Annotated in this window: 32 protein-coding genes, 6 tRNA genes and 1 riboswitch; of the genes, 17 read left to right on the forward strand and 21 right to left on the reverse strand. The window is 72.3% G+C overall.

Annotated elements, in window-relative coordinates; genetic code table 11:
- Positions 1–364 precede the first annotated feature (364 nt).
- On the reverse strand, positions 365–919 hold the full coding sequence (locus AC069T_RS34530) for a MarR family winged helix-turn-helix transcriptional regulator (RefSeq protein ID WP_478786501.1): 555 nt from the start codon (positions 917–919) through the stop codon (positions 365–367).
- Positions 920–1,093: 174 nt separating this feature from the next.
- On the opposite strand from AC069T_RS34530, the gene AC069T_RS34535 reads away from it, so the two are divergent.
- Positions 1,094–2,365: an MFS transporter gene (locus AC069T_RS34535; RefSeq protein WP_478786502.1), complete on the forward strand. Its 1,272-nt coding sequence runs from the start codon at positions 1,094–1,096 to the stop codon at positions 2,363–2,365.
- Positions 2,366–2,390: 25 nt separating this feature from the next.
- Here AC069T_RS34535 and AC069T_RS34540 read toward each other — a convergent pair whose 3' ends face one another.
- Positions 2,391–4,061, reverse strand: a complete 1,671-nt coding sequence (locus AC069T_RS34540) for an ATP-binding SpoIIE family protein phosphatase (protein ID WP_478786503.1) — start codon at positions 4,059–4,061, stop codon at positions 2,391–2,393.
- Positions 4,062–4,276: 215 nt separating this feature from the next.
- Positions 4,277–5,677, reverse strand: a complete 1,401-nt coding sequence (locus AC069T_RS34545; protein WP_478786527.1) for an NAD(P)/FAD-dependent oxidoreductase — start codon at positions 5,675–5,677, stop codon at positions 4,277–4,279.
- 378 nt (positions 5,678–6,055) lie between these two features.
- Between AC069T_RS34545 and AC069T_RS34550 the strand changes: the two genes are divergently transcribed.
- Positions 6,056–6,820, forward strand: coding sequence for a TetR/AcrR family transcriptional regulator (locus AC069T_RS34550; RefSeq protein WP_478786504.1), 765 nt, complete (start codon positions 6,056–6,058; stop codon positions 6,818–6,820).
- A gap of 308 nt (positions 6,821–7,128) precedes the next feature.
- A complete protein-coding gene (locus tag AC069T_RS34555) occupies positions 7,129–9,105 on the forward strand; it encodes a sigma-70 family RNA polymerase sigma factor (protein WP_478786505.1) in 1,977 nt (658 codons plus the stop codon).
- A 36-nt stretch (positions 9,106–9,141) separates the two neighbouring features.
- Here AC069T_RS34555 and AC069T_RS34560 read toward each other — a convergent pair whose 3' ends face one another.
- Both AC069T_RS34560 and AC069T_RS34565 read right to left on the reverse strand, forming a co-directional pair.
- Positions 9,142–12,417, reverse strand: a complete 3,276-nt coding sequence (locus AC069T_RS34560) for an AfsR/SARP family transcriptional regulator (RefSeq protein ID WP_478786506.1) — start codon at positions 12,415–12,417, stop codon at positions 9,142–9,144.
- Between the two features lie 471 nt (positions 12,418–12,888).
- A complete protein-coding gene (locus AC069T_RS34565; RefSeq protein ID WP_478786507.1) occupies positions 12,889–14,997 on the reverse strand; it encodes an asparagine synthase-related protein in 2,109 nt (702 codons plus the stop codon).
- A gap of 866 nt (positions 14,998–15,863) precedes the next feature.
- Between AC069T_RS34565 and AC069T_RS34570 the strand changes: the two genes are divergently transcribed.
- The 4 genes from AC069T_RS34570 (at position 15,864) to AC069T_RS34585 (ending at position 21,129) form a co-directional block, all read left to right on the forward strand.
- A complete protein-coding gene (locus tag AC069T_RS34570; RefSeq protein ID WP_478786508.1) occupies positions 15,864–17,285 on the forward strand; it encodes an MFS transporter in 1,422 nt (473 codons plus the stop codon).
- Between the two features lie 106 nt (positions 17,286–17,391).
- Positions 17,392–18,603 (forward strand): L-2-hydroxyglutarate oxidase, encoded by a 1,212-nt coding sequence (gene lhgO, locus AC069T_RS34575; protein ID WP_478786509.1) that lies wholly within the window; start codon positions 17,392–17,394, stop codon positions 18,601–18,603.
- Between the two features lie 163 nt (positions 18,604–18,766).
- Entirely contained in the window at positions 18,767–19,720 is a 954-nt protein-coding gene (gene trmB, locus AC069T_RS34580; RefSeq protein ID WP_478786510.1) for a tRNA (guanosine(46)-N7)-methyltransferase TrmB, read from the forward strand.
- Between the two features lie 65 nt (positions 19,721–19,785).
- Complete coding sequence (locus AC069T_RS34585; RefSeq protein WP_478786511.1) at positions 19,786–21,129, forward strand: PrsW family intramembrane metalloprotease; 1,344 nt, start codon at positions 19,786–19,788, stop codon at positions 21,127–21,129.
- A gap of 13 nt (positions 21,130–21,142) precedes the next feature.
- Here AC069T_RS34585 and AC069T_RS34590 read toward each other — a convergent pair whose 3' ends face one another.
- The 9 genes from AC069T_RS34590 to AC069T_RS34630 form a co-directional block, all read right to left on the reverse strand.
- Positions 21,143–22,087: an aldo/keto reductase gene (locus AC069T_RS34590; RefSeq protein WP_478786512.1), complete on the reverse strand. Its 945-nt coding sequence runs from the start codon at positions 22,085–22,087 to the stop codon at positions 21,143–21,145.
- 65 nt (positions 22,088–22,152) lie between these two features.
- Positions 22,153–23,202 carry a M23 family metallopeptidase gene (locus tag AC069T_RS34595; protein WP_478786513.1) on the reverse strand — a complete coding sequence of 350 codons (1,050 nt, stop codon included), beginning with the start codon at positions 23,200–23,202 and terminating at the stop codon, positions 22,153–22,155.
- A gap of 11 nt (positions 23,203–23,213) precedes the next feature.
- Positions 23,214–23,371, reverse strand: a riboswitch (cyclic di-AMP (ydaO/yuaA leader).
- A gap of 254 nt (positions 23,372–23,625) precedes the next feature.
- Positions 23,626–24,753, reverse strand: a complete 1,128-nt coding sequence (locus AC069T_RS34600) for a PP2C family protein-serine/threonine phosphatase (RefSeq protein ID WP_478786514.1) — start codon at positions 24,751–24,753, stop codon at positions 23,626–23,628.
- A gap of 282 nt (positions 24,754–25,035) precedes the next feature.
- A tRNA-Met gene (locus AC069T_RS34605) sits at positions 25,036–25,109 on the reverse strand.
- A gap of 167 nt (positions 25,110–25,276) precedes the next feature.
- On the reverse strand, positions 25,277–26,431 hold the full coding sequence (locus AC069T_RS34610) for a dihydrofolate reductase family protein (protein ID WP_478786515.1): 1,155 nt from the start codon (positions 26,429–26,431) through the stop codon (positions 25,277–25,279).
- 99 nt (positions 26,432–26,530) lie between these two features.
- Positions 26,531–26,603 (reverse strand) — tRNA-Lys (locus tag AC069T_RS34615).
- 109 nt (positions 26,604–26,712) lie between these two features.
- Positions 26,713–28,272 carry an amino acid permease gene (locus AC069T_RS34620; RefSeq protein ID WP_478786516.1) on the reverse strand — a complete coding sequence of 520 codons (1,560 nt, stop codon included), beginning with the start codon at positions 28,270–28,272 and terminating at the stop codon, positions 26,713–26,715.
- Between the two features lie 167 nt (positions 28,273–28,439).
- Positions 28,440–30,509: a DEAD/DEAH box helicase gene (locus AC069T_RS34625; RefSeq protein ID WP_478786517.1), complete on the reverse strand. Its 2,070-nt coding sequence runs from the start codon at positions 30,507–30,509 to the stop codon at positions 28,440–28,442.
- Positions 30,510–31,801: 1,292 nt separating this feature from the next.
- Positions 31,802–32,152, reverse strand: coding sequence for a metallopeptidase family protein (locus AC069T_RS34630; RefSeq protein ID WP_358852618.1), 351 nt, complete (start codon positions 32,150–32,152; stop codon positions 31,802–31,804).
- A 171-nt stretch (positions 32,153–32,323) separates the two neighbouring features.
- Between AC069T_RS34630 and AC069T_RS34635 the strand changes: the two genes are divergently transcribed.
- The 4 genes from AC069T_RS34635 to AC069T_RS34650 all read left to right on the forward strand — a co-directional run bounded on the left by AC069T_RS34635 (position 32,324) and on the right by AC069T_RS34650 (position 34,279).
- The gene (locus AC069T_RS34635) at positions 32,324–33,895 is read left to right on the forward strand and encodes a metallophosphoesterase family protein (RefSeq protein WP_478786518.1); all 1,572 of its coding nucleotides are present in this window, start codon (positions 32,324–32,326) and stop codon (positions 33,893–33,895) included.
- Positions 33,896–33,986: 91 nt separating this feature from the next.
- Positions 33,987–34,059, forward strand: a tRNA-Glu gene (locus tag AC069T_RS34640).
- Between the two features lie 47 nt (positions 34,060–34,106).
- Positions 34,107–34,181 (forward strand) — tRNA-Asp (locus AC069T_RS34645).
- A gap of 24 nt (positions 34,182–34,205) precedes the next feature.
- Positions 34,206–34,279 (forward strand) — tRNA-Phe (locus AC069T_RS34650).
- Between the two features lie 392 nt (positions 34,280–34,671).
- Here the strand turns inward: AC069T_RS34650 and AC069T_RS34655 are convergent.
- Positions 34,672–34,929, reverse strand: a complete 258-nt coding sequence (locus AC069T_RS34655) for a hypothetical protein (protein ID WP_478786519.1) — start codon at positions 34,927–34,929, stop codon at positions 34,672–34,674.
- Positions 34,930–35,075: 146 nt separating this feature from the next.
- Here AC069T_RS34655 and AC069T_RS34660 point away from each other — a divergent pair, with 146 nt between their 5' ends.
- A complete protein-coding gene (locus AC069T_RS34660; RefSeq protein ID WP_478786520.1) occupies positions 35,076–35,774 on the forward strand; it encodes a hypothetical protein in 699 nt (232 codons plus the stop codon).
- A gap of 96 nt (positions 35,775–35,870) precedes the next feature.
- Here AC069T_RS34660 and AC069T_RS34665 read toward each other — a convergent pair whose 3' ends face one another.
- Positions 35,871–36,923 (reverse strand): ABC-2 transporter permease, encoded by a 1,053-nt coding sequence (locus AC069T_RS34665; protein WP_478786528.1) that lies wholly within the window; start codon positions 36,921–36,923, stop codon positions 35,871–35,873.
- A gap of 142 nt (positions 36,924–37,065) precedes the next feature.
- Here AC069T_RS34665 and hrpA point away from each other — a divergent pair, with 142 nt between their 5' ends.
- The 3 genes from hrpA (at position 37,066) to AC069T_RS34680 (ending at position 41,556) form a co-directional block, all read left to right on the forward strand.
- Complete coding sequence (hrpA, locus tag AC069T_RS34670; protein WP_478786521.1) at positions 37,066–41,034, forward strand: ATP-dependent RNA helicase HrpA; 3,969 nt, start codon at positions 37,066–37,068, stop codon at positions 41,032–41,034.
- 93 nt (positions 41,035–41,127) lie between these two features.
- Positions 41,128–41,202 (forward strand) — tRNA-Asp (locus AC069T_RS34675).
- Positions 41,203–41,364: 162 nt separating this feature from the next.
- The gene (locus AC069T_RS34680; protein WP_478786522.1) at positions 41,365–41,556 is read left to right on the forward strand and encodes a DUF6274 family protein; all 192 of its coding nucleotides are present in this window, start codon (positions 41,365–41,367) and stop codon (positions 41,554–41,556) included.
- Between the two features lie 472 nt (positions 41,557–42,028).
- Here the strand turns inward: AC069T_RS34680 and bldC are convergent, their stop codons facing one another.
- Together bldC and AC069T_RS34690 are read right to left on the reverse strand one after the other, a co-directional pair.
- Entirely contained in the window at positions 42,029–42,235 is a 207-nt protein-coding gene (gene bldC / locus AC069T_RS34685; RefSeq protein WP_003949541.1) for a developmental transcriptional regulator BldC, read from the reverse strand.
- Positions 42,236–42,783: 548 nt separating this feature from the next.
- Entirely contained in the window at positions 42,784–43,635 is an 852-nt protein-coding gene (locus tag AC069T_RS34690) for a DUF8083 family protein (protein WP_478786523.1), read from the reverse strand.
- 245 nt (positions 43,636–43,880) lie between these two features.
- Between AC069T_RS34690 and AC069T_RS34695 the strand changes: the two genes are divergently transcribed.
- Both AC069T_RS34695 and AC069T_RS34700 read left to right on the forward strand, forming a co-directional pair.
- The gene (locus AC069T_RS34695; RefSeq protein ID WP_478786524.1) at positions 43,881–44,963 is read left to right on the forward strand and encodes a Leu/Phe/Val dehydrogenase; all 1,083 of its coding nucleotides are present in this window, start codon (positions 43,881–43,883) and stop codon (positions 44,961–44,963) included.
- A gap of 290 nt (positions 44,964–45,253) precedes the next feature.
- The gene (locus tag AC069T_RS34700; protein WP_358852611.1) at positions 45,254–45,508 is read left to right on the forward strand and encodes a DUF3073 domain-containing protein; all 255 of its coding nucleotides are present in this window, start codon (positions 45,254–45,256) and stop codon (positions 45,506–45,508) included.
- 114 nt (positions 45,509–45,622) lie between these two features.
- On the opposite strand, the gene purM is transcribed toward AC069T_RS34700, so the two are convergent.
- From purM to AC069T_RS34715, 3 genes are all read right to left on the reverse strand, one after another.
- A complete protein-coding gene (gene purM / locus AC069T_RS34705) occupies positions 45,623–46,690 on the reverse strand; it encodes a phosphoribosylformylglycinamidine cyclo-ligase (protein WP_478786525.1) in 1,068 nt (355 codons plus the stop codon).
- Positions 46,691–46,735: 45 nt separating this feature from the next.
- Complete coding sequence (gene purF / locus AC069T_RS34710; protein WP_476755516.1) at positions 46,736–48,262, reverse strand: amidophosphoribosyltransferase; 1,527 nt, start codon at positions 48,260–48,262, stop codon at positions 46,736–46,738.
- A gap of 270 nt (positions 48,263–48,532) precedes the next feature.
- Positions 48,533–49,330: a maleylpyruvate isomerase family mycothiol-dependent enzyme gene (locus tag AC069T_RS34715; protein WP_478786526.1), complete on the reverse strand. Its 798-nt coding sequence runs from the start codon at positions 49,328–49,330 to the stop codon at positions 48,533–48,535.
- Between the last annotated feature and the right edge of the window lie 219 nt (positions 49,331–49,549).

The following is a 49,549-nucleotide window of genomic DNA, read 5'->3' on the forward strand; positions in this document are numbered from 1 at the left end:
TTTCCCTTTCCGGCGGTTCCGACTCTACCAGATCCTTTCGGGCCTGATTCCCAGTCAGCGGGGCTTGCCTTCCCGGCTTTTGGGCCGTTCCGACGTCCCAAACTTTAGCGGATCCTCCCGGCGGTTCCTAATCGGAGCTGCCGGAGCCAAATCGAATTGAATTCGGGCACGCCGAAATTCAACCCGGTTGGGAGATCCTGCTGGTGGTTTGGGTGCCGCTTCAGCGGCGGAGGCGCTGTCGCAGAACCGTGACGGCTCCGCGGCAACTCGAAGAACCTTACGGATCCAGGAGGGGGCTGTCAACCACCTCTGTCAAGAACTTTTGGGACCGGCTCGCGCCCGTCGCCGGCCGGGGTCCGTGGTCTCAGTCGAGGTCGGTGAGACGGCCGCTCGCGTCCGGCTGGGCGTCCTCCACCCTGCGCAGCAGCCGGGTCAGCACCTCGCCGAGGACACCGCGCTCGTCAGCGGACAGGTCCTGGAGCAGGTCCTCCTCGAAGACCGTGGCGAGGCGCATCGCCTCCAGCCACTTCTCGCGGCCCTCCCCGGTCAGCTCGACGATGACCCGCACCCGGTTCGACTCGTCCCGCTCCCTGGTGACCAGGCCCTCCGTGACCATGCGGTCGATCCGGTGGGTCATCGCCGCCGGGGTGAGTCCCAGCCGCTTTGCGAGGTCGCTCGGGCCCAGCCGGTACGGGGCGCCCGAGAGGACGAGCGCCTTGAGGACCTCCCAGTCGGCGTTGCTGATGCCGAGGGTGGCGGTCTGCCGGCCGTAGGCGACGTTCATCCGGCGGTTCAGCCGGCCGAGCGCCGAGACGATCTTCTCGACCTGCGGATCGAGGTCACGGAACTCGCGCTGGTAGGCCGCGATCTGCTCTTCGAGGGTCGGCTCGCTGGCGCCGACGCCGGGGATGTCACCCATGGGCGGAGTATGGCACGCCCCCGCTTGGCCTTAAAGTCCTTCGAGGTGTACAGTTTAGCTTCGAACTTTAGCTCTGAAGTCTTCAGGGTTGACTTCTCGTACGTCTTCTCTCGGACCGGCTCCCCGTGTGGGGAGCCGGTCCCCGTTCAAAGGCAGGTGAAAGTGACCAGGGCGATGGGCGCAGCGATGCGCCGGATCCATGCGGGCAACGCACTCAGCGCGTTCGGGCTCGGCTTCACGGTTCCGTATCTGTACGTCTATGTGGCGCAGGTGCGGGAGCTGGGGGCCATGACGGCGGGTCTCGTGCTCGCCGTCTTCGCCGTGGCCGCGCTCGTGGTGCTTCCGTTCGCCGGGCGGGCCATCGTCCGGCGAGGCCCGCGGCCGGTCCTCGTCGCCGCCCTGGTCACGGCCGCCGTCGGGGCGCTGAGCCTCGGGCTCGCGGGCAGTGCGACGACCGTCCTGCTGTCGGCGGCGGCGCTGGGTGCCGGACAGGCGGTCATGCAGCCGGCCCTGGCCACGATGATCGTGGACTGCTCGACGGCGGACACCCGGTCGCGCGCCTTCGCGACGCAGTTCTTCCTGCAGAACCTCGGGCTCGGTGTCGGTGGTCTGATCGGCGGCCATCTCGTCGATACCACGCGCGTGGACTCGTTCACCCTGCTGTTCTCGATCGAGGCGGCGATGTTCCTGCTGCTCGCCTTGATCATGACGACGGTGCGGATGCCGCACGCGCCGACGGTGGGGGACGCGCCGCATGGCGGGGGCGGCAGCTGGAAGCAGCTGCTCGGCAACCGGGCCATGGTGCAGCTGTGCGTCCTCGGTTTCGTGCTCTTCTTCGCCTGCTACGGGCAGTTCGAGTCGGGGCTGAGCGCCTACGGCGTCGAGGCGGCCGGCATCTCGACGTCCGCGCTCGGTACGGCGCTCGCGGCGAACACGGCGATGATCGTCGTCGCGCAGTTCGCGGTGCTGCGGTTCGTGGAACGCCGGAAGCGGTCCCGGGTGATCGCCGCGGTCGGGCTGATCTGGGCCCTGGCGTGGGTCGTCGCCGGGTACGCGGGACTCGGGCACGGCAGCGGGACCATGGCGACCGCCGCGTTCGTCTCGACGTACGCGCTGTTCGGGCTCGGTGAGGCGATGCTGTCGCCGACGGTCGCGCCGCTGGTCGCCGATCTGGCACCGACGGGCATGGCGGGCCAGTACAACTCCGCGTTCGCCCTGGTGAAGCAGCTCGCGCTGGCCGTCGGACCGGCGGTGGGCGGCCCGATGGGCGCGTCGCTGCACGCGCCGTACATCGTGACGTTCCTGCTGTTCTCGCTCGGCATCACCTACCTGGCGATCCGGCTCGGACGGCAGCTCACCCCCCTGCAGAACCAGCCGTCGCTCGCCCGGAGCCGGGTGGTGGCGCAGAGCGGCGCTCCCGCGGAGCCCGCGCGCGCCGACGCCTGACGGCGCGGTCTGTCAGACACCCCCGTCAGACACTCCCGCCGGGCAGGGCGAACTCGCACCACACCGCCTTGCCGCCGCCCGGTGTGCGCCGGGACCCCCAGCCGGAGGCGATCGTGGCGACGATGGCGATGCCCCGTCCCGCCTCGTCGCCGGGCTCGGCACGGCGGCGGCGCGGCAGGTGGTCGTCGCCGTCGGTGACCTCGATGATCAGCCGGCGGTCGGTGCGGCGCAGCCGCAGCCGCATCGGCGGGGTGCCGTGCTGGAGCGAGTTGGCGACGAGTTCGCTGGCCGCAAGCACGCCGAGGTCGTGCAGCTCGCGCGGGAAGCGCCAGCTGGTCAGCACGCCGGAGGCGAAGGCACGCGCGCGTGGGGTGGCCTCCACCCCGCCGAGCAGTTCCAGTGCCGCGTTGCGGAACAGTTCGCTGTCGGGGCCGGTGCGGGCGGGGTGCTGGAGGACGAGGACGGCGACGTCGTCGTCGTGGTCGGCGGTCACCCCCGCCGAGCGCACCAGCCGGTCGCAGACGACCTGGGGGGTGCCGGTGGCGCCGGCCAGGGCGCGCTCCAGGGCGGCGATCCCCTCGTCGAGGTCCTCGTTGCGCCGCTCCACCAGACCGTCCGTGTAGAGGACGGCCGTGGAGCCGGGGCCGAGGGGGACCGAACCCGAGGCGTGCATCCAGCCGCCCGTGCCGAGCGGGGGCCCGGTGGGCTCGTCCGCGCGCAGCACGGTGCCGCTCTCGTCCCGGACGAGGATCGGCAGGTGGCCCGCGGACGCGTACACCAGCCGGCCCTCGTTGGGGTCGTGGATGGCGTACACGCAGGTGGCGATCTGGTTGGCGTCGATCTCCATGGCGAGGCCGTCGAGGAGCTGGAGCACCTCATGCGGGGGCAGGTCGAGCCGGGCGTACGCGCGGACCGCCGTACGGAGCTGGCCCATGACGGCGGCGGCGCGCACCCCGCGGCCCATGACGTCTCCGATGACCAGGGCGGTGCGGCCGCCGCCGAGGGTGATCACGTCGTACCAGTCGCCGCCGACCGCGGCCTCCGTGCCACCGGGGTGGTAGGTGGCCGCGACGCGCAGGTCGTCCGGTTCCTCCAGCTCCTGCGGGAGCAGGGAGCGCTGGAGGGTGACCGCGGTCTCGCGCTGGCGGCGCTCGCTGGCGCGCAGCCGCTCGGCGGCCTCGGCGTGGTCGGTGACGTCCGTGGCGAAGATCAGGACCCCGCCGCCCCGGCCGTCGGGCGCGCCTTCGCCGTCGGGCGTGTCGACGGGCGTGCAGGTGAAGGTGTACGAACGGCCGTCGGGCGTCCTGCGGGACTTGACGGTGCGGGACTTGGAGCTGCGCAGCACCTGGTCGAGGAGCGGCAGCAGGCCGAGCCCTTCCAGCTCCGGCAGGGCGGCGCGCGCGGGCTCGCCGAGGGGGCGTACGCCGAAGGCCGACACGTACGCGTCGTTCACGTACGCGATGCGGTGGTCGGGGCCGTGCAGCAGGGCGACGAGGGCCGGGACGCGGTCGAGGACCTCGCGGACCGGCAGCGCGTCGACGGCGGGCACGGCCTGCGCGTCGTCGGTCAGCTGTTCGGCGCGGGCCGCGGGCACGGAGCCGTCCCCCCGCCGGTCCTGGGTGACCGGATGGTCGCTGCGCGCGGCGGCGCGGCGCTGCGTTCCGGGGAGTCGGGCGCTCCAGCGCGTGAAGTTCACGAGTCCTTGCCTCGGGTTCATGACCCCCGGACGGCACGGTCGCCGGGGGTCCGGGGGTCTCCCCCGAAGGAATACAGCACGTGGGAAAAGCATCGTGGGAAAACATCGTGGGTCCGAAGAGCGGGCGGTGGGGACCGTCCGGCCGTGGACCAGTCTGGCCGACCGGACCGACATCCGTCAGACGCGGGTCCCTCCGGCGGAGTTCCTGGCTCCGGTCAGGACGACCCCTTCGGGTCCTGGGCGGGTTTCCCCCCGGCCGCCAGTTCGAACTCGGCACGGGGGTGTTCGAGCGAGCCCAGCGAGACGATCTCCCGCTTGAACAGCCCGGACAGGGTCCATTCGGCCAGGACACGGGCCTTGCGGTTGAAGGTCGGGACCCGGCTCAGGTGGTAGGCGCGGTGCATGAACCAGGCAGGGTAGCCCTTCAGCCTGCGCCCGTAGACGTGGGCCACGCCCTTGTGCAGCCCGAGCGAGGCGACCGAGCCGACGTACTTGTGGGAGTACGTCTCCAGCTCCTCACCGCGCAGGGAGTGGGCGATGTTGTCGCCGAGGAGTTTGGCCTGGCGCACCGCGTGCTGGGCGTTGGGCGCGGTCTGCGCGCCGGGCTCCGCGGCGGTGACGTCGGGGACGGCGGCGGCGTCTCCCGCGGCCCACGCGTGCGTGACGCCGTCCACGGTGAGGCGGGGTGTGCACTTCAGGCGCCCGCGCTCGTCGCGCGGCAGGTCGGTGGCGGCGAGCAGCGGGTGCGGCTTCACCCCGGCGGTCCACACGACCGTACGGGTCGGGAAGCGTGCCCCGTCGCTCAGGACGGCGACCCGGTCGGCGCACGTCTCCAGCCGCGTCTCCAGGCGCACGTCGATGTTGCGCCGGCGCAGCTGGGTGACCGTGTACCTGCCCAGCTCCTCGCCGACCTCGGGCAGGATGCGCGGCGAGGCCTCCACGAGGATCCACTTCAGGTCCTCGGGCTTGATGTTGTGGTAGTACCGCGTGGCGTAGCGGGCCATGTCCTCGAGCTCGGCGAGTGCCTCCACGCCCGCGTAGCCGCCGCCCACGAAGACGAAGGTCAGGGCCGCGTCGCGGATCGCGGGGTCGCGGGTGGAGGAGGCGATGTCCATCTGCTCGATGACGTGGTTGCGCAGTCCGATGGCCTCCTCGACGGTCTTGAAGCCGATGCCGTGCTCGGCGAGGCCGGGGACCGGGAGGGTGCGTGAGACGGAGCCGGGCGCGAGGACCAGCTCGTCGTACGCCAGCTCCTCCGCGCTCGCGCCCCGTTCCTCGGTGGCGGGCGTGGTGAGGACCGCGGTGCGCCCGGCGTGGTCGATCGACCGGACCTCGCCGACGACGATCCTGCACTCGCGGAGGACCCGCCGCAGGGGTACGACGACGTGCCGCGGCGAGAGGGAGCCGGCCGCCGCCTCCGGCAGGAACGGCTGGTACGTCATGTACGGGTCGGGGGAGACCACGACGATCTCCGCCTCGCCCCGTCGGAGCTCCGGTTTCAGCCTTCGCTGCAGGCGCAGCGCGGTGTACAGCCCCACATAGCCGCCACCGACGATGAGGATGCGTGCACTCTTCCGGGGTTCGGGGGTCGTCCCCTGATTGATCTCAGCCGTCACCACCCCATGACGCACCCGGCGCTCGCGTTTGTCCACAGGCTCGACAATTTGTGTGACCGGCCGCCGCCGTCGCGCGCGCTTGGCCGATTTGCCGGAGTACGCGGAAAACGCCCAGCTCAACGGGTGTGCAAGGAGAGAGACCAAGGGGCGTATTCGGGAGGTAACCGACCCGTGGTCCGATCGGGGGGCGCTCCGTGCGGAACCTGCCCCTTCTGAATTGACCCCCTCTCAACTATGTTCGTGTGTCGACGGGGTGTAGGGGGATGTGCGCGACGAGTCCGCAGGGGCGGCCTCGTGCAACACGCTCGTTCCGCACGCTCCGCCTTCCAATGGCGGGGAGAGTCTCCGGGGGGAGACGTCATTACCGGGGGAACGCTTATGCACATTCAGGATTCTCATTGGTCTACCGCGTCGGCCGTCGCACCAGGCGGTGCGCTCGGCGCGGCGGGCGGCAACGGACGTGGGCCGGGCGACGGTTCCCGCACCACCCCGCTCCGCGTGGACGCACAGCGCAATCTGGAACACGTACTGCGCGCGGCGCGCGAGGTGTTCGGCGAGCTGGGGTACGGCGCGCCGATGGAGGACGTGGCGCGGCGCGCCCGGGTCGGTGTCGGCACGGTGTACCGGCGCTTCCCGAGCAAGGACGTCCTGGTGCGCCGGATCGCCGAGGAGGAGACCGCCCGGCTGACCGACCAGGCCCGCTCCGCGCTCGGCCAGGAGGACGAGCCGTGGTCGGCGCTGTCGCGCTTCCTGCGGACGTCGGTCGCCTCGGGCGCGGGGCGGCTGCTGCCGCCCCAGGTGCTGCGGGTGGGCGTCGCCGACGAGGAGCCCGACGGCGTCCTCGTGGACGAGGTCCGGGTACCGCAGCAGCGGTCCCAGCCGGCCGCCGAACTGCGGCTGGTCGCGGACGCCACGGCCGAACTCGCCGACGACACCGGCGTGGCAGCGCTGCTCGAGGTCGTCGGCCGGCTGGTGGACCGGGCCCGGGCGGCGGGCGAGCTGCGGGCGGACGTGACGGTCGCGGACGTCCTGCTTGTCATCGCCACGGCGGCGCCCTCGCTGCCGGACGCCGCCCAGCAGGCCGCGGCCTCGGCCCGGCTGCTGGACATCCTGCTGGAGGGACTGCGGTCCCGCCCGCTGTAGGACGACGGTCGCGGTGAGGGGCCACCGGTGACAGCCGGCGGTCCCTCACCGCTGCCGTGTACGGCGGCCCTGTACGCGGCCGTCGCCGCGCGGGGCGTTGCGACCGGGCCACCAACTCACCTACGTACAGGACGGGTTGCGGCTGAGGAAGCCGTGGATCTTTCCCCGGACGGGTGACGGTTAGTACCGCCGTACGGGAAATCCCCACGGACGAGTGATCGTTCGCTGCTGCCGGGCTCGCCGGGGCCCCCGTATGACACGCTTCCCGGAATTTCAGGGACCGAGTGGGCAGGCGGGGGCAGTCCGCGATGAGCGTTGACGGGCGGGGCGAGTCACCCGGCGACGGGGGCACGGACCCCGGGGCGCCGGCTGCACGGCGGGTCCCCGGCCAGGGCCGCCCTCCCCGCGGCGACGACCGCGGCGCGAGCGCCGACCCGGGTGAGGGCGGGGGCCCGCACCCCGGCGTGCCGTCACAACGCGAGCGGCACGAGAACAGCGTGCTCCCACCACCGTCCGACGCGCCGCCCCTCAACCCGCCGCCGTCCGGCCCGGCGACGTCCGCCCCGCCGCCGTCCGACGCCGACCTGATCGCGCGCATGCGCGCCGGCGACGACACGGCGTACGAGCTGCTGTTCCGCCGTCACGCCGACGCCGTACGCCGCTACGCGCGCACCTGCTGCCGGGACGGGCACACCGCGGACGACCTCACCGCCGAGGTGTTCGCCCGCGTGCTCCAGGCGGTGCGCGGCGGCAGCGGCCCGGAGCACGCCGTACGCGCGTATCTGCTCACCACCGTCCGCCGCGTCGCCGCGCACTGGACGAAGACCGCGAAGCGGGAGCAACTGGTCGACGACTTCGCGGTGTTCGCCGCGCAGGCCGAGCGCAATCCCGAGGTCTCGGGCGACGACACACTCGACTTCGGCGCGGACGTGCTGGCGATGCGCGAGGCCGAGCAGTCCATGGCCATGCGGGCCTTCCGGTCCCTGCCGGAGCGGTGGCAGGCGGTGCTCTGGCACACCGAGGTCGAGGACGAGTCGCCGAGCGAGGTCGCCACGCTCTTCGGGCTCGACGCGAACGGCACCCGCGTCCTCGCCAGTCGTGCCCGGGAGGGCCTCAGGCAGGCCTATCTCCAGGCGCATGTCAGCACCGCGCTCATCGCCGACGAGGAGTGCGCGCGCTACGCCGACCGGCTCGGCGCCCATGCCCGCGGCGGCCTGCGTACGCGCGCCGAGCGCGGGCTGCGCAAGCACCTGGAGGAGTGCGCCAAGTGCCGCCTCGCGGCGGGCCAGATCAAGGAGGTCGCCGGCGGCATCCCGGCGGTCGTACCGGTCGCGGTCATCGGCTGGTTCGGCGCCGCCGGGTACGCGAAGGCGGTCGCGCTCGTCGCCGGCGGCACGGGAGCCGGGGCCGCGGGAGCCGCCGGTGCGGCCGTCGCCGCGGGCGGCGGGTCCGGCGGGGCCGCGGCCTCCGAGGGGCTCGGCGCACCGGCGAAGGCGGCCGTCGCGGCGGGAGTCGTGGCGGTGGCCGCGGCGGCGGTGGCACTCGCGCTGGTGGGCGACGACGGCCCCGTCGGGAAGCCCCAGGCGAGGCCGGCCGCGTCGCACGCCGTCGAGTCGCCGGCACCGGTGCCGGCGCCGGCGCCGAAGCTGCCGAAGCGGGCGTCGGCCCGGCCGCCCGTGGCCGCGGCCGCCGCCCCTGCGCCGACGCCCGCCCCGGCCCCGCCTCAGTCGTCCGCCCCGCCGAAGGCCGGGCCGTCCCCGGAGCCCAGCGGTCCACAGCGGGAGCCGAGGCCCACGCCACCGCCCCGGCCCGACCCGGAACCCACGCCCCCGCGTCCGCCGGCACCCGTCCCGGCCGTCTACCCGTGGAACGAGCTGCGGTACGGCCTCACCGGCGACGGCACCGAGCCCGAGATGCGGCTCGGCGAGAGCAGCTGGGTGTGGCAGCGGTGGGGCGTCTCGGCCGGCGGCCGGGAGTACGCGCGCGGCGTGACCGTGCACGGCCGGTCCTCGGTGACCATCGACCTCAACCGCGACTGCTCGGCGTACGACGCGGTGGTCGGCGTCGACGACATGACGAGAGGGCTCGGGAAGGTGCGGTTCTCCGTGTACGCCGACGGGGTTCGTCTCTGGCGGTCCCCGCTGCTCGCGGGCGGCGACCGCGCGGTTCCCGTCCACGTGGACCTCACCGGCCGCCGCACGATCCGCCTCGCCGTCGACCCCGACACCCCCTTCGACGCGGTGGCGCCGGCGGACTGGGCCGATGCCGGCTTCAGCTGCCGGTGAGGCCCGGAACCCGCCCCCTACCCGACCGGGCGGTGCCTAGGGGGTCTTGTCCAGGGCTTCCTTCAGGTCCCGCAGGACGTCGTCCGGGGTGAAGTCCGCGCCCCCGCCCCGTTCGGACTCGCAGCGGCGGGGGCCCAGCGACGCGAGGGCGTCGGCCTCGATGCGCTCGGCGTGGCAGCGCTCCGGCATCGGACGCGGATGGACGCCCCGCCAGTGTCCGGCGGCGGCGAGCAGGCGGACCGCTCGCGGAAGGTCGTCCATGTCCGCGAACAGCCGGGCCGCGCTCTCCACGAGGGAGGCCGTCACCCACTCCGCGCAGCGCGTGTCCACGGCCTGCCGCAAGGTCTCGGCCAGCTTCGCCAGCCCCCGCTCGGGGCCCGCCTCGGTCGCCGTGACCAGGGCGTCGATCTGGCTGAGTACGGCGAGGAACTGCGGGGGCGGAGTCCCCCGGCCGCTCTCCGCCCGCGCCGCCTCGTACAGTTCACGGGCCCGGCCCGGCTCCCCGTCCTCCAGCGCCATGTGGGCGCGCAGCACCAGGATGAAGGCCCGGGAGTCGGTCACCCCGTGCCGGTCGGCCGCCGCACTCGCCTCGTCGAGGGCGGCCAGCGCCCCGGTACGGTCGCCCGAGCGGAACGCGATCTCGGCGAGCCTGGCCATGAGGAACGGCGTCTCCACGTGCGCGCTCACCTCGCGGGCGAGCCGCAGCGCCTCCGCGTACTCACTCCTCGCCTCCTCGAACCGGCCGCGGGCCGTCGCCGCCTCACCGGCCGCGCTGCACACCTGGGCGCGCATCCAGCGGTCGCCGACGCGGCGGCTGAGCGTGCGGAGCTCGGCGAGGTCGCCGTCGATGCCGTGCAGACCGCCGGGCGAGTCGACGATCATGTGCGTACGGAACATCAGCGTCACGCCCCTCTCCCAGTCGCCGCCGTATTTGCGGCAGTTGGCGACCGAGGCGTCCAGGGCGAGCCGCAGGTCCTCCGAGAGGCCCAGGAAGTGGACGGCAAGCGGCCAGACGAGGCCCGGCATGACCGCCGCGTCCGGGCCGCCCTTCTCGAAGACACCGATCACCCGCCGGATGTACTCGGGGGAGAGCCGGTCCCGCAGTACCTCCAGCGGCTGCGCCTCCGCGAGCAGGAACAGCTCCTGCATCCGCAGCTTCATCCGCATCCGGTGCAGAGGATGGCTCTCCTCGGAGTCGGCGCCGGCGAGATACGCCCGGACGGGATCGGCGGCGTCCGACGCGGACAGGTCGCCGCCGGCGTCCAGGGCGACGCCCAGCCGCAGGACGCGGCCGGTCCACTCCGCGCCCTCCTGGCGGTAGTTGCGCAGCCACCAGAACCAGCACATGGCGAGGGCGAGGGAGCCCGCCTCTTCCTCGGCACCGGCGAGGACCGCCCGCCGCAGGGCGGCCCTGATGTTGTCGAGCTCGGTCTCCAGGCGCCGGATCCAGGGCAATTGCCCGGCGGACCGCAGCTGGGGCTCGGCCTCCTCCACGAGGGCGCGCGCCCACGCACGGTGGCGGCGCTCGGCCGCGGCGCGCAGCCCGGGCACCTCGTCGGCGCGTTCGGCGGCGTACTCGTGGATCGTCTCCAGCATCCGGTACCGCATGCCGACGCCGGCGCCGTCCTCGTACGGCGTGGCGACGATCAGGGACTTGTCGACGAGCGCCCCGACCAGGTCGGCCGCGGGACCGGTGCACACCGCCTCGGCGGCGACGAGGTCCCAGCCGCCCGCGAACACGGACGCCTCGCACAGCACGGTGCGCTCCCGCTCGTCGAGCAGGTCCCAGGACCAGTCGACGACGGCACGCAGGGTCTGCTGGCGGGGCAGCACCGTACGGCTGCCGGAGGTGAGCAGCCGGAACCGGTCGTCGAGGCGGTCGGCGATCTGCCGGGGCGTGAGCAGGCGCAGCCGGGCGGCGGCCAGTTCGATGGCAAGGGGCAGTCCGTCGAGCCGGCGGCAGATCTCGTCCACCGCGCGGGGATCGTGCACGGCGTCGTCGTCGGGGCGGGCCGCGGCGGCGCGCTCCATGAACAGGCGGTGTGCGGGGTCGAGCGGCAGCGGCTCCACCGGGCGCACCGACTCGCCGGGTACGCCGAGGGGTTCGCGGCTGGTGGCCAGGATCGTGAGGTCCGGGCAGTGCGTGAGCAGGGTCTCCGCGAGGCCGGCGGCGGCGTCGATGACGTGCTCGCAGTTGTCGAGGATCAGCAGCAGGCCGCGCGGGGCGCAGTACTCGACGAGCAGGGCGACCGGGTCGGCCTGTGCCGTCGCGGCGGACAGTTCGTTCGTGATCAGGACGGTCTCGCGCAGCCCGAGGGCACTGACCACCGCGCTGGGCACGGCCTCCGGACGCTCCAGCGGGGCCAGCTCGGCCAGCCACGCCTGCGGCAGCCCGGCGGCGGCCTCCTCGGCGAGGCGGGTCTTCCCCGAGCCGCCGGGTCCGGTCAGGGTGAGCAGGCGTGCCCGGCGCAAATCGGCGCGGATGGCCGCCAGTTCGGGTTCCCGCCCGACGAAGGAGTTCAGCCGCCGCCGGATGTTCCCGCTCGACGGAGCCGGCCGGCCGGGTTCCGGCACGGCTACGGAGTCCGCGTCGAAGGCACCCGCGAGCAGTTCCCGGTGCAGGGCCCGCAGCTCGGGCCCCGGGTCGGTTCCCAGCCCCGCCAGCAGGGCCTGGCGCACGCCCTCGTACGCGGCGAGGGCGTCCGCGTGACGTCCCGAGTCGCGCAGGGCGCGCAGGAGGAGGGCGTGCAGGGGTTCGTCGTAGGGGTGGGCGGCGGTCAGTTCCCGCAGCTCCGGTACGGCGTCGGGGGCGCGGCCGAGGCGCAGGTCGGCGGCGATGCGGGTGCGCGTCGCCTCCAGGCGCAGGGCCTCGGGCCGGGTCGCCGCGGCGCGGTCCGGGAGGTCCGCGAGGGCTGGGCCGCGCCACAGCACGAGGGCCTCGCGCAGCTCTCGGGCGGCGGTCGCCGCGTCGCCCCGGTCGAGGGCGGCCTTGCCGGTCCGTACGAGACGCTCGAAGACGTACAGGTCGACGTCGTCCTGCGCCGCGGCGAGCCGGTAGCCGCCGGGCTCGGAGGTGACCGTGTGCCTGCCGGCGGTACGGCGGAGGCGGGCGACGAGGGCCTGGAGGGCGGCCGGGGCGTCCTGCGGCGGGTCGTCCGCCCACACCTCGTCGATCAGGGTCTCGGGACTGGCCGTGCGGCCGGGGTGCAGGGCAAGGGCGGTGAGGAGTGCGCGTATGCGGGGGCCGCCCAGGGGTATGGGGGTTCCCTGGTCGTCCTCCGCCTGGGTGACGCCCAGGATTCTGTACCGCACCCGCCCATTGTCTCCGGGGCCCCACACCCCGCCACCAGCTTTTCCCCGGCGAGCCGGAACGGGACGTGGGGGCGATCCCTTGTCCCGGGGGTCCGGGGAGCCGCCCAGGGCCCCATCCACTTCCGGCACCCGACGCCGCAGCCGGGGTGGGGTGGGACCCCGAACCCGGCGCCAAGACACCGCAGCTGGAGCAACTCGAGCCCGCCCGTACCGCAACAGGCACGGCCTGCACCCGCCCTCCCACGGAAGGGGCCGTGCCGGTACATCAAATGCCCGTTGCAGGTCGGGCAGACAACCCCGGTGTCCACGCAACGCGGCCGGGCGCCCGACATGCAACGGGCGGATGTACCGGCACGGCCCCGACCCACCCACCGGGCCAAGGGCACCCCGCGCCCACACCAAGGGATGCACCGGCACGACCCCGACCACCCACCGGGGCCAAGGCGCCCGGCGCCCACCTCGAGCCACCCGTCAGGGCGCCCCCGCCAGCCCCCGACGCCCCGCCGACCCCAGCGCCCGCCCCTGCGGAGCGATCCCCGCCGGTACCGCCCGCTGCCGCGCAGGCGTCCCCGTCCAGCACGTCCCCCGGCGCCCCAGCAGCCGGCGCAGCCACAGCTCCAGCGAGACCAGGTCGGCGAGCCCGTCCAGCGGCAGCGGCTCACCGTCCGCCGCCGCGCGCAGCGCCTTGCGGACCACCCGCGCCTCCACCAGCCCCGCCTCCGCCAGGAACGGCGTGTCGAACAACGCGATCAGCGAGTCGACGGACACCCGCAGCCCCGTACGCGTGGCCGCCGCGGCCGAGGCGTGGGACGGCGCACCCCAGCCCGGGGGAAGGTCCCCGACGCCGGCCCCCTCCAGCACCGTACGGAGGATCGCGGCCCGCGCCCCGGGCTGCACCCGCAGCGCCTCGGGCAGCGCCCGGCACGCCCGTACCACCTGGTTGTCGAGGAACGGCGCGTGCAGCCGCTGGAAGCGGATCTCGGCGGCCTGCTCCAGGATGCGCAGATCCGCCGCGTGCCGCGCCAGCGCGGCGCGCGCCCGGAAGTCGCCGGGCCGCTGCCCCGGACTCACCCCCGGCCGCCCGGACGCCCCTTGCAGGCGAACCGATACTTCAGCCAGTGCCTCCCCGGTCAGCCACCGCGCGGCCGGCCCGGGCCTGGCCCAGGTGAGCGCGGCGAGGGAGGCGCCCACGGCCCCGCCGGGTTCCTCGAACCGCCGGTGCAGCAGCCGGTCGGCGAGGACGTCGACCCCGGCCCGGTAGGGCGTACGGGCGAGCCTGCGCGCCGCGCCGTACACGCGCGCGGGGACCATGACGGAACCGTCGGCCCGGGCGAGCGCCGCGACGGGGCGCACCAGATGGCGCCGCTTGCGGTCCATCAGGAGGTCGGCGAGGCGGGCGGGATGCGCGTCGAGTACCTGCCGCGCCCCGTACCCGGTGAAGTGGTCCGCACTGCCCGCGGCGAGCCGCGCCCGGTGCCGGGCGGCGGTGACCAGCGAGGGCCCCGGCTCGTCGGTGAGGGGCCCGTCCAGGTCGGCGTAGGGCAGGACCTCCTCGCCGCCGGTGACGACCACGTGGTGCAGCCGGGGGTTGGCGGCCAGCGTCCCGGCCCGCTCGAGCTCGGCCTCGCGCCCGCTGACGGCGAGGTCGTTGAAGGTGACGGCGAGGAGCCGCTCCCCGGCGCCGGTGCCGTGCCCCAGCACGGTTCCCGGCCTCCCGGGGAGGCCGGCCGCGAGGAGTGCCAGGGTGCCCGAGGCGGGCCCGCCGGAGAGGTCGGCGCCGATGCCGGGCACCGGCATGCCGCGCGCGGCGCGCCGCTCGGCGGGCCCCATGCCGGGCACGGGCCCGGGGTCCACGTCGGCGCCGGGCACGTGCCGGGGCGCGGCGAGCCGGGCGCGGACGGCGTCGACGAGGGCGTCGCGGACGGCGTCCACGGAGGCGGTCGGATCGGCCGTGGGCGCGGCGACGGCGAGGGAGGCGACCGCCTCGTACCCGGCGATCTCCCGGGCGCCCGCGCGCAGGATGAGCGCGTGTCCGGGCGGGATGCGGCGCACCCCGTCGTACGGCGTCGAGTCGTGCACGGCGGCGGGCACGTCGGGGGCGGCGAGGAGCGCGGCGAGGTGCCCGAAGTCGAGGTTGGCCTCGATGAGGTCGGCGAGGGGCAGGGCGGCGGTCGCGTAGGCCGTGCCGCCCGCCCAGGGGGTGTGGAACACCGGCCGGGCGCCCGCGAGATCGCCGCAGACGGTGACCCGCCGCCCGGCCTGGACGATGACGGTGTAGCTGCCCGGCCAGGCGGTGAGATGCCGAAGCGCCCCGCCGCGGGCGGCGAAGAGCCCGACGCGCAGTTCCTCGTCGGAGGCGCCGCAGGTGCCGAGCACGGCGATGCGGTTCTGCGCGTCGGCGTTCACGACGCGCACCTCGTCGGGGCGCCAGTCGCCGACCGCCCAGAGCGGATCGGGGTCGCCCCACAGGAGTTGGGAGCCCACCGGGTGCACGGTCTCGCCGTCGCCTCCGGTGGATCCTGCCGAGCCGATCTCAGAGGCTCTGGCGGCGGTACTGCTCCACCCCACCAACCACCGCATCGCCGCCTCCACAGGGTGTGGACAACCAGTGCACCGCACGAACTGGGCACCATGCTGCCACGAAGCGGGCATGCGGGAAGGCCTGTGCGACTGCTTGCGCCCCCCGGAATGCGCCCCCGTGGGCCCCGGCGACCTCCCGACGAGGCACGGGACGAGGCACCGGACGAGGCGCCGAGGACGTCGAGGAACACATGACGGATCGTCAGGGCTACTGTGGACACGGCACGTTGACGGCCGGCCGGCGGACGACCCGGACCACCGCGGCGGGCCGCGCCCGCGCCCCGCACCCGGGGCGGCCGCGAAGGATTCCCCACGGCTGTCGCGGAGGGCTCCACGACCGCCGCCGAGGACTCCGCACCAACGGCGACGTGAATGCGCCCCCGATACGCTCCCCAAAGGCACCCCGCGCGCCCTCAAGTGACGTGGTGAGAGCGCGAATCCACCTCCAGAGGCACCGTCGAAAATAAGCCAAATCGACGTGGGATGGCCAGGCGTGCACACGCTCCGTACAGGCCCTGCGCAGGGACCGCCGGCCCGCAGTCCGGGAGGCGAGGCTCGCCTCCCGGACCGGTCCGCCGCCCGCGGGGATGTAGGCGGCGGTGTCCCCCAGCCCACCGGATCCAGTACAGCGGGCCGACCCACGCGTCCCCATGGAAGCGCTCCCCGGATGGCCGGAGAAGAGCGCACGGACAGGCGCACGGCCACACAACGGGAGCACGCCGCAACACTCCGTACTGCCGTGCGGACCACATTCCCGCCATCCGGAAGTACGCCCCTTAACGCTTGGGATTGGGCGAACTACGCTGGGTTTACGAATGCCGCGTGGTTATGCCAGCACGGCAGCCGTCTGTGTCGAGGGGTGGCGCATGTCCAGGGAGCAACGCGGGCCGAACGAAAAACTCGGCACCGTTCTCGCCCTCGCGGGAATCAGCAACGCAGGCCTCGCGCGACGCGTCAACGACCTTGGCGCTCAGCGCGGCCTGACTCTTCGCTACGACAAGACGTCGGTGGCGCGCTGGGTGTCGAAGGGAATGGTGCCCCAGGGTGCCGCCCCGCACCTCATCGCCGCCGCCATCGGGCAGAAGCTCGGCCGCCCCGTACCGCTCCACGAGATCGGTCTGGCGGACGCGGATCCCGCGCCGGAAGTGGGCCTCGCCTTCCCCCGCGACGTGGGGCAGGCGGTGCGGTCGGCGACCGAGCTGTACCGCCTCGACCTCGCCGGGCGCCGCGCGGGCGGCGGCATCTGGCAGTCGCTCGCCGGTTCCTTCGCGGTGAGCGCCTACGCGACGCCCGCCTCACGATGGCTGATAACCCCGGCCGACAGCTCGGTGGCACGCGACGAGAACCCCGGCGAGGGCTCCGGAGCACCGCTGAAAGTCGGCCACAGCGATGTGCTGAAACTCCGCGAGGCCGCCGAGGACGCCCGGCGCTGGGACTCCAAGTACGGCGGGGGCGACTGGCGTTCGTCCATGGTGCCCGAGTGCTTACGCGTGGAGGCGGCGCCGCTGCTGCTCGGCGCGTACTCCGACGAGGTGGGCCGGGCCCTCTTCGGGGCGAGCGCCGAACTGACCCGCCTGGCCGGCTGGATGGCCTTCGACACCGGCCAGCAGGAAGCCGCCCAGCGCTACTACATCCAGGCGCTGCGGCTGGCCCGCGCCGCCGCGGACGTGCCCCTCGGCGGCTACGTCCTGGCGTCGATGTCCCTCCAGGCCACCTACCGGGGCTTCGGCGACGAGGGCGTCGACCTCGCCCAGGCCGCCCTGGAGCGCAACCGCGGACTGGCCACCGCCCGCACCATGAGCTTCTTCCGCCTGGTCGAGGCACGGGCCCACGCGCGCGCCGGCGACGCCCAGGCCGCCGGCGGAGCCCTGAAGGCCGCCGAGGGCTGGCTGGAGCGGGCCCGCGACGGCGACCACGACCCGTCCTGGCTCGGCTTCTACTCGTACGACCGGTTCGCCGCCGACGCGGCCGAGTGCTACCGCGACCTGAAGGCACCCCGCCAGGTCCGCCGCTTCACCGAGCAGGCGCTGTCGAAGCCGACGGAGGAGTTCGTCCGCTCCCACGGGCTGCGCCTGGTGGTGTCGGCGGTCGCCGAGCTCGAGTCGGGCAATCTGGACGCGGCCTGCGAGCAGGGCGTACGAGCCGTCGAGGTCGCCGGGCGCATCTCCTCGGCGCGCACCACCGAGTACGTGAAGGACCTCCTGCACCGGCTGGAGCCGTACGGCGACGAGCCGCGGGTGGTGGAGCTGCGGGAGCGGGCACGGCCCCTGCTGATGGCTCCCGCGTAGCGGCGGGCTCCCGGCTCCCCTCGCCCCGCGGGCGCCGGGGCGCCTTCCCGGGTTTGAGGGCATTGTCAGTGGCGCAGTGCACTATCGAAGCCGGGAGGTGAAGCGGGTGCGGCAAGGGGCTGCCTACGACTGCGACGTGCTGGTGACCGGCGGCGGGATCGTCGGCCTGTCGGCGGCGTACGCGATCACGCGCGCCGCGCCCGGCACGCGGGTCACGGTGCTGGAGAAGGAGCAGGGCCCTGCCCGCCACCAGACCGGCCGCAACAGCGGCGTCATCCACAGCGGGGTCTACTACCGGCCCGGCTCCCTGAAGGCGCGGTACGCGGTGCGGGGCGCCGCCGAGATGACGAAGTTCTGCGCCGAGTACGGCATCGCGCACCGCGTCACCGGCAAGCTGATCGTCGCCACCGAGAAGTCCGAGCTGCCCCGCCTGCACGCCCTCGTCCAGCGCGGCCGGGAGAACGGCATCCCGGTCCGCGAGCTGGGCGCCGCCCAGATCGGGGAGTACGAGCCGCAGGTCCGCGGTCTCGCCGCCATCCACGTCGGGACGACCGGAATCTGCGACTTCGCCGCCGTGGCCCGCCACCTCGCGGAGTCCTCCGGCGCCCGCATCCACTACGGGGCGCGGGTCGTCCGCATCGACCGGCGCCCCGAGCTCGGCGTCGCCGTCCGCACGGCCGACGGCCGGGTCGTCCGCGCCCGCGTCCTGGTCAACTGCGCGGGGCTGCACTGCGACGAGATCGCCCGCCTCGCCGGGGACGACCCGGGCATGCGGATCGTGCCCTTCCGCGGTGAGTACTTCACGCTGGCGCGGCCGGAGCTGGTGTGCGGCCTGGTCTATCCGGTGCCGGACCCGGCGTTCCCTTTCCTCGGCGTGCATCTGACCCGGGGCATCGACAACAGCGTGCACATCGGCCCGAACGCGGTACCCGCGCTGGCCCGCGAGGGGTACGGCTGGGGCACGGTGAGCCCGCGCGAGCTGGCGGCGACGCTGGCCTGGCCCGGCTCCTGGCGGATCGGCCGCCGGCACTGGCGGTACGGGGCGGGCGAGCTGCGCCGCTCGGTCTCGAAGACGGCGTTCACGGAGGCCGTCCGGCGGCTGCTGCCCGCGATCACGCCGGACGACCTGATACCGGCCGCGGCGGGGGTCCGCGCGCAGGCCGTCCTGCGGGACGGGACGCTCGTGGACGACTTCCTGATCCAGGAGCGCCCCCGGACCGTGCACGTACTGAACGCGCCGTCCCCCGCCGCCACGGCGTCCCTCCCGATCGGCCGGGAGATCGCCCGCCGGGCCCTGAAGTCCCTCGCCGGGGCCTGACCGCCTCGCTGCGCTGCTCGCCGGGGCCCGACCCGCCGGGCTCCGCAGCAGCCGGCACGGGGCCCGGCACGGACCACCTGGGCCCCGGTGGGGAGCCCACACCCGGGACCCGGCAGCCCGCGCGGCAGGTGTCCGGCCGTGACCGCCGTAAAATCGACTCACTGTGTCTGATTCCCTCAACTCCTCCGAAGAGCCCCGGCCCGCCCTCACCGGAGAGCCCCGGCCCTCCGTCGCCAACGGTTCGCCGGGTCCCGCCCGTGCCAAGAGCGAGCCCCGCTTCCCCGACGGACCGAAGCCGGACCCGGCCGGGTCGCACTTCGAGCGCCGGATCCGGAGTTTCCAGCCCCGGCGCAGCCGGGTGACCGCTGGCCAGGAGGACGCCCTGCGGCGGCTGTGGCCCAAGTGGGGACTGGACATCGACGGACGCCCCCTGGACCTCGCGGAGCTGTTCGGCCCCGGCCGTCCCGTCGTCCTGGAGATCGGCTTCGGGATGGGTGAGGCCACCGCGCAGATGGCGGCCGCGGACCCGGACACCGGCATCCTCGCCGTCGACGTGCACACCCCGGGCCAGGGCAATCTGCTCAACCTCGCCGACCGCGACGGCCTGACCAACATCCGCGTGGGCAACGGCGACGCGATCATCCTGCTCCGCGAGATGCTGTCGCCGGACACGCTGGACGGGCTGCGCGTGTACTTCCCGGACCCGTGGCCGAAGAAGCGGCACCACAAGCGCCGCATCATCCAGCCGGAGTTCCTGACCCTCGCCGCGTCCCGCCTGCGGCCCGGCGCCCTCGTCCACTGCGCCACCGACTGGGAACCGTACGCCGAGCAGATGCTGGACGTGCTGACCGCGCACCCGGACTTCGAGAACACCCGGCCCGACGGCGGTTACGCGCCCCGTCCCGGCTTCCGGCCGCTGACCCGTTTCGAGGGCCAGGGGCTGGACAAGGGCCATGTGGTGCACGACCTGCTGTTCCGCCGGGTGGAGCACCCGCCCGGCCACCGGACCGGACAGGCCGGTCACGGGACCGGGCAGACCGCACACCGAACCGGACAGGCCGCGCACCGGACCCGGCCGCCGGAGGAGCACACCGGCCGACCGCCCGCCGGCGACTGACCCACCGCACGGCATCCGCCGGGCGCCCTCGCGGGCAGCGCACCTCCCTCGTTAGGGTCGATGCCGTGGCCACCTTTCCTCCGTACCCGACGTACCCCAGCGGCTCCGCCGACGGCGGGCTGCGGCACGCGCACTGGTGGCAGCACAGATGGGTGCGTTACGGCGCCCTGATCACCCTGCTCGCGCTGTCCGGGCTCGTCATCCTGGCCCTCGTCCGCCGGCAGACCGGCACCCAGGGCTTCCTGGTCGGCCTCGGCCTCGCCGTCCTGCCCGTCCCGCTCCTCGTCGCCGCGTTCCGCTGGCTGGACCGGGTCGAGCCGGGCCCCCGGCGGAACCTGGTCTTCGCCTTCGCCTGGGGCGCGTGCGCGGCGGCGCTGATCGCGATCGTCGCCAACAGCTTCGCGACCCGCTGGATAGCGACCGCGACCGCCGACCCGTCCGGCGCCGACACGCTCGGCGCCACGGTCATAGCGCCCGTGGTGGAGGAGTCCGCGAAGGGCGCGGCCGTCCTGCTGGTCTTCCTGTTCCGCAGACGGGACTTCACGGGGATCGTCGACGGAGTCGTCGTCGCCGGGATCACCGCCACCGGCTTCGCGTTCACCGAGAACATCCTCTACCTCGGCACCGCCTTCGGCACCGACCAGCTGAGCGGCGACCGGGGACTCGCGTCCGTGACGGCGGCGACCTTCTTCGTGCGCGTGGTGATGTCGCCCTTCGCGCACCCGCTGTTCACCGTCCTCACCGGCATCGGGTTCGGTATCGCCGCGCTCTCCGCGGACCGCCGGCCGCTGCGGCGCGTACTGCTGCCCCTGTCCGGCCTGCTGACGGCGATGGGCATGCACGCCATGTGGAACGGCTCGTCGTCCTTCGGCGAGTACGGCTTCTTCGCGGTGTACGCGGCGTTCATGGTCCCCGCGTTCGGGCTGCTCACCTGGCTGGTCGTCTGGACCCGCCAGCGGGAGCTGCGCACGGTGCGCGCGGAACTGCCCGCGTATGCCGTCACCGGGTGGCTGGCCGCGCCCGAGCCGTTCGTGCTCGGCTCCATGCGCGCGCGGCGCCTCGCCCGCGACTACGCCAAGCACCACTTCGGCCGGGCCGCCGCCCGCTCCGTCGCCCAGTACGAGGCCTACGCGACCTCGCTCGCGTTCCTGCGGCACCGGGGGCGCCGTGGCCACGCCGGCCCCGACTTCGTCGTACGGGAGAGGGAGCTGCTGCACGAGCTGTGGCGGCGCAGGGACGTCGCCCGCCCCTCCCTCGCGTACGCGGCCCACGCCGCCGCCCCGCCGGCCGCACCCCCGTGGCCGCCGGTGTACGCACCGCACGCCCGGCCGTACGACCCCGCTGCGGCTTACCGCCCGCCCCACCCCGCGTACGACGCGTATCCGGCCTACAACCCCTACCGCTCCTGACCGCCGACCGGCCCTACGCCGACGCCCGCGTCAGCTCGGCCGACTCCGCGTCCGTGAGGGTCAGGTCGGCCACGCCCAGGAGCGCCGGGAGCTGCTCGACCGTCCGCGCGGAGGCGAGCGGCGCGGCCACCGTCGGCCGGTCGGCGAGCCACGCCAGGGCGACCGTGGCGTGCGGGACGCCCCGGGACTCGGCGATCTCGTCCAGCGCGGCCAGCACCCGACGCCCGCGCTCGGTCTCCAGGTGCTTGCCGGCGCCCGCTGCCCGCGCGGAGTCGACCGTCGTACCGGTGCGGTACTTGCCGGTCAGGAAACCGGAGGCCAGGGCGTAGTAGGGGACGGTGGCGAGGCCGGACCGGGAGGCGATCTCCTGGAGCGGGCCCTCGTAGGTGTCGCGCGAGACGAGGTTGTAGTGCGGCTGGAGGGCGACGTAGCGGGCCAGGCCCTCGCGGTCGGAGAACTCCAGGGACTCCTGGAGCCGCTCGGGCGAGATGTTGGAGGCGGCGACGGCGCGCACCTTGCCGGCCCGCACCAGTTCGTCGAGGGTGCCGATGATCTCCTCGACCGGGACCGAGGGGTCGTCGTAGTGCGTGTAGTAGAGGTCGATGTAGTCCGTCCCCAGGCGGCGCAGCGACGCGTCGGCCGCGGCCCTGAGGGTGTCCGGGGACAGTCCCTTGTACGCGGGATGCGCGCCGGCCTTGGTGGCGAGGACGATCTCGGAGCGGTTGCCGCGCGCGGCGAACCACCTGCCGATGACCGTCTCCGACTCGCCGCCCTCGTTGCCGGGTGCCCACGAGGAGTAGGTGTCGGCGGTGTCCACGAAGTTGCCGCCGGCTGCCGCGTACGCGTCCAGTACGGCGAAGGACGCGTCCTCGTCGGCGGTCCAGCCGAAGACGTTGCCGCCGAGGGCGAGCGGGAAGACCTCGAGGTCGGACGGGCCGAGCTTGCGGAGTGCAGTCATGGTGCGTTTCAACACCGTTGACCGAGGCACGTATTCCGCAGGCCCGGCCGGGAGGGCCGCCGTGGTTACGGGTTGAGGCCCTTGCTCTGCAGCCAGGCCAGCGGGTCGATACCGCTGGCGCTGCCGCCCGGGTGGACCTCCATGTGCAGGTGCGGGCCGGTCACGTTGCCGGTCGCGCCCACCCGCCCGATGACCTCACCGGTGGAGACCTTCTGGCCCACGCCGGCGCTGATGGACGACTGGTGGCAGAGCCAGATCTCGGTGCCGTCGTCGAGGGTGAGGACCGTGCGGTAGCCGTACGCACCGGCCCAGCCGGCCTCGGTGACGGTGCCGCTGTGCACGGCCTTGATCAGCGTGCCGGTGGGCGCCGCGAAGTCGAGGCCGGTGTGGTGGCCGGAGGACCACATGGCACCGGCGTCACCGAAGTGCGAGGTCAGCGTGTACGAGGAGGTCGGCAGCGTGTAGCTCTTGGCGAGCTTGGCGAGGCGCTCCGCCTCCGCCTTCTCCTTGGCCTCCTGCTCCGCCTTCTTCTTGGCGGCGGCGGCCTTGGCCTCGGCCTCGTCCTGCGACTTGGCGGCTTCCTCGGCGGCCTTCTTCACGGCGGCGGCCTGCGCGGCCTCGGCGGCCTTGAGGTCGACCTGGTCCTGCTGCGACTCGGCCTGCTGCATGATGCGGGCACGCAGGGCCTCGCCCGCGCCGGTGGTGCCCTGGGCCGTGTCCGAGCCGGCGAGTCCGGCGGTGGTGAGCGGGGTGGCGGAGGCCGTGGCCGTCTCGGCGCCGGAGCCGTCCGATATCAGGTTCCTGGCCGAGTCGGCGACCGACGACAGGTCGGGCATCGAGATGGAGACCGGGGGCTTGCCGCTCTGCGCGGTGGCCATGCCTCCCGCGCCGACGGCGGCGATGACGCCGACGCCGAGGACGGTGGAGCTCCGGGCGAGTCCTCCGCCGCGCTGCTTGGAGACGCGGTGCCGGCCACGGACGGGACGGACGGAATCCGCGGTGGGATTCCACTCCTCCCAGGGGCCCTCGTCGTTGCCGTGGCCGTAGCCGAAGGTGTCGCTCTGCTTCTCACTCGGCGCGAACGAGGTGTTCTGGGCAGGCCGGTTGGACGCCACGTGGGCGCGCTCCTTTCCTTCCTTCTCGCCTACCGGGTTAGCTGACGGGTTCGGAGCAGGAAGGTCTCCTACGCGCGTCAACCAGGGTGCGCTGCACCCCGATAGACGCTCGATTCACCCCAAATTGGTGGTTCCCCGGTTCCCTTGCGGGATTCGGCGCGTGCGCACGGAGCCGTCTCTTGTGACGGCTGGGACGACCGCGCTGCGTTATCGAACGTTAATAGACGCGGGTCCCCTATTCCAAGCTGTTCCGACTGATCATTAACGTCTTCGTCACGGACTTACAGGTCATGGACGGTGAAAACCGGCGAGTTGACCGTGAGTCGTAAACCTCAAAAGAGTTGACGGAGCGTCAGATGTTATGCGCAGTGATCCCGCCCGGTCACCTCGGGTGACGGCGGGCCCTGAACACCGCGCCGGAACTCACAACCGCCGGACGGCGAGCAGCGCCAGGTCGTCCGTCGTCCCGTCCCCGGTGTGCCGGTGCACGTCCTTGATGAGGGTCGCGAGCAGCGCGTCCGGGTCGCGGAAGGCCCGCCCGGCGAGCCGCTCCGCCGGGTCGTAGAACCGCCCCTGAGGGTCGCGCGCCTCCGACAGCCCGTCCGTGTAGAGGAGCAGGGTGGCGCCGCCCGGGAACGCGACCACCGTGGCGCGGTCGGGCCATGTGCCGAGCTCGCCCATCCCGAGCGGCAGCGCGGACTCCGGCGCCTCCAGCGTGCGCAGGGTGCCGTCCGCGTGCAGCAGCAGTGGCGGGGGATGGCCGCGGTTCAGGAGGCGCACGACGCCGTCCCCGTGCGGGACCTCCGCGAGGACGGCCGTGGTGAACCCCTCGAAGGCGTCGAGCCCGTCGCGCCGTGTCCCCTCCCGCGCCAGCGCCCGCTCCAGACGCTGGGCGACCGCCTCCAGCGTCGACTCGTGCTCGGCCGCCTCCCGGAAGGCCCCGATGACGACGGCGACCGCCGTCACCGCTCCCATGCCCTTGCCCCGCACATCCCCGACGACCAGCCGCACGCCGTACGGGGAGTCCTGCACCGCGTACAGGTCACCGCCGATGAACGCGTCGGCCTGCGCGGCCTCGTACCGCGCTGCCACCTCGAGCCCGCCGATCCTCTCCTCCGGGCGCGGCAGTACGGCGCGCTGTGCGGCCTCGGCGATCTCGCGCGCGGAGGCGAGCCGTTCGTCGGAGCGGCGGACGAGGATGTTGATGAGGACGGCCAGGACGGTGACGGTGGCGACGGTGACCAGTTCGGTGATCGCGTCGACGCGCAGCAGGATGCCGAGTTCGAGGTGGACGGAGAGGACGGCGGCGAGCGCGGCGAGACCGGTGAGGACCGTGCCGCGCAGCGAGAAGAGCGGAGCGGCGACCAGGGGCGCGGCCGTGAAGAAGGGGGCCGCGGTGAACTGTGACGGCGTGAGGAGGTCGTAGACGATCCCGGCCGCAATGAGCAGCGCGGGCAGGGCCCGCAGGAAGCGGCGCGCGGACGAGATCCGCCGGGCGGCGGGCTCGGCGGACGTGGGCGGCGCGGCGTTCCCCAGGCCGGGATCCGGCACCGGATCCCCCGGCAGCCGCCCCCCGGCCCGCTCGCGCCCCTCGGGAACGGGGCCGCTTGCCCGGTCGCCGCAGAAGTACCGGGCCCCGGTCCCGCCGGGCTCCGGCTCCCCCGGCCGCTGTGCATCACCTCGCTGCCCCACACGTCCAGGCTTCCCGCGGCGGGGGCGGGCGGCGACCGGTGTGGACCGACCGGATGACACCGGCCGGCGCTTGTGTCCCGGCGCGCGGAAACGACTCAGGGCCGGAACTCGATGATCCGAGTTCCGGCCCTGGGCCTTCAGTAGCGGGGACAGGATTTGAACCTGCGACCTCTGGGTTATGAGCCCAGCGAGCTACCGAGCTGCTCCACCCCGCGTCGTTGAAACCAGTGTACGCCATGCGCGGGGGCCCCGGCACACACGTGCTCCCGGCACCGCCCCTCACCAGGGACGTCCGGTTCGGGCACGGCCTGGGCGGCCGGGTTCCCGGCGTGCGACCGGGTCTCCCGGGACGGGCACGGATCGTCCCGGCCGGCCCGCCCGGTCATGTCCGGTCGGGCCCGGCGGGCGGCGGGAGGTGCCGGTTGGGTGCCTTGGCCGCCTCCTCGTACTCCGCGAGGACGACGACGTCGGCGCCCCCGGCCCGCAGGACCCCGCTTCCGTCGGCACCGGCGACGAAGGTGTCGGGCTCCCGCCAGGCGGTGACCACGCGCCGCACCCCGGCGTCGAGGATCAGCCGCGCGCACGGCGACGGCCGGGAGGCGCGGCGGGCGCAGGGCTCCAGGCTGCTGTAGACGGTGGCGCCGGTGAGCCGCGGGTCTGCGGGACCGGCCTTGGCGAGTGCGGCCTCCTCGGCATGCTCCACCGGGTCGCTCTCGCGGGAGTGGCCACGGGCGATCTCGGTGCCGTCCGCCGCCACCACGACCGCGCCCACACTGAACGCGGTCCGCGACGGCGGGCATTGCCCTGCCAGTTCGCAGGCCAGCGCCAGCCACCGCCGGTCGGCGGCGGAGGCCAGCGGTCCGGTGCCGGGCGCGGTGGGCACATACCGGGCGAGGACGACGTCGCCGACGGGCCGGCTCTCCACCAGCCGCATCCGCCCGCCGGGGTAGGGGCCGGGCCCGAACATGCGCGGCGCGTCCGGCTCGCCCACGAGGAGCGGCGCAAGCGCCAACTGCAGTTCGTCGGCGAGGCCCTGGCGCAGCAGCTGGGTGTGCACCCGGCCGCCGCCCTCGACCATGAGCCGCCGGACGCCCCGTACGTCGTGCAGGTGCTCCAGGACGGCGCGCCAGTGAAGTTCGGGTCCGGTCGCGACGATGCCGACGCCGAGACCGCGCAGGGCGGCGGCGGCCCGGGCGGCGCCCCTGTCGGTGGTGTAGACGGCCTTCTCGCCGCCGGTGTGCCAGAACTGCGCGGCCGGGTCGAGGTCGCCTGACCCGCTGACCGTGACCTTGAGCGGGTACTCAGGACGCCCCGCCGCGAGCCGGGCCGCCCGCCGCTCGGCCGAGTTCACCAGCAGCCGGGGGTTGTCGGCACGGATGGTCCCGGCGCCGATCAGGATCGCGTCGCTGGCCGCCCGCACCTCGTCGACCCGGTCGAAGTCGGCCGGCCCCGAGAGCAGCAGCCGGTCGGGCCCGGTGTCGTCCAGGAAGCCGTCCAGGGAGACGGCGGCGGACAGCAGGACGTGGGGATGGGGCATGGGACGCACCCTCCGGCTCCGAGCGCTCGGCTCTTGGTGGTTCGGATCAACGACAACAGCGCCCCACCCGGCCAAAACCGGGTGGGGCGCTGTGGGCGGTAGACCCTGTGGGACTCGAACCCACAACCAATGGATTAAAAGTCCACTGCTCTGCCAATTGAGCTAAGGGTCCACGCAACGGCTCGCGCCGATGCATCCCCGAGCATAGCCGGACCGGGCCGGGACTCCGATCGGGTATCGGTGACCCGGCCGCGCCGCGCGGTTGGAAGTGGGCGGGACGGTCAGGGATCGACCGGTTCGGGTGCGCCCGCGCGGGCGGCCTCCCGGGCGATCGTGCGTTCGTGGTCGGGGTTGAGGAACCAGTGCCGGGCCGAGGTCAGCCACCAGGTCGCGGCGAAGCCGAGGACGACGAGGACCGCGACCGGGGCGTAGTTGAAGGTCTCCCAGGTGACGGGGGAGACCTGCGGCAGCATGAAGAGGACGGTGATGAGGGCCACCCAGGCGACGGAGACGGTCCCGATCGCCCGGGACCAGCGGCCCAGGTGCCAGGGTCCCCGCTCGAACGCCTCGCCCTTGCGCAGCCGCAGCAGCGTGGGGATGACGTAGGCGATGTAGAGGCCGATGACGGCGATCGACGTCACGGCCGCGTACGCCGTCACGTTGATCAGGTACGGGAGGCCGAGCGCCAGGGCGCCGAGTGCCGCGAGCCAGACCGCCGCCACGGGCGTCCTGGTCCGCGGGTCCACCGTGTGCCACACCCGCGAGAACGGCAGTGCCCCGTCCCGCGAAAAGGCGTAGATCATGCGGCTGTTGGCGGTCACGGACGCCATCCCGCAGAAGAGCTGGGCCGCGATGACGACCAGCAGCAGGAGCTTGCCCGACGTCGCTCCCAGCGCGTCGAGCAGGATCTGCGCCGGCGGGGCCCCCGTCGGCGAGTCCAGCGCCTTGTCGTACGACTGGATGGCGAAGGTGAAGCCGAGGAGCAGGACGAAACCCGCTATCCAGGACGTCCAGATGGAGCGGACGATGCCCCGGGGTCCCGCCGTCGACGCGTCGCGGGTCTCCTCGGTCATGTGGGCCGAGGCGTCGTACCCGGTGAAGGTGTACTGCGCCATCAGCAGGCCGATGAGGACGACGTACACCCCGCTGCCCCAGCCGGTGTTGTTCACGAACTCGGTGAACACGAAGGACGCCGGCCGGTGGTGGTCCGGCACGAGGGCGAGCGCACCGACGATCACCGCGACCCCCAGCACGTGCCACCACACGCTGATGCTGTTGAGCAGGCCGACGATGCGTACGCCGAAGGTGTTGAGGAGCCCGTGCAGGACGAGGATCCCGGCGAAGAGCAGGACCGTCCGGCCGGGGGTGACCTCGAAGTCGAACTGGAGGTTCAGGTAGGCCCCGAGGAAGGAGGCGGCCCCGAAGTCGACGCCGGCGGTCACGGCGAGCTGTCCGAGCACGTTGAACCAGCCGGTGAACCATGCCCAGGCCGCGGCCGTACGCGGCGGCGCCAGGCGGTGGGCCCAGAAGTACAGGCCCGCGGACGTGGGGTAGGCCGAACAGATCTCCGCCATCGCCAGCCCGACGACCAGCGTCATCAGTCCGACCACGACCCATCCCCAGGTGATCACGGCGGGACCGCCGGTGTTCATCCCGAACAGGTACAGCGTCAGACAGCCCGACAGCACCGAGATGATCGTGAAGGACACCGCGTAGTTCGAGAACGCGGACATGCGGCGGGCGAGGACCTGCGTGTAGCCGAGCTGGGCGAGCCGTTCCTCGTCGGAGAGGGCGGCGGCCGGGGACGGGTCGCGCGCCCCCGAGGCGTCAGGAATTGTCATGCCCCCAGCGATTCCCTCGCCGGGTGCCCGACATGCGCCGCACGAAGGCCGAAACTCGACCGTGACCCGGCCGGAAAAATGATCACCCGCACACGGCGAAGGGCCCGCACGACGCATGTCGTGCGGGCCCTTCGAAGTCAGTGCCTCAGGCGGGCGAGGTCACCGGATCAGCCGTTGCGCTTCCAGCGCGGCTTCTCGTCCCGGCGGCCGAAGGCACCGGCGCCGGTGCCGCGGTGCTCGTCACGACGGCCGTACGGGCGGTCGTGGCTGCCGGCGCGGAAACCGCTGGAGGGGCGGTTGTCCTGACGGTCACGGTTGAAGGGGCGGTCGCTGCCGCGGTGACCGCCACGGTCGTCACGACGCTCGAAGGTACGGCCACCGGCACCGCGGTCGTCACGGCGGTCATCGCGGCGGAACCCACCACGGTCGGCGCCGTCACGACGCTCGAAGGTACGGCCACCGGCACCACGGTCATCACGACGGTCATCGCGGCGGAACCCACCACGGTCACCACCGTCACGACGCTCGAACGTACGGCCACCGGCGCCACGGTCATCACGACGGTCATCGCGGCGGAACCCACCACGGTCACCACCGTCACGACGCTCGAACGTACGGCCACCCGCGCCACGGTCATCACGACGATCGTCGCGGCGGAACCCACCACGGTCGTTGTCACGACGCTCGAAGTTGCCGCGGTCGTCACGACGCTGACGCGGCGCCTCGTACGAGGAACGCTCGCGCTCGGCGGGCTGCTCGGCGACCTCGGCGGGAGCCTCGGTCACGGCCTGCTCGGCGGCGGCCGCGACGGCCGCCTCCGGGTCGTCGCCCCGCTCACGCGCGGCACGGGCGACCAGACGGTCGGCCTCCTCGCGCAGCTCGACGGCACGGCGCTGCGCACGCTCCAGCTCCTTGGTGAGCTGCGAGACCTCACGCTCGGCCTGCTGCGCCGCGTTGCCCGCGGACTCGGCCTGGACCTCGGTCATCGACCGGGCGCCGGTGATCTCGGCGACCTCGGGCTCGAAGGCCGCACCGGAGTTGATGATGTGACGCGCGGCGTCGACGCCCGCGTCCTCCATCAGCCGGAAGATCTGGCGGCGCTGGTGCGGCAGGGACAGCGAGACGACGGTGCCGGAGCGGCCCGCACGCGCGGTACGACCGGAACGGTGCAGGTAGTCCTTGTGGTCGCCGGCCGGGTCCACGTTCAGCACCAGGTCGATGCCGTCGACGTGAATGCCGCGGGCGGCGACGTCGGTGGCGACCAGGGCGTTGACGTAGCCCTTCTTGAAGTCCTCGAGCACGCGGGTGCGCGCACCCTGCGTCATACCGCCGTGCAGCGCGTCGGCCTTCACACCGGACTCGCAGAGCTGCTCGGCGATGCGGTCGGCGCCCAGCTGGGTGCGGACGAAGATGATCGTGCGGCCCTTGCGGGAGGCGATCGCGGCGGTGACCGGCGCCTTGTCCTTGGGCTTCACGATGAGGATGTGGTGCGACATGGTCGTGACGTTGCCCTGGGCGCTGTCGACCTCGTGCGTGACGGGGTTCGTCAGGTAGCGCTTGACCAGCGTGGAGATCTCGTTCTCCATCGTGGCGGAGAACAGCATGCGCTGGCCGCCGCCGGGGATCTGGTCGAGCAGCTCGGTGACCTCGGGCAGGAAGCCCAGGTCGGACATCTGGTCGGCCTCGTCGAGGACGGCGACCCGGACGTTCTCCAGCGAGCAGGCGCCGCGGCTGATGATGTCGCGCAGGCGGCCCGGGGTGGCGACGAGGACGTCGACGCCGCGCTCCAGGGCGTACATCTGGTTGCTCATCGACGTACCGCCGCAGACGACCTTCATCTTCAGGCCGAGCACGTCGCCGTACGGCTGGAGCGCGTCCGCGACCTGCATCGCGAGCTCACGGGTCGGCGTGAGGATGATGCCGCGGGGCTTCTTCTTCTCGGTGTGGCCGCCGGACAGCGTCGCGAGCAGCGGCAGACCGAACGAGAGGGTCTTGCCGGAGCCGGTACGGCCACGGCCGAGGATGTCCTTGCCGGCCAGGGCGTCCGGGATGGTCGCGACCTGGATCGGGAAGGGGGCGGTCACGCCGTTCTGCGCGAGCTTGCGCACGACGCCCTCGGGGAGACCGAGCGTGCCGAAGGTGACCTCGGGAGCGGCCTCCGCGACCGGGGCGAGCTCGATGTCGGCGTTCTCGTTGTTCTCGGGCACGACGACGTGATCAGTACTGGAAACAGACATGCGAAATGCGAACCTTCCGGAGTTCTTCGGCACGCGCCCAAACTCCGTGAAGTCGCAATCGACCGCCTCTATGCGGTCCGGCCACGGCAAGGGAGAGTACGCGCCACGGGGCGCTCTCTTTACGGCGCCGGGCGATGGGATCAAACGATCTACCACCATACGCACCCTTCACCACCCCTGGCAAACCGCTCCGCCCTGCACGCCCCCCGACCCCCCGAAACAACCCCGGGCAACCTACAAAACCCCAGCTCAAAGCCCCCACACACCGCAGACGTGAGCAACATCACCCGGCCTACAGGCCCCCACGACTACGGCGGACCACGACCAAGCCGCACGCCTCCAAGCAGCCGGAGCGACTCGAACCTGCACGTACCGCAATAGGCACGGCCTGCACCCGCCCTCCCACGGAAGGGGCCGTGCCGGTACATCAAATGCCCGTTGCAGGTCGGGCAGGAAGCGCCGGTGCCCACGCAACTCGGTTGTGCGCCCGACATGCAACGGGCGGATGTACCGGCGCGGCCCCGACCCACCCCCGGAGCCAAGGCGCCCGGCGGTCACCTCAAGCCACCCTGCCAGAGAACGGCACCCCCGCCCGAGGCGCCGGCTCCCGCTCCACCAGCTGCGTGGTCTGCTCGTGCGCCGACGAAGAAGGCTCAGCGCTCGGATCGGCGGACGGTTGCGCCGACTCCGTAGGGGTCGGTTCCCCCGTACGGGTAGGACTCGGCTCCCCCTTGGTCGGCCCCGGCTCCCCCGGCCGCCCCCCGCCGCCGCCCCCGCTCCCGCCCTTGCCGCCCCCACCCTTGCCGTCCTTCGACGTGACCTCACCCGAGGGTTTCGCGGACCGCTCCCCCGAGGCGGACCCCGACGCGGACGCCGACCCCGATGCGGAGTCCCCGCCCTCCGCCGACCCGGCCCGCCCGCCCGGCCCCCGGCGGAACCCCGCCGCACCCCCGGACCCGGCCGACCCCCCGTCGGACGCTCCGTCCCGCTGCCCCGAGGAGTGCGAGGGCCCGGGCCCGGCCCCGTCGTCGCCGACGCTCATGCAACCGGCAGCCGCGGCGACGGCGACGACCGTGGCGGCCAGACGGACAGGTACGTACAAGGCGCGCACGGGCAGCCACCTCCGAGGGCGGGTCGGGAGTCCACCTGCCCAACTCCCGTGGCACGCACAAGGACACGCGCCCCCGCGGCCGACCCGGACCATCCGACCACCCCCTCCGCCCCACTCAGGGGCAGGACGCGTCAGGACACGTCGGATCAGGCCAGGCCGGGCCAGACCGCGTCACCTCACGTCACCCGTACCCCAGCGCATGCAACCGCGCGTCGTCGATCCCGAAGTGGTGGGCGATCTCGTGGACGACGGTCACCTCGACCTCCGCGACGACGTCCTCACGCGAGTCGCACATCCGCAGCGTCGGCCCCCGGTAGACCGTGATCCGGTCCGGCAGCACCCCCGCGTACCACTCCCCGCGATCGGTCAGCGGCGTGCCCTCGTACAGGCCGAGCAGCTCGGGATCGTCGGCGGGCGGTTCGTCCTCGACGAACACCGCCACGTTGTCCATCAGCCGCGTCAGCTCCGGCGGAATCCGGTCCAGCGCGTCGGCCACCAGTTCCTCGAACTCCTCGCGCGTCATCTCCAGCACACGGCCATTGTCAGGCACGAGCCCGCCACCGGAAGGTCGGCACGAAAGCCCACCGCACCACCCGGCCCCCAGCCCCGCGGCCCCGGACACCCCAAGTCCCCCAGACACCCCGACACACCCCGAAAGCCCCACCCCCGCATATCCGCCCCCACCCGCGGGCATACGGCCCCAATGGCCAGCGCCGCCACCACCCCGCCCGACCCCCGCCACCGCTTCCGCGCCCTCACCCGAAGGGCACCGCGCGCCCTCCTCCGGCACTACCGCGCCCGCCGCGGCCACCCGACGGTCGAACTGGTCCAGCCGCCCCATCCCTACGCCCGCGCCCTGGCCCTGGTGGCCGTCGTCCTGACGGGCGCCTGGCTGGGCCTGCTGATCGTCGGCAACGTCCGTGTCCCGGTCGGCCCGATGGACACCACGATGACGCTGCGCCCTTCCCTGACCGGCGGCACGAAGATCAACATCTCGCCGCTCGGCGCCCTCGAGCTGCGCAGCCACCAGGCCCCGATCCGCCTGGACGTGGACGTGGACCAGCTCGACCCGGTCCGCTCGCAGGCCCTGGTGGACCACCCCGAGCGGATCTCCGGCCTCCAGGACGAGGTCACGCGGGACGTCGAGCACGGCACGCTCGACCTGGCAGTCCGTTCCTGCATCGCCGTGGTCTCCGGCGCCACGGCCCTGGGGCTCGCGGTCTACCGCCGCCCCCGCAGGGCCCTCGCGGCCGGCGGCCTGGCGCTGGCCCTCCTGGCGGCCTCCGGTGCGACCGCCTACGCCACCTGGAACCCCAAGTCGGTCCTGGAGCCGAAGTTCTCCGGGCTGCTCTCCTCCGCGCCCTCCGTCGTCGGCGACGCCCGCAGCATCGTCACCGAATTCGACGTCTACCAGAAGGAGTTGGCGCGCCTGGTGACGAACGTGACGAAGCTGTACGACGTCACGTCCACGCTTCCCGCGTACGAACCGGACCCCGCGACGATCCGGATCCTGCACGTCTCCGACATCCACCTGAACCCGGCGAGCTGGAAGATCATCGCGTCGCTGGTGAAGCAGTACGACATCGATGTGATCGTCGACTCCGGCGACACCATGGACCACGGCTCGGCGGCCGAGAACCCCTTCCTGGACCCGATCCCGGACCTCGGGGCCCCGTACGTCTGGGTGCGCGGTAACCACGACTCCGCCGACACCCAGCGCTACCTGAAGCGCATGAAAGGCGTGCGGGTCCTGGACGACGGGGAGGCGGTCTCGGTGGCCGGCGTGCGCTTCGCCGGCATCGGCGACCCGCAGTTCACGCCCGACCGCTCGGCGCGGGCGGCGGGCGACGCGGCGGAACGGATGGCGGGCCTGCGCCTGGCGTCGGCCCTGGTGGACCAGAAGCGGGCGGGCACCCCGGTCGACGTGGCCGTCGCCCACAACCCGGAGGCGGCCCGGCAGACGGACGGCGACGTGCCGCTCGTGCTGGCGGGCCACGTCCACCACGAGGAGACGGAGGTCATGAAGTACGGCACCCGGCTCCGCGTCGAGGGCTCCACCGGCGGCAGCGGCCTGCGGGCGGTGGAGGGCAGGGACCCGGACCCGATCGAGGCCTCGGTCCTCTACCTGGACCGCGACACGCGCCACCTCCAGGCCTGGGACGAGATCGCGCTGGGCGGTCTCGGCCTGACGACGGCGGAGGTCAGCCGCCATCTCCCGGAGGAGAACCGGCCGGGCGCGGCCCGGTCCCCGGGCCCCGCGGAGTCGGCCCCCTGACCCCGCGCCAAACCGTTTTGGCGATACCTCCCGCCATCCCATATGCTTCTCACGTCCCCGACGCGCTGAGAAGCGCCCAGGCGGGCCGATAGCCCTCATCGTCTAGCGGCCTAGGACGCCGCCCTTTCAAGGCGGTAGCACGGGTTCGAATCCCGTTGGGGGCACGTAGAACCGTGTGCAAGACTGTTCACGCAGTCGCACACAACAGCTGGGTCCTGTGGAGCAGTTTGGAGTGCTCGCCACCCTGTCAAGGTGGAGGCCGCGGGTTCAAATCCCGTCAGGACCGCTGAGATTCCGCGAGGAATCTCGTGGCTGGGTAGCTCAGTTGGTACGAGCGATCGCCTGAAAAGCGATAGGTCGCCGGTTCGACCCCGGCCCCAGCCACAAGATCGAAAACCCCCTCCGGGCGACCGGAGGGGGTTTTCGTCGCTCATGGGGAACCCAAGGGGGTTCTTGAGACGCAACAGCAGGGCGATCGTGACGGCCGGCACCGTCCTTCTCGGCACCTTCGCCGTGCCCGGCACGGCCCACGCCGACGCGCCCACGGTCAAGGAGGCGTACAGCGACTGGGCCGACTGGTCGGTCATCGACGTACGTCTCGGTCACGGGAGTGCTGTCGGCGAGGACGTCGAGAAGGTCACCGCGGAGCTCCGGCCCGCCGGCAGTACCGCGACGGAGCCGGTGGCCACGGTGACCGGCTTCACGCAGAAGTACTGGAGCAGTCCCTGGGAGGGTGTCTGGGCCTCGGAACCCGTCCGCCTGGACAGCCTCGGCGACTACACGATCGACATCGAGGTCACGGACAGCTCGGGCGAGACCTCCGTCCGCAAGGGCGCGGGCACACTGCGGTACCGGAAGCAGCCGGTCATCAGTGCCTTCACCGTGACGCCCACCGAACCGACCATCGACGACAGGACCGTCTCGGTCGGCGGCGACCTGGTGGTCCGCGACCCGCGCACCCGCTCGACGGCTCCACTGCCCGATGCCGACGTCGACATCCGTCCCGACCAGAACGGCGACACGAGCGCCCGCACGGACGAGAACGGTCACTTCGCCCTCTCGCGCGAGCTGCAGCAGGGAGGTTGGGCCTGGGCCGAGTACCGCGGCGACCTGGGGTTCGCCACGGTCCCGTGGGTGGACATCAGACCGAAGGCGGCCCCGACCCGTTTCGTCCTCGACCGTGCGTCCTTCCACCCCCTACCCGCACAACGCGTGGATCCGGCGCACGGCGACCGCCGATGTCGCCGTCGCGGTCACGGCGGGGACGAAGTTCAAGGAGTTCACCGCCTCGCTGGACGAGCACGCCGAGCTGAGCGTCTCCGGCATCCTCGGCATCACCGGCGACGACCACAGCGAGCGGGTCGAGGTCAACGTGCAGTACTCCGCGGACGGCCGTACCGGCTGGAAGACCGAGGAGACGGTGCGGACCGGGTTCGACGAGCAGTTCCACGTCGACCTGCCGGGCCACACGGACGGCTGCTGGCGGCTGCGGTACGCCGGTTCCACGACCGCGGACGTCACCGGCACCACCAGCGGCTCCCTGCGCAGGAACCGCTCGCTGACGCGGATCAAGGACGCCAACGCCTCACTGGAACCCGTGCGCAAGGGCGCCACCGTCACCGTCAAGGGCGTACTCCAGGAGCGGGCGCCCGGCGCGTCGAGCCGGCGGGCGTACCGCGGCAAGAAGGTCCAGATCCTCTTCCGGCCCAAGGGCAAGTCGACCTGGTACCTGATGACGACCGTCACCACGAACGCCGGCGGGTCCTTCGGCAAGGGATTCAAGGCGCAGCAGGACGGCACCTGGACGCCCGTGTTCCTGCACCCGGACAGCAAGCACTTCGTGGGCGGCGGATACGAGGACTACGTCGACGTGCGGTGACACCCCGTCCGGTCACGGGTGACCGGACGGACACGGCGGGAGGGGCGGACGCGCACGGCGTCCGCCCCTCCCGCCGTCCGCCGCCGTATGAGCCGGTCAGGCCGCCGCGTGCGCCGGGCCCGACGAACGGCCCCCCGGATGCCGGTGCCGCCAGGTCCAGAACACCGCGCAGGAGACCAGCGCCCACCCGGCGAGCACCAGGAACGGGAACAGGTGCTGGTGGCCGGCGAAGTACACGGCCGTGTGCTGGGCGTTCACCGAGGCACCCGGGGGCAGCCAGCGGCCGACGGTGCCGAGCAGGGACGGCAGCAGCGGCCAGGACACCGCGCCGCCCGAGGACGGGTTGCCCAGCAGGACCATCAGGCCCCACGTGGGCAGCATCGCCCAGCGCCCGAAGAGCGTGTTGAACATCGAGAAGACCATGCCGGAGGCGAACATCGTCAGTGCGAGGATCAGCCAGGACTCGACGAACGGCAGATCGAGCGCGCCCAGGAGCCAGTCCACCACCGCCGCGATCACGAACCCGCCGAGCAGGGCGTACGCGGCGGTGAACGCGATGCGCTCCAGCGGGTTCAGGGCCCGCGCGTGCACGCTGAGCTGGATCGCCCCGACGAATCCGATGATCACGGCCGCCAGGGAGACGTAGAAGATCGCGAGGCCCCGGGGGTCGCCCTGCTGGGTGGGCTTGATGTCCTTGACGGTGACCGCGACCCCCGTCTCCCTGCCGACCGCGGGAGCGGCCCGCGCGATGATCTCCGCGACCGAGGCGCCGGACGCCCCGGACACGTCGAGCGTGGCCGCGCGGCCCGCCTCCCGCACCTCGAGGATCGCGAAGACCTTCTGGTCGTCCACCGCTTCGACGGCCGCCGCCCGGCTGTCGTACGCGTGGATCGCCAGGGACGCGTCGAGTGCCTTCTCCATCCCGTCGACGAACGCCTTGCCCCGTCCCTCCTCGTACGGGCCCACCACCGCGGTCGGCACATGGCGCGGCGTCGGGTTCGCCATGGAGTAGGTGTACGAGCCCGCGAAGAGGCCCGCCGCCGCGGCGAGGATCAGGACCAGCACGGACGCGGGCAGGAACGGGGACTCCTTGAAGGACGCCCAGCGTTCGCCCCGGGTGGCGGGCCTGCCGTGGGCACCGTGCGGCATCTCGGACATACGGACACGCTAAAGCCGCGTAAGGGATATTTCTCAACGTAAGGGAATATTCATCCGTCCTGCCTGCCCCGGCGGGTTGGCCGCGCAAAAGGGTTCGCCACTCATTTCGCCGAGGTGAGATCCTGGACCGCGTATGTCTACGCACCCTGCCCCCGTTCTCGGCGATCTCGCCGCCCGCCTGGCCGAGCTGTCCCTGCGCGACGCGCACCGGCTCGGGCGCAGGCTCGAAGGCGCGCGCAAGATCCGCAAGCCAGAGGCCCGGTCCGCCGTGCTCACCGAGATCGACACGGAGGTCACCCGGGCCGAGACCCGCATGGCCGCGCGCCGCGCGCGCGTCCCGGCCGTCAGCTATCCCGAGCAGCTCCCGGTCAGCCAGAAGAAGGACGCGATCGCGGAGGCCATCCGGGACCACCAGGTCGTGATCGTCGCGGGCGAGACCGGCTCGGGCAAGACCACGCAGATCCCCAAGATCTGCCTGGAGCTCGGCCGCGGAGTCCGGGGCATGATCGGGCACACGCAGCCCCGCCGGATCGCCGCCCGCACCGTCGCCGAGCGCGTCGCCGACGAGCTGGACACGCCCCTCGGCGAGGCCGTCGGCTGGAAGGTCCGGTTCACCGACCAGGTGAACCCGGACGGGACCTTCGTCAAGCTCATGACCGACGGAATCCTGCTCGCCGAGATCCAGACCGACCGCGAACTGCGCGCGTACGACACGATCATCATCGACGAGGCCCACGAGCGGTCGCTGAACATCGACTTCCTGCTCGGCTACCTGGCCCAGCTGCTGCCCAGGCGGCCGGACCTCAAGGTCGTCATCACCTCCGCGACCATCGACCCGCAGCGCTTCTCCCGGCACTTCGGCGACGCCCCGGTCGTCGAGGTCAGCGGTCGCACGTACCCCGTCGAGGTCCGCTACCGCCCGCTCCTGGAGGAGGACTCGGAAGACGCCGACCGCGACCAGATCACCGCGATCACCGACGCCGTCGAGGAGCTGATGGCGGAGGGCAAGGGGGACATCCTCGTCTTCCTGTCCGGGGAGCGGGAGATCCGGGACACCGCCGACGCGCTCACCAAGAAGAACTACCCCCGCGCCGGAGGCGCTGTCTGGCAGAGCACCGAGGTCCTCCCCCTCTACGCGCGCCTCTCGCACGCCGAGCAGCACCGCGTCTTCCAGCAGCACACGGGGCGCAGGATCGTTCTGGCGACCAACGTCGCGGAGACCTCTCTCACCGTCCCGGGCATCAAGTACGTCATCGACCCGGGCACCGCCCGCATCTCCCGCTACAGCCACCGCACGAAGGTGCAGCGGCTGCCCATCGAGCCGGTGTCGCAGGCCAGCGCCAACCAGCGCAAGGGCCGCTGCGGCCGTACGTCCGACGGCATCTGCATCCGGCTGTACAGCGAGGAGGACTTCCTCGCCCGCCCGGAGTTCACGGACGCGGAGATCCTGCGGACGAACCTCGCCTCCGTCATCCTCCAGATGACCGCCGCCGGCCTCGGCGACATCGAGAAGTTCCCCTTCATCGACCCGCCGGACCACCGCAACATCCGCGACGGCGTGCAGCTCCTGCAGGAGCTGGGCGCCCTCGACCCGGTGCAGAAGGACCCGCGCAAGCGGCTCACGGAGACCGGCCGCAAGCTCGCGCAGCTGCCCGTGGACCCGCGCCTGGCCCGGATGGTCCTGGAGGCCGACAGGAACGGCTGCGTGCGCGAGGTCATGGTGATCGCCGCCGCGCTCTCCATCCAGGACCCGCGCGAGCGTCCCGCGGACAAGCAGACCCAGGCCGACCAGAGCCACGCCCGCTTCAGGGACGAGACGAGCGACTTCCTCGCCTTCCTCAACCTGTGGCGGTACGTGCGCGAGCAGCAGAAGGAGCGGGGCTCGTCCTCGTTCCGCCGCATGTGCAAGCAGGAGTACCTGAACTTCCTGCGCATCCGCGAGTGGCAGGACATCTACAGCCAGCTGCGCACGGTCGCCAAGCAGATGGGCATCCAGCCGAACGAGGACGACGCGGCCGACCAGAGCGTCCACGTCTCCCTCCTCGCCGGCCTGCTCTCGCACGTCGGCATGAAGGACGTCAAGGAGGGCGCGAAGAACGAGTACCTGGGCGCCCGCAGTGCCAAGTTCGCGATCTTCCCGGGCTCGGCGCTCTTCAAGAAGCCCCCGCGGTTCGTGATGTCCGCCGAGCTCGTCGAGACGTCCCGGCTGTGGGCGCGCGTCAACGCGAGGATCGAGCCGGAGTGGGTCGAGCCGCTGGCCGGACACCTGCTCAAGCGCACGTACAGCGAGCCGCACTGGGAGAAGGACCAGGCCGCGGTGATGGCGTACGAGAAGGTGACGCTGTACGGCGTCCCGATCGTCGCCCAGCGCAAGGTGAACTACGGCCGGATCGACCCGGAGGCATCCCGCGAACTGTTCATCCGCAACGCCCTCGTCGAGGGCGACTGGCGCACGCACCACAAGTTCTTCGCCGACAACCGCAAGCTGCTGACCGAGGTCGAGGAGCTGGAGCACCGCGCGCGGCGCCGGGACATCCTGGTCGACGACGAGACCCTCTTCGACTTCTACGACCAGCGGGTCCCCGAACACGTCGTGTCGGGCGCGCACTTCGACTCCTGGTGGAAGCACAAGCGCCACGAGGAGCCCGAACTCCTCGACTTCGAGCGCTCCATGCTCATCAACGAACGCGCGGGCGACGTCAGCAAGGACGACTACCCGGACTCGTGGCACCAGGGACGGCTCAAGTTCCGCGTCACCTACCAGTTCGAGCCGGGCGCCGACGCGGACGGCGTGACCGTCCACATCCCCCTCCAGGTCCTCAACCAGGTGACGGACGAGGGCTTCGAATGGCAGATCCCGGGGCTGCGGGAGCAGGTCGTGACCGAGCTGATCCGGTCCCTGCCGAAGCCGATCCGCCGGAACTACGTCCCGGCACCCGACTTCGCCCAGAAGTTCCTCAAGCAGGCGGTGCCCCTCCAGGAGCCGCTGGCGACGACGCTGGCGCGCGAGCTGAAGCGCATGGTCGGGGTCCCGCTCACCGCCGACGACTTCGACTGGTCCCGGGTCCCCGACCATCTGAAGGTCACCTTCCGGATCGTCGACGAGCGGCGCCGCAAGCTCGCCGAGGACAAGGACCTCCAGGCGCTGCAGCTCCGGCTGAAGCCCAAGGCGCGCCAGGCGCTCTCGCAGGCCGCCGCGGCCACCGCCGAGCGCACGGGCGGGGAGTCCCTGGAGCGCACGGGCCTCACGGACTGGACGATCGGCTCGCTCACCCGGGTCTTCGAGACCCGGCGCGCGGGCCAGCCGGTCAAGGCCTACCCCGCGCTCGTCGACGACGGGGACACCGTCTCCGTACGCCTCTTCGACACCGAGGCGGAGCAGCAGGAGGCGATGTGGAAGGGCACCCGGCGCCTGATCCTGCGCAACATCCCGGTGAACCCGGCCAAGTTCGCCTCGGACAAGCTGACGAACGCCCAGAAGCTCGCGCTCTCCGCCAATCCCCACGGCACCGTCCAGGCCCTCTTCGACGACTGCGCGATGGCCGCGGCGGACAAGCTGATCGGTGACTTCGGCGGCCCGGCGTGGGACGAGGAGTCCTACCGGAAGCTGTACGACCGGGTGCGCGCCGAGATCGTGGACACGACGGTCCGCACGGTCGGGCAGGTGCAGCAGGTCCTCGCCGCCTGGCAGGCCTGTGAGCGCCGCCTGAAGGCCACCAGGAGCGCGGCGCTGCTCGCGAACCTGACGGACGTACGGACGCAGCTGGACGCCCTCGTGAGGCCCGGTTTCGTCACGGCCACGGGACTGCGCCGTCTCCCGGATCTGATGCGCTATCTGGTGGCGGCCGACCGGCGCCTCCAGCAGATGCCGACGAACGTCCAGCGGGACACCAGCCGCATGGAGAAGGTCCACGAGATGCAGGACGAGTACGCGTGGCTGCTGGAGCAGATGCCCCAGGGCCGGCCGGTGCCCCAGCAGGTGCGGGACATCCGCTGGATGCTGGAGGAGTTGCGGGTCAGCTACTTCGCCCACGCGCTGGGCACGGCGTATCCCGTCTCCGACAAGCGGATCGTGAAGGCGATCGACGCCGCGGTCCCGTAGTCGTCCCCGTACGGTGGGTGAGTTCGACCGCTGGGCTCACCCTCCTGTAGAGTCCTTCTCGCAGCACAGCGAAGGAAAGTGACTGCGAAACCTGGTCCTGTGGAGCAGTTTGGAGTGCTCGCCACCCTGTCAAGGTGGAGGCCGCGGGTTCAAATCCCGTCAGGACCGCATGACATCGAGAGCCCGGGTCTTCGGACCCGGGCTCTCGTGCGTGTTCCCGTCCTCGCCCGGAGGCCCTTCCGGCAATCCCGGCCGTGCGACGGCATCTTGACGCCGCCTCGTTCCGCCGGTACCCAGAGACCAGGGCCCTCGACCTCTCGGAGGTGGCGTATGGCAGCGACCGCCAGACACGAGACGCGAGCCCTGCTGCGGGCCCATCTGGCCGCCGCGAGCCAGTACCGCCACCTGACGCGGCACTGCCCGATCTGCCGTCAACTCCTGCGCCTGGCCATGGAACCCGCCCCGGGCGGCGAGGAGGGCCCCGACGCGGCCGCCGAGGACGAGACCCCCTCCAGGACCTGAGCCGGGCGGGCACCCCTTCGGCGCCCTCTTCCCCTAGCGCAGACCCCACAGGGGCAACAAGGACCCCGACGTGTGACGGGTGTCACCGCATAAGTTTTCGGAACAACGGTACTTACGTCCCACCTACAACCGGTCAATTTTATATGTGCAATTGCACTGTCCCCGCAGGTGCCCCACAGGAGATCCGACAGCCCTCCCCAGACTTCGACAAGGCCGCGCACAGCCGGGCCGTTCCCCGCACATCCCGGTCGGAAGCGGGCACATCCTGAGCCCATCCCGGGATCAATCAGAGCATGAAAAAAGGGATCGCGCTGGACCCGGCGGAGTCCAGCGCGATCCACGACACACCCTTGTCGCATGCTTGTTCAGCTTGGGCGTGGGCTCCGTTGGGGCGGAACCCGCGTCGTTTGGAGCTGTGGTCGGGCGTCCGACAGGTTGGGGGACTTGCCGAAATGCCCGGTTATGCAGTTGTTCAGGCTTCGCTGCGCTGCTGGGGGATGCCCGCGAGCAATGCGCGGACCTCCGCCTCGCGGTAGCGGCGATGCCCGCCGAGCGTGCGGATCGACGTGAGCTTGCCGGCCTTTGCCCACCGCGTGACCGTCTTGGGGTCGACACGGAACATGGTGGCGACCTCAGCGGGGGTCAGCAGCGGCTCGGCATCAGGGGTGCGAGCGGTCATGAGCGGCCTCCTCGGGAGAACCGAACCTTCTCGGTTCTTTCCTCTAAATTCTGCACCTTGACCCGCGTTGCCCGAAATGGCGGACGCGAGTCGAGTCGGTTATAGGACGAACGGCTTGTCCTCGGCACTACAACTACACCATCTGTCCAGCCGCGTCGGCCAAACCGATGGAATTGCCCTCCCAGGTGTTCATCAGCGACGGAAGCCGATGGACCATGCCATAGCGGACAGTCACGCCCCTGTGACGATCAGTCACAGGGGCGCTCAGGAGTCACCAGACCCCCCATAGCGAGCAATACCGAGATTCCACCCCAAAAACGGACGGACGGAGCCCTCCCCGGACTCCTTGTCCTATTTTGGCATGAGGAGGGGCAAGCGGCGCAAGGGGCAAGTAAGTGCCGTCCATCACGCTTGCGACAAAAGCCCGGATCAGGACCTACGTCCCGTACCGGAAGGACTCCACTGCGTCAGCCGGGAACCGGGAGTCTGTAGTGAACCCTTGGCCACGGGTGGTCAGTCCACCACGGCGGCGGCCTTCTGTCAGCCCCTCAGTTCGCCGAGCGCCGGTCCCGGACCGCGCGCCAGCGCTCCACGAGCCGGCCGTACGCCTCGCCCGCGGTCACCCCGTCCCCGGCCCGCAGCGCCTCGATGCCCTCGGCGACGTCCGCCGCCGAGTGGTCCCCCTCCAGCTCCCCGGCCGGCAGGACGTGCACGAGACCCCCGTAGTCCAGCTCGACGAGCGAACGGGGGTGGAACTCCTCCAGCCAGCGGCCGACGTCCAGCAGACCGTCGGTCAGCGGCCCCTCGTCGATGGTGTCCTTCAGGGTCCGCAGCGCCCGCGCCACCCGCCGCCGCGCCTGCACCATCGGCGTCCGGTAGCGCAGCAGCGGCGCGTCCCGCCCCGGCTCCCCCGGCCCCTTCTCGTACTCCCGCTCCTCGTCGGAGACCAGCACGAACCAGTTCAGCGGCACCTGCCAGGTCGAGGTGCGGATCCACGGGCGGGCGTCGGGGTTGCGGGCGAGCCAGCGCTCGTAGTCCTGCGCGGCCTGACGGCGTACGAGCGGGGGCAGGAGCGCGTCCAGGACCGGGGCCGGAAACTCCTCGGCCAGGTCGCCCAGGGCCTGCCAGCCGCGCAGCCGCGTGCGCCAGGGGCAGACGCAGAGCACGCCGTCGACCTCCGCCACGAACGCGTCGCCGCTCTCGTGCACGGGCACGGGGACGGGCGGGACGGGCAGCAAGTCGGCCAGGGAGCGGCGCAGTTCGTCCTGGTAGGACGGATGCTCGGGGCGCCGGGCGTAACGGGCCCAGTGGCCGCGCTCCGGCTCGGGGAAGGCGGCCAGGGGTTCGTACACCCGCAGATAGGACGTGTACGGGACGATCACCGAGGACACCTTGGGCACGCCTGCTCCCTCCCCAACGGACCGGACGCGAAACCCGGGCGCGAAAGCCGCTCGACCCGCGCGCGAGCGACCCGGAAAACACTCAAATCGTCCCACGGCCGTGAGGGAACGTACTCCGGGAGAGGGTGATCCTGAACACTGCGCGGATGACGGCCGGGCGCAGGCTCTAACCTCGTGCCAGCGGGAGCCCGCCACCCGCACGGGCACCGCCTCCAACCGCCGCTTCGTAGCTGGGAGTCACCACCGTGACCGACGTAACCAACGGCGTCCTGCACACCCTGTTCCAGTCGGATCAGGGTGGTCACGAGCAAGTCGTGCTCTGTCAGGACCGGGCCAGTGGCCTCAAGGCCGTCATCGCCATCCACTCCACCGCCCTGGGTCCCGCCCTGGGCGGCACGCGCTTCTACCCCTACGCGAGCGAGGCGGAGGCCGTCGCCGACGCCCTGAACCTCTCGCGCGGGATGTCGTACAAGAACGCCATGGCCGGTCTCGACCACGGCGGCGGCAAGGCCGTCATCATCGGTGACCCCGAGCGGATCAAGACGGAGGACCTCCTCCTCGCGTACGGCCGTTTCGTCGCCTCCCTCGGCGGCCGGTACGTCACCGCGTGCGACGTCGGCACGTACGTCGCGGACATGGACGTCGTGGCGCGCGAGTGCCGCTGGACCACCGGGCGCTCCCCGGAGAACGGCGGCGCGGGCGACTCCTCCGTGCTCACGGCGTTCGGTGTCTTCCAGGGCATGCGGGCCAGCGCCCAGCACCTGTGGGGCGACCCGACGCTGCGCGGGCGCACGGTCGGTGTCGCCGGCGTCGGCAAGGTCGGCCACTACCTGGTGGAGCACCTGCTCGACGACGGGGCGCAGGTCGTGATCACGGACGTGCGCGAGGACGCGGTGCGCCGGATCGTCGAGCGGCACCCGTCCGTGCGGGCCGTCGCGGACACCGAGGCGCTGATCCGCGTCGAGGGGCTCGACGTCTACGCCCCGTGCGCGCTGGGCGGGGCACTGAACGACGAGTCCGTGCCGGCGCTCACCGCGCAGGTGGTCTGCGGCGCCGCCAACAACCAGCTCGCGCACCCGGGGGTGGAGAAGGACCTCGCGGACCGCGGGATCCTCTACGCCCCCGACTACGTGGTGAACGCGGGCGGGGTCATCCAGGTGGCCGACGAGCTCCACGGCTTCGACTTCGACCGGTGCAAGGCGAAGGCGACGAAGATCTTCGACACCACGCTCGGGATATTCGCACGTGCGAAGACGGACGGCATTCCGCCGGCCGCGGCGGCCGACCGGATCGCCGAGCAGCGCATCGCCGAGGCCCGCGGCCGCTGACCGCCGACCCGCTTGTCAGGGACCCGCCGACGCGTACTTCGAGAGAACTCTCACGTCCGTCGGCGGGTCGTGCGCCGAGAAGAGGTTAAAATCGCCGTTGACCAGCGGGGAAAGGGCACCTCGCGGGTTCTGGGCGAAGGCGCGTCCTGCGGGCGACGTACCGTATGGCCGCGGGCTCAGGTACCGTGGAAGCCCTACGGACCGGTCTCTCCACGGAGAGTCCGTTCCAGAACATGAACGCGTGTCAAGACTCTGGGGCCGTCGAGCCCCGTCACCGAGGGGGTCGAGCCATGGGGCGCGGCCGGGCCAAGGCCAAGCAGACGAAGGTCGCCCGCCAGCTGAAGTACAACAGCGGCGGGACTGACCTGTCGCGTCTGGCCAATGAGCTGGGCGCTTCGACTTCGAGCCAGCCGCCTAATGGCGAGCCGTTCGAGGACGAGGACGAGGAAGACGACCCGTACGCCCAGTACGCGGATCTCTACAACGACGACGACGAGGACGAGGACGACCAGTCCGGACCCCAGTCGCACCGTCGTGGCGCCTAGCGCTTGCAGCGGTCTCAGCAGGTTCCGGGGCATTCGTAGGAACTCGTAGCACTGCATCTCAACCCGGTCCGGGGCATCAGCGCCGGACCGGGTTCAGTGCTGTCCCGGCCTGTCTCAGCTCGCGTAGTCACCTACGAGCGCCGCACCCGTCGGGTGCTCGCCGCGGTCGGTGATCTCGCCGGCGATCCAGGCGTCCACACCCCGGTCCGCGAGGGTGGCGAGCGCGACGTCCGCCGACTCGCCGGGGACGACCGCGATCATGCCGACGCCCATGTTCAGCGTCTTCTCCAGCTCGAGCCGCTCCACCTGACCCGTCCTGCCGACCAGGTCGAAGACCGGGGCCGGGGTCCAGGTCCCGCGGTCCACGATCGCGTGCAGGCCTTCGGGCACGACCCGCGCCAGGTTGGCCGCGAGCCCGCCGCCCGTGACGTGGGAGAAGGCGTGCACCTCGGTGGTGCGGGTGAGGGCCAGGCAGTCCAGCGAGTAGATCTTGGTGGGCTCCAGCAGCTCTTCGCCGAGCGTCCGGCCGAACTCCTCGATCCGCTGGTCGAGGCTCAGGTTCCCCCGGTCGAAGAGCACGTGCCGGACCAGCGAGTACCCGTTCGAGTGAAGGCCGGAGGACGCCATGGCGATCACCGCGTCGCCCTCGCGGATGCGGTCCGCGCCGAGCAGCCGGTCGGCCTCGACCACGCCCGTGCCCGCGCCGGCGACGTCGAAGTCGTCCGGGCCGAGCAGACCCGGGTGCTCGGCCGTCTCGCCGCCCACCAGGGCGCAGCCGGCGAGGACACAGCCCTCGGCGATGCCCTTCACGATGGCGGCGACCCGCTCGGGGTGGACCTTGCCGACGCAGATGTAGTCGGTCATGAAGAGCGGCTCGGCGCCGCACACCACGATGTCGTCCATGACCATCGCCACCAGGTCGTGGCCGATGGTGTCGTACACGCCGAGCTGCCGGGCGAGGTCGACCTTCGTGCCGACCCCGTCCGTGGCGGAGGCGAGCAGCGGGCGCTCGAAGCGCTTGAGGGCGGAGGCGTCGAAGAGGCCGGCGAAACCGCCGAGGCCGCCGAGGACCTCGGGGCGCTGCGTCTTCTTCACCCACTCCTTCATGAGTTCGACGGCGCGGTCGCCCGCCTCGATGTCGACGCCCGCGGCTGCGTAGCTGGCACCTGTGGTCTCAGACATGGCTGTGAGAACTTTCGTGTCGTACAGCTGTAGTGCTGCGGAGTCTTACGGGCGACGGATCGCGTCGGCCGCGGCCGTCGCGGCGGGACCCGCCGCGAGCTCGGTCTCCAGAAGCTGCTTGCCCAGCAGTTCCGGGTCGGGCAGATCCATCGGGTACTCGCCGTCGAAACAGGCGCGGCACAGGTTCGGCTTGGCGATGGTGGTCGCTTCGATCATGCCGTCGAGGGAGATGTACGACAGGGAGTCGGCGCCCAGGGACGTGCCGATCTCGTCGATCGACATGCCGTTGGCGATCAGCTCCGCGCGGGTGGCGAAGTCGATGCCGAAGAAGCAGGGCCACTTGACCGGCGGCGAGGAGATCCGGATGTGCACCTCGGCGGCGCCCGCCTCACGGAGCATGCGGACCAGGGCGCGCTGGGTGTTGCCGCGCACGATCGAGTCGTCCACGACGACCAGGCGCTTGCCCTTGATGACTTCCTTGAGCGGATTCAGCTTCAGACGGATGCCGAGCTGGCGGATCGTCTGCGAGGGCTGGATGAAGGTCCGGCCGACGTACGCGTTCTTCACGAGACCCGCGCCGAACGGGATGCCGGAGGCCTCCGCGTAACCGATCGCGGCGGGTGTCCCGGACTCCGGGGTCGCTATGACCAGATCGGCTTCGACGGGAGCTTCCTTGGCGAGTTTCCGGCCCATCTCGACCCGCGAGAGATACACGTTCCGGCCGGCGATGTCCGTGTCGGGACGAGCCAGATAGACGTACTCGAAGACGCAGCCCTTGGGCTTTGCCTCAGCGAATCGCGAGGTGCGCAGGCCGTTCTCGTCGATGGCGACGAACTCGCCCGGCTCGATCTCGCGGACATAGGCGGCGCCGCAGATGTCCAGGGCGGCGGACTCGGAGGCGACCACCCAGCCGCGCTCCAGCCGGCCGAGGACCAGCGGGCGGATGCCCTGCGGGTCGCGGGCCGCGTACAGCGTGTGCTCGTCCATGAAGACGAGGCTGAAGGCGCCCCGGACCTGCGGGAGGATCTTGGCGGAGGCCTCTTCGATGGTCAGCGGCTTGCCGTCGTCGTCCACCTGGGCCGCGAGGAGCGCCGTGAGGAGGTCGGTGTCGTTGGTGGCCGCGACGCGGGTGGTCCGGCCCTCCTGCTCGGGGAGGTCGGCGACCATCTCGGCGAGCTGCGCCGTGTTGACCAGGTTGCCGTTGTGGCCGAGCGCGATCGAGCCGTGCGCGGTGGCACGGAACGTCGGCTGGGCGTTCTCCCAGACGGAGGCTCCGGTGGTCGAGTAGCGGGCGTGACCGACCGCGATGTGACCCCGGAGCGAACCGAGTGAGGTCTCGTCGAAGACCTGGGACACGAGGCCCATGTCCTTGAAGACGAGGATCTGGGAGCCGTTGCTGACCGCGATCCCCGCGGATTCCTGACCTCGATGCTGAAGGGCGTAGAGCCCGAAGTAAGTGAGCTTGGCGACCTCTTCGCCCGGAGCCCAGACACCGAAGACGCCGCAAGCGTCCTGGGGGCCTTTCTCACCGGGGAGCAGATCATGATTGAGTCGACCGTCACCACGTGGCACGCCTCCGAGTGTAGGCGAGATCGAGTACTGGTCCGAATTGGGTACGGCGGGTCACCGGACGTCACACGACGGCCACGGCCGCCACGCCTGTGCCGTTTACGCAGGTCAAAGCCGGTGCGCGGAGGCCGGCACGGCCCCCTTCCGGCCCGCCGGGGGGCGTGTGGGGACTCTGTCCGGCGTTCGTGAGTGAGCCGTCGCACATCAATCTGGTGGTGACGGGGGCTCCGAGGGTGATATGTCCGTCGCGGACGGCATCCCCCGCGCCGCCGCTCACCTCATCAGCGGCAGCAGCCCCGAGAGGTCCGCGCGCTCCCCGCTCGCACTGACCCTGGCCTCGTCGAGGGCGGCCCGCCAGGTGATCCGGCCCGTCGCGAGCCTGACCCACGTCAGCGGGTCGGTCTCCACGACGTTCGGCGGGGTGCCGCGGGTGTGCCGCGGTCCCTGCACGCACTGCACGACGGCGTACGGCGGGACGCGGACCTCCGTCGAGGCGCCGGGGGCCTTCACCGCGAGGGCGTCGGCGAGCAGCCGGGTGCACGCGGCGAGAGCCTGACGGTCGAAGGGGACGTCGAGGCCGGGCAGGGCGCGGTTGAGGTCGTCGGTGTGCACGACGAGTTCGACGGTCCGGGTGACCAAAAAGTCGGCGAGGGTCATGGCGCCCGCGCGCATACCGATGACGCGGTTCCCGGGGGCCGCGGCCAGGCGCTCGGCGAGGCGTTCCCTGGTACGGGCGAACAGCGCGTCGAGGTCCGGGGTGCGGGCGGCGAGCCGCCGGACGCCGTCGGCGACGGTCTCCGCGTAGTCGGCGCTCGCGAACAGCAGGTCGGTCAGGGAGAGTTCCGCCTTGGCCGGCTCGTCCCGGTCCAGGGCGAGGCTGACCGCCTCCACGGTCATGGTGAGGTGCGCGGCCAGGTCGCGCACGGTCCAGTCACCGAGGCCCGAGGGCCGCGCCAACCGCTCGTCGTCGAGGGCGCGTACGGCTTCCCGTACGTTGTGGAACTGCGCGGACACGGCGGCGCGGATCTTGGCGGAGTCGTACGTGCGGGTGCGTTTCCTGGCCGGTGGCATGACCCTCAGCCTAGATCCCGGGCCGACGCGCCGACCGGGGTTCCACACCGTCCTTTGGGCCCGGCCGGACTCCTGCGGGCCTACCCGGACTGTCCCGGGCAGCCGAAGACCCCGCCCGGGACAGTCCGGACGCTGTTGGTAAATCCGGGGGCCTGCGTGACGACGGCCTGTACGACCCCGTTGGGGTGGTGCAGGCCGTCGTGGTGTTCAGGGGTGGGT

Source organism: Streptomyces sp. NPDC043867, from assembly GCF_056435845.1.

Coding starts and splice junctions, on each gene's coding strand:
- AC069T_RS34530 (WP_478786501.1), bottom strand. CDS start 919: ATGGGTGACATCCCCGGCGTCGGCGCCAGCGAGCCGACCCTCGAAGAG.
- AC069T_RS34535 (WP_478786502.1), top strand. CDS start 1,094: ATGGGCGCAGCGATGCGCCGGATCCATGCGGGCAACGCACTCAGCGCG.
- AC069T_RS34550 (WP_478786504.1), top strand. CDS start 6,056: ATGCACATTCAGGATTCTCATTGGTCTACCGCGTCGGCCGTCGCACCA.
- AC069T_RS34555 (WP_478786505.1), top strand. CDS start 7,129: ATGAGCGTTGACGGGCGGGGCGAGTCACCCGGCGACGGGGGCACGGAC.
- AC069T_RS34565 (WP_478786507.1), bottom strand. CDS start 14,997: ATGCGGTGGTTGGTGGGGTGGAGCAGTACCGCCGCCAGAGCCTCTGAG.
- AC069T_RS34570 (WP_478786508.1), top strand. CDS start 15,864: ATGTCCAGGGAGCAACGCGGGCCGAACGAAAAACTCGGCACCGTTCTC.
- AC069T_RS34590 (WP_478786512.1), bottom strand. CDS start 22,087: ATGACTGCACTCCGCAAGCTCGGCCCGTCCGACCTCGAGGTCTTCCCG.
- AC069T_RS34610 (WP_478786515.1), bottom strand. CDS start 26,431: ATGCCCCATCCCCACGTCCTGCTGTCCGCCGCCGTCTCCCTGGACGGC.
- AC069T_RS34620 (WP_478786516.1), bottom strand. CDS start 28,272: ATGACAATTCCTGACGCCTCGGGGGCGCGCGACCCGTCCCCGGCCGCC.
- AC069T_RS34625 (WP_478786517.1), bottom strand. CDS start 30,509: ATGTCTGTTTCCAGTACTGATCACGTCGTCGTGCCCGAGAACAACGAG.
- AC069T_RS34635 (WP_478786518.1), top strand. CDS start 32,324: ATGGCCAGCGCCGCCACCACCCCGCCCGACCCCCGCCACCGCTTCCGC.
- AC069T_RS34665 (WP_478786528.1), bottom strand. CDS start 36,923: ATGCCGCACGGTGCCCACGGCAGGCCCGCCACCCGGGGCGAACGCTGG.
- hrpA (WP_478786521.1), top strand. CDS start 37,066: ATGTCTACGCACCCTGCCCCCGTTCTCGGCGATCTCGCCGCCCGCCTG.
- AC069T_RS34680 (WP_478786522.1), top strand. CDS start 41,365: ATGGCAGCGACCGCCAGACACGAGACGCGAGCCCTGCTGCGGGCCCAT.
- bldC (WP_003949541.1), bottom strand. CDS start 42,235: ATGACCGCTCGCACCCCTGATGCCGAGCCGCTGCTGACCCCCGCTGAG.
- AC069T_RS34700 (WP_358852611.1), top strand. CDS start 45,254: ATGGGGCGCGGCCGGGCCAAGGCCAAGCAGACGAAGGTCGCCCGCCAG.
- purM (WP_478786525.1), bottom strand. CDS start 46,690: ATGTCTGAGACCACAGGTGCCAGCTACGCAGCCGCGGGCGTCGACATC.
- AC069T_RS34715 (WP_478786526.1), bottom strand. CDS start 49,330: ATGCCACCGGCCAGGAAACGCACCCGCACGTACGACTCCGCCAAGATC.